This is a genomic window from Proteocatella sphenisci DSM 23131, assembly GCF_000423525.1.
GTDB classification, from domain to species: Bacteria; Bacillota; Clostridia; order Peptostreptococcales; family Filifactoraceae; genus Proteocatella; species Proteocatella sphenisci.
Genome location: NZ_AUID01000010.1, coordinates 1 through 57671 on the forward strand (window position 1 = coordinate 1; position 57671 = coordinate 57671).

Genomic DNA, 57671 nt, shown 5'->3' on the forward strand with positions numbered 1-57671 from the left:
AAATTATTCAGTGCTCTACATTTTTGTAGATGTTGAATAATCTAGGATTTTTAATTATTAAAGTTTAGGGGTCAAAAAACGTCATTCTCCGACAGCCCCATTTTTTTTCATTATATCCTCAAGCTCAGATACGTAGATGTCGTTCATATGAACTAAAAAGGCATCCGGGTCTATTGGGATATTTTTTTTGTCCATCTGTTTTATGCTCCATATATACAGGATGTCAAGCGCCGGGATGATTTCTTTTCCAAGGGGAGTGAGCACGTATTCTACCTTGAGTGGGATAGTGTTGTACTGTATGCGCTCAACCAGGCCGTCTTCTGCCAGCTCTCTCAGCTGATGGCTGAACACCTTTTCTGATATGGGAAGGGTCCTGAGCGTATGGTTGAATCTTATACTGCCGTGTGTGTGTATGTGATGGAGTATGGTCATTTTCCACTTTCCGCCGATGCAGTGCGTTATATAGTGATATGGGTTGACCGGATTCTTGAAATCTTCCGAATTCATAATGAGCGCCTCCTGTTTCTTCTATTATAGTGCTTTTATTATACCATATTTTAGGCCCGGATTCAAATTGATTGTGCCTTCCGGAAACCGGTGCCAAGGGTCTATATTTTTTCTGGATAAAAAATTTTTTAAATTTTTCACATTGTTAATTTGATAACTTTAGGGTGTTGCAGATGACCAAAACATCGTAAATACTGCAATTACAGCGAAGTTACAAAAAGGTCAGTGCTTACCAATAGGTTACTGGCTTACAAAATTGTTCGTATTGCGGTATTTTTGGGTAGAGTTTATACTATTTTTAACAAAGAAAACGTTGTGCATAAATTTAAAAAATCTACATAGTATGATGTATTTTTGAAAGGAGAAAAGATGATTAAGAGAACTTTGGCAGACCTCAAGCCTTATGATGCTGCAAATCACTTCAAGATGACGGCAATGAGGATTCATGGAAAGGAAGAGACCGGAGCTGAGAATTTCTGGATGGGGATTTCAACATTCCTTCCTGGAGGAGGAGCGGAGTATGCATATGAGGACAATCCTCTGGAGAAGGTATACTACATGCTTGAAGGTGAGATGACCGTGACTGACAAGGAAGGCACGAAATATGTGCTTCAGGCAGGAGATTCTATGTCATTCCCGCCAAATGAGGGAAGACACCTTATAAACGAGAGCAACAAGGCAGCGAGCATGCTGGTTATAATAAACTATCCAAAATAATAAAATAAGTCAGGGGAAATTTGACCGGGGGGTAAATTTTCAGATATATGAACAGGAGAATTAAGATGAGAATAGAAAAAGCTTTTGTAGAAAAAATGTTTGATATAAGCGGAAAAGTAGCGATAGTTACTGGAGCTGCAGGGGCGCTTGGAAGTGCTGTTGCCGGAGGATATGGATTTGCTGGTGCAAAGGTAATGCTTACAGGTAGAGGTGAAGGAAAACTAAAAGCACTTTACGAAGAGATGACTGCTGCAGGTATAGAGTGTTCTTATTGCACGGGAGATCCTTCTAATGAAGAAGATGTTAAAAAGGTAATTGCAGATACTGTTGAAAAGTTTGGAAGAGTAGATATACTTGTTACTGCGGCAGGATTTAATGCACCAAAACCAATTCTTGAGCAGTCTGTTGAAGACTGGGAAAAGATCATGGATGCGAATGTAAAAGGAACTTGGTTATATGCAAAATACGTTGGAGCACAGATGGTAGCGCAAGGTGAAGGCGGAAAAGTAATTCTTGTTTCTTCTGCAAGAAGTAAGGCTGGAATGAAAGGCTACACTGGATACTGTACTGCAAAAGCTGGAATAGATCTTATGGCTCAATCGCTTGCATGTGAGTGGGGGGAGCATGGAATCAATGTAAACACTATAAACCCTACTGTATTCAGAAGTGAGCTTACTGAGTGGATGTTCAATGATGATACCGCAAAAACAAAATTCCTTACTCGTATTCCACTGGGAAGACTTGGAGAGCCGAGTGATTTTGCTGGAGCTTGTATATTCCTTGCTTCTTCTGCAAGTAATTTTATAACAGGAGCAAATCTTGCGACTGACGGTGGATACTGGGCAAATTAATGCTTTTTCTGGAGGGAATATGATAATAAAAAATGTAACGGTTGTTGGAGCAGGGATGATGGGAAATGCCCTTGCGATGGTATTTGCAATGTCTCCGGATCTAAGTGTTACGCTAAGAACCAGAACTCTTAAAGATGACAGGTATGACCCTATAATAGCACATCTGGATATTATGCTAAGTCGTGATGTAATAGACGAAATGCAAAAAAAAGAGATTCTTTCTAGAATAACATTTGAAACGGATTTAAAAAAAGCTACAGAGAACGCAGACTTTATAATTGAATGTGCTCCTGAAGTAATGCAGACCAAGCAGGACCTGTTTGCTGAAATAGAAAATTACTGCAGAAAGGATGCTATCCTGGCAACTAACACGTCTGTTATGAGCCCTACAGAAATTGCAGCAAAATGCGTTAATAAGGAAAGAGTAGTAGGAGCTCACTTTTGGAATCCGGGACATCTGATTCCTCTTGTAGAGGTAATAAAGTCTGAGTACACTAGTGATGAAGTAATTGAGCTTACTATGGATGTATTGAAAAAAGCGGGCAAAAAGCCAGTTCTTTGTAAAAAAGATGTTCCAGGTTTTATTGCAAACAGGATGCAGCACGCACTTTGGAGAGAGGCTATCTCTATAGTTGAAAATGGAATAGCTGATGCAGCTACTGTAGATGAGGCTGTAAAATACAGCTTTGGACTTAGGCTTCCACAGCTGGGACCTATGGAAAATGCAGATATGGTGGGTACTGATCTTACGTTCAACATTCATGACTATATACTAAGAGATTTAGAATCATCAAAGGAGCCTTCTCCTCTGCTTAGAGAACTTAGAGACTCTGGAAAACTTGGATTTAAAACAGGAAGTGGTTTTCAAAATTGGACAACTGAGGATATTAAAAAATCGAAAAATGATTTAACTGAGTATCTTATAGACATGCTATATTAGACAGTTAATATTTATATTAAATAATTTAAACATAAACCAGGAGGATATTAAAATGGGAAAGACAGTATTTGTTGATTTAACACATCCGTTCAGCGCTGACATACCAAGATGGCCATATTTTGTAAAGCCGGTTATCGATTCAATGCATTCACTTGCAAAAGGTGGAGTTCTTACTCAAAGAATAGATTGCGTTCAGCATACAGGAACACATTGTGATGCTCCCCGTCATGTAATGGAATATGAATTTGACGGAAGACGTGCACGTTACACTCATGAGATGGAAGTAGATGCTTATACAGGCGATGCTGTTTGTCTGGAAATCAATATCGAAAAATGGGGACTTATACTTCCTGAACACCTGGATGATGCATGTAAACGTGCAAACATAAAGCCTGAAGAACTTGAGGGAATGGTTGTATGCCTTAATACAGGAATGCATCGCAAGTTTGATGACTCAAAAGATTACTATCATTATTCATGTGGTACAGGAGTTGAAGCGGGAAAATGGTTTGTAAAAAATAAGGTAAAATGTGTAGCTATGGATATGCAAGCTCTTGATCATCCACTTCACACTGCAATGGGTAATAATGGGGCAACTCGTCTTAACCTTCTTGGATCATCAGGAAGACCTATTACAGAAGAATATAAAGAAAAATTTGGAGAAGAAGCATACGCTGAATTCGACAAAGATGAGTATATCAAAATGCACGGAAAAGAAGCATATGATGCAAAATTTGGAGATCTTGAAGAGATTGGATGCTGGGGAACATGGGAGCCATGTCACAAGCAGATGCTTGGTCACGGAATCGTTGGGGTAGAAAATCTTGGTGGAAATCTTGATAAAGTTTCTGGAAAAAGATTCAGATTCAACTGCTTCCCAATCAGATGGTACATGGGAGACGGATCTATGGTAAGATGCGTTGCAGAAATAGATGAAGATGAGCTTAATGATGTGCCAGAAAGAACTTATAACTACGGCGGATTTTAGTAAAATTATAAAGCATTTGCCTTGCGATTGTCTTGCAGGGCAAATGCTACAATATAAATAGGAAAAGGAGTTTAACTATATGTCAAATAAAGACAATTCAAAATCTCTTGTTAAGTTTAGTAAATCAAGCTGGGGAGTTATAATTTATTGTGCAGCTATGTTCTGGTTTTATGTGGGAATGGTTAATGACGGAAGCAACATTGTAGCACCCGCTTTTGCAGCAAAAGCAGGGATAGAGTACTCGACTGTACTTAGTATGGGAACAGTTGCGGGGCTTGTAGGATTTATATTTTTTATTATATTTGGAAAAATTAACCAAAAAATCGGAGCTAGATATACCTCGGCAATTTGTATGGTAATTGCAGGAGTTTCATACATAGGAGTTGGACTTGCAGGCGGACTTGTAGGATATACAGTTTGCCTTTGCCTTGTTACAGGAGCTTCAATGTCTGGTGGATACATAGCCGGAGGAACGCTTGTAGCAAAATGGTTCCCAAAGAAAAAGGGAATCGTAATGGGATATACTACTATGGGACACAACCTGGCGTCAGCATTTTATGTACCGCTAATCAGTACTACTGTTGGAGCTTGGGGACTTGCTCAGGGAGTTATGATACCAGCTATTGGAGTAATGATACTTGGTGGAATAGGTGCGGTATTTATAAGAAATGATCCAAGGGATAAAAATCAGTATCCAGATGATTCTACTAAAAAGCAGTATGAGGAAGAGTATTTTACAGGTGATTCATCTGTTGATGGTGGATGGACTACATCCAAACTTTTAAGAACGAAAGAACTATGGCTTGCAGCATCGACAACTGGGATATACCAGCTTGTTACGGTTGGAATAATGACTCAGCTTGTAGTTAGAAATATGAGTTTTGGTTTTACTCTTAATCAGGCAGTAAGTATAATGACAATTCTTGCATGTATTGGCGTAATTGGTTCGTGGGGATTTGGAGTTATAGACCAAAAGTGGGGAACTAAAAAATCCATGCTTGTGTTTGGAGTTTGGTATACGGTTGCGCTTGCATGCAACGTAACAGAATTTATGCCGCTTGTATATGTTTCCATATTTATGATAGGAATGGCAATAGGAGGATCCGCAAACTTTACGACTTCTCTTCCTGCAGCTATATTTGGACGTCATGGATTTGAAAAAGTAAACAGCGTAATATTCCCTATACAAGGACTTATAACAGCGATGAACTTTGCGCTCAGCGGAGCATCTATTGCACTCACAGGAAGCCTCAGAGGCGTATATATAGTAAACATAGTGCTTATACTAATTAACATCGCGCTTATTTCAAAGGTAGATGAACACAAATACAACAAAGACTTCCATACGGAAGAAATTAAATCAGGAGAGGTGCTTGAAAATGTCAATTAAAAAAACCATAATCACGGTTGCGCCAACAGGAGCTTGGCCAAAAAAAGAAAACAATCCTAACATACCGATGACTCCAAAGGAAATCGCTGAGGATGTATACGCATGCTGGAAGGCAGGAGCGGCGATATGCCACCTTCACATGAGAGATGATGAAGGAAATGGAACGATGGATACTGCAAAATTCAGAGAGACGGTAAATCTTATCCGTGCCTACGAGGACTGCGACATAATAATCAACTGCACTACTTCAGGAGACCTCAATGCGACAGACGAGACAAGGCAGGCTCACCTTAAGGAGCTCAGACCAGAAATGGCATCATATGACTGCGGCTCAATGAACTGGATGCACAGTGGACTTTTCATAAATCATCCAAAATTCCTGGAAGAACTGGGAACTACTATGCAAGAATCAGGAGTAAAGCCTGAGATAGAGATATTTGATGCAGGCATGATATACAACTCGCTTTATTATCTTAAAAAAGGCTTCCTCAAGGCGCCATGTCACTACCAGCTTGTGCTTGGAGCAGCAGGCGGATCGACAGCTACAATCGAGAACCTTGTTTACCTCAAGGGACTTATCCCTGAAGGCTCAACATGGGGAGCTCTTGGAATCGGAAACGGCCACGTGCCTATAATGCTCACAACTGTTGCAATGGGAGGACATTTGAGAGTAGGTATGGAGGACAATGTTTATTATGCAGCTGGTCAGCTTGCAGAGTCAAATACTCAGCTTGTAACAAGAGCGGCAGACATAGTAAGGATTGCAGGAAACAAGGTAGCAACACCTGCAGAGGCAAGAGAAATACTTGGACTTTAACTTGCAGCAACTTGCAAATTTATGAAATTCTTTAACTAATTTGATAAAAATCACCCGAAAAGCCACATTCAGTTTAACTGATCTGGCTTTTCGGGTGATTTTTTTGTCTTACTATCTATAATATACTTTATGTTTATACTACATCTAAATCAGCATAATCTATGCTCCAATGTTTTTCCTTTAAAAACTCTTCAAGTGCTTTTGCATCTTTTGACTCAAATAATTCTATTATTTTCGAGTGTTGGGAATTGGTTTCATGAAAAACATCACTTAATCTATCACTGTCTTTGTCAGAATATCCTCTTTTTATAAATCGCATCTTTAACTGCTCGAGCATAGTTATCAATTGTTTATTGCTGCATTTCCTCAAATAAACATTATGAAAATCTATTTGCAATTTATAGTATTTGTCAAAATCCTGAGACTCAATTTCCTTACTCATCTGAACTTGAAGTGATTTCATTAACTTAATATCTTCTTTTGTCATATTATCCAAAGATAATGTAGCTGCCATGGCATCTAGATGGCCTATAAGCTGATACAGATCTTTGGCTTCTTCGAGAATTAGAGGTTTTACTCTAAACCCTCTTCTAGGCTCTGCTTCTAACAAACCCTCTGCAGCAAGCTGTATCAGGGCTTCTCTTACGGGGGTTCTGCTGACGTTTAGTTTGTCTGACAGATGTTGTTCATTTATCTTATCACCGGGTTTAAGGCTCCCGTCTTTTATGTTTTCCGAAATATAGTCATAAACATGATCTTTTAAACTCATATAATTCATTATAAATACCTCCTTGTGAAATCAATGTCTCTAGTATATTGTATACGAAATATAGAAATAAAAAAAGTATTATTTTTTTTAAAAAAAGCATTGAATATTCAGAACATTCGTGATAAGATGGCTAAACACTGTATATTGTATACAATATGCACGATGTTAAAGCTTGTTTAACTTAACTTGATAGAATCACAAGGAGGTAATGAAATGCAATATGGTTGTCAGTCTATGGTAGGAAAAATAAAGAGTATTATTATTAAACATCCTGAGAATGCATTTATAAGTCAAAAAAATCTGGATGAAAAATGGAAAGCATATAATTATGTATCTTGTCCTGATTATGAAAAGAGTCTGGAGGAATACAAAACATTTGAAGAGATAATCAAGGCGAATGTAGAAAATGTAAATTATCTGCCAAAAGATGACAATACAGGACTTGATTCTATATATACACATGATACATGTAAAATTACATCTAAAGGTGCAATAATGTTCACTGTTGGAAAGGAACTTAGACGAGGAGAATCTGGAGCTACAAAAAACTTTCTTAAAAGCTTAGGAGTTCCAATACTGGGTGAGATAACTGGCGAGGGAACTATGGAAGGCGGAGACGTTGTCTGGTTGGATGAAAAGACTATTGCTGTGGGCAGAGGATATAGAACTAATTACGAAGGCATCAGACAGTTGAGAGAAATGACTAAAGATATAGTTGATGAATTTATAGTAGTTGAGCTTCCTCATGGAGATGGACCTGATGAGTGTCTTCATTTAATGTCTGTTATAAGTATGGTGGACAAGGATCTGGCTGTTGTATATTCTAAATTCATGCCGGTATCATTCAGGGACAAACTGATTGAAAGAGGAATAGAATTAATAGAAGTTTATGATGAGGAATATGCAAATCTTGGATCTAATGTACTGGCTCTTGCACCAAGACTATGCGTTATGCCAGCTGGAAATCCAAAGACTAAAGAAAAACTTGAAAAAGCAGGAGCAAGGGTATTTGAGTATGGAGGCAATGATATTTCCTTTAAAGGAACAGGCGGACCTACTTGCCTTACTTTACCAGTAACAAGATTATAAAAAAATCAATATAAAAAATCATATAAAAATTTTAATATAAAAACAGGAGGAATTATTATGTTTAAGAATGCAATAGTTAGAAGACCGGGAAAATCAATGGTTGATGGAATAGGACCAGGAACTTTGGGTAAGGTAGATCATGAAAATGCATTAAAGCAGCATGATGCTTATGTTGAGGCATTAAAGAAAACCGGAGTAAAAGTTACTGTAGTTGAGTCGCTGGAAGAATACCCAGATTCTTGTTTTGTGGAAGATACTGCTGTACTTACCAGAAACTGTGCAATCATCTGTAATCCGGGAGCTGCTTCAAGAAATGGAGAACAAGTGTCAATTCACGAGGCTGTGAAAAAATTCTATGAGAATATTGAAGAAATAAAATTTCCAGGAACAGTTGATGGTGGAGATGTTATGATGGTGGGAGATCATTTCTATGTGGGAATATCTGCCAGAACTAATAAAGAAGGGGCTGAGCAGTTTATTGGCTTCCTTAGAAAATATGGTTTGGACGGAACGGCAGTACCTCTAAATGAAATGCTTCATTTAAAGACAGGTCTGGCATATCTGGAAAATAATAATCTTTTGATAGCGGGAGAGTTTATAGAAGATCCTATGTTCAAAGACTTCAACAAGGTAATTATTCCAAGTGATGAGGGCTATGCAGCAAACTGCATCTGGATGAATGATTATGTACTTGTACCAATGGGATATCCAAAGGTAAAGAAGGCTGTTGAAGATTTAGGATACAAGATAATTGAAGTAGACACATCAGAGTATAAAAAGCTCGATGGAGGATTAAGCTGTTTATCACTGAGATTTTAACCCGGATCACTAGTCAGGAGGTAATAAAATGTTTTTAACTTTTCTGGAAATACTTGTTTGGGATTATCTGTGGGGTGTACCTCTTGTCGTAGTAGTACTCGGAGCGGGAGCATGGTTTACAGTTCGTTCAGGATTCTTTCAATTCAGATATCTGGGTTACTCGCTAAAAAATGCCTGGGGAAAGCTGTTTGAAAAAAAGAGCGATCAAAAAGGCGACGGGGTATTATCTCCTTTGGAAGCTATGAGTATAGCACTTGGAACCACTGTAGGAGTTGGAAATATCGGTGGAGTTGCAACTGCCATAGCAGTTGGGGGACCTGGAGCAATATTTTGGATGTGGATAGCTGGACTATTTGGACAGATTATAAAAATGGCCGAAATATCACTGGCTGTCCATTATAGATCGAGAAATAAAGATGGTTCTGCATATGGAGGACCAAACTACTACATGCAAAAAGGGATTGGCAAGGAAAAGGGTATGAAAAAAGTATTTAAAGTACTAAGTGCTATTTTCGCCTTTGGATTTATGGTAGGATTCTTTATAAATATTCAAATATATACTGTTTCTGAAGCAATTGGAAATACTTTTGGGATTGGTCTTATTCCTGTAGGAGTAATATATACTATATTACTTTATCTGCTTATTGCAGGGGGAGTTCCTTCTCTGGGCAAGACGGCTGCAAAAATAGTACCATTTATGATTTTATTCTATTTAGGTGGGGGAATATTCATCCTGTTAAAATATATGGATCAAATACCTCACGCATTTGGATTGATATTTGGAAATGCATTTACCGGAACAGCAGCAACAGGTGGATTTGTAGGAGCTGCATTCTCTCAGGCTATAAAGATGGGTATGGCGCGTTCGGTATTCAGTAATGAAGCTGGCTGGGGCTCTGCACCAATGATACATGCTTCGGCAAAGGTAGACCATCCAATAAAACAAGGTATACTTGGAGTGTTCGAAGTTTTCGTGGATACGATTGTAATATGTACTATGACAGCTTTGGTTATAATAGTAACAGGGCAATGGTCATCTGGTCTTGATGGAGCAACATTAACGCTTTCCGCTTTTGAAGTAGGCATGGGCATGCCGGCCAGAATAATTCTGTCTGTAGGAGTATTCTTGTTTGGTATTACAACATCATCTGGTATATATGCCCAGATGGAAGTTATTGTAAGATACCTTATAGGTGAGAATAAGAGAAAGGATTTAGTCTTAGGCCTTTATAAATGGCTGTATCCAATCCCAAGTTTGGCACTTGTATTTATCGCAGTTTACTTCCAATTCCCGGGAGCGGTAGTATGGGTATTCTCGGATGCCTCTACAGCACTGCCTATCTTTGCCAACGTTGTGGCACTGGTAATCTTATCTCCTAAATTCATAGAATTGTTAAAGGATTATAAGGCCAGATACATGGGTATTGGTAAGGTAGACCCTAATTTCAAAGTATTTTATGAAGAGGACGAAAATCAGAGTATTGAAGCAACTAAATAGTTAAATTTAAAATACCTTCTGTGATAGAATCATATGGAAGGTATTTTTAGGAAAAGGAGAAAACGATGGATTTGAAACAAGCAATTGAGCGGAATCTGCTGGATTATATAGCTACAAAAACTCATACCGGTACTTCATTGGAAAACAATAATGTTGAATTTTTTACGAAATGGTTTCAAAAAGTGGACTACTTTAAAAACCATCCTGAGAATTGTGGATTTTATGAAATTAAAGGAGACCATTTAGGCAGAAAGGTTCCATGGGCTTTGTTTAAAGGACAGGGTGAGGACACTATAGTGCTTATTCATCATACTGATACTGTAGACACAGATGATTATGGGGTAAATCAGGAACTGGCGTACAGACCTTATGATATAACTGAAAAATATAAAGAAGGAAATATAGATCTGGATGAACATGTAAAAAGGGATTTAGACAGTGGCAAATGGCTGTTTGGCAGAGGTGTTGCAGATATGAAGGGTGGGGCTGCGATTCATCTGTCTTTACTTGAAGAATATACAAAAGACAAGGATTTTAAGGGGAACCTGCTTTTACTTGGACTGCCTGATGAAGAAAATTTGTCAGCGGGAATGAGAGGCGCGGTTTCATTATTAGATGAACTAAAAGAAAAACATAATCTAAATTATATTCTCATGCTTAACGTAGAGCCTCATGAGAGAGATACAGAAGAAGTAGCCACTATTTATGATGGATCTGTAGGAAAAATAATGCCGGTAGTGTATGTAAGGGGAAAACTCGCACACGTAGGCCAGGTATTTAGAGGTTTTAACCCGATAAATCTATTGTCAGCAATAGTCAGAAAAACTGAACTCAACCCAGATTTTATACAAACAGTGGGAAACACGACTACGCCTCCTCCTACCTGGCTTTACATGAAGGACCAGAAGCAAGTATATGATGTTTCACTGCCGATAGCAGCGGCAGGATATATGAGTATATTGACTCTGGACAAGCCTCCCAAGGAGATATTTGACAAGTTGTATGACCTCAGTTATCAGGCATTTGAAGAAGTTATCAGTGACATGAAAAACAGTTACAAAAAATATCAGGAAATGTCAGGCAAAAAATTAGAAGATTTGACCTGGAAACCTAATGTAAAACTATATGGAGACCTTTATAAGGAAGCAGTAAGAGATTCTGGAGAAGATTTTACTCTAGCCATTGAAAAACTGATGGAAGAAGTAAAACTCAGATTTAACAAGAATGAACTCTCTATCATAGATGGAGCTTACATGATAATAGAAAAAACTCTGGAATTTGTAAAGGATTTATCGCCTGCAGTTATAATAGCTCTGGCACCCCCATATTATCCAAACACAAATAACGATATGGTATCTGAAAAATGTGCAAAGATAAATAAATCTGTTGAGAGCCTTGTAAAATTTGCAAAAAAAGAATGGAATCAGGATTATTTTGTGCAGAATTATTTTACAGGGATATCTGATCTAAGCTATGCCATGTTTGAAGCTGACAGTGAAAACATAGGATATATTGAAGAGAACATGCTTATGTGGGAAGATATATACTATATCCCTCTGGAAACAATAAAAAAATTGTCAATTCCAGTTTTAAACATAGGACCCTGGGGCAAGGATTTTCACAAGTATACTGAAAGAGTATACATGGAAGACCTGTTTAACAGAACTCCAGTGCTGATAGACAGAGTAATAAGGCAGCTTCTTGGATAAAGGTATTTTGTAGCATATATAGGGCCCTCTTAATGAGGGCTTTTTCTAATTGGCAAAGATGGGTATGTATATAAAAACGGCTTAATATTTCTGGATGTTTCATTAAGAAAGGGCGATTACTTTGATTAGTAAAATATTATTTTTAGTAATGCTGATTGCTATAAATGCGTTTTTTTCCGCGTCGGAAATGGCACTCATATCTCTAAAAGATAACAAGATAAAGATGATGGCAGGTGAAGGGGATAAGAAGGCCCAAAAACTGGTCAGGCTGCTTGCGGAGCCAGGCAGGTTTTTATCCACCATACAGATTGGTATAACGATTGTAGGATTTATGGCAAGTGCTTTTGCTGCGGAAAGTTTTGCGCAGCCGGTTGTAGAAGTGGTAAAGCGTCTGGGGTGGACCTCGGCCCAGGAATTGCTTAGGGTAATCACGGTCATACTTATTACAATTGTTCTTTCATATTTCACACTTGTACTTGGAGAACTCGTGCCCAAGCGAATTGCCATGAAAAAATCTGAGGGAATAGCATTTTTTGTCGTGAATCCGCTCATGTTCTTATCTGGACTCATGCACCCCTTCCTAAGACTGGTGATGGCTTCGACCAACTTTTTTGTAAGACTCTTTGGAATCGACCCCGCAGAACATGAGGAGAATGTGACAGAGGAAGAAATTCGTATGCTCATAGACGTGGGCGAGGAAAAAGGCACTATTCATGAGAGCGAAAAAATAATGATAAACAATATTTTTGAATTTAACAATAAGATTGCTAAGGATGTAATGATTCATCGTATGGACGTAGTAAGCTTTTCTGTAGATTCAGGGATGGCAGAGGTCATAGAAATAATAGAAAAAGAAAAATATACTCGCATACCGGTATATGAAAAAAATATAGACAATATAATAGGAGTCTTGTATGTAAAAGATTTGATTCCTCTAATCAGTAAGGACTATGATGAGGAAATTAAAATAGGAGATATATTGAGAAAGCCTTTTTTTGTTCCTATTTCGAGGCGGATTGACAAACTTTTTATAGACCTGAAGCGAGCAAGAACACATATAGCCGTTGTAATCGATGAACATGGGGGAACGGCAGGAATAGTAACGATCGAAGACCTGCTTGAAGAAATTGTGGGAAGCATAGAAGATGAATACGATGATGAAGAAATTGAAATAGTAGAGCTGGATAAAAAGACATACGAGATAAGCGGTATGATAACTCTAGATGAAGTCGACACCTTGTTTGATGCCGATTTTCCTGTAGATCAATATGAAACCCTGAGTGGATTTATAATAAATCTAATAGGAAGGATTCCACTTAATAATGAGAAAATAGAGGTGAGGTACGCAGATTTACGAATTGAAGTCCTTGAGGTTGTTGGAAAGCGTATAGAAAAAGTCAAGATTTATATAGACTAAATCAGGGCAAAATTCAGCTCTTATTTGCGAGAAAACACTTGCAATTCTTACAATGTAAGCGTACAATATACAAAAGAGCATATTTACTCAATAATAAAAAACAAAAGTGAAATTAATAGATACATTAGTTAGTAAATTATGTTATAACTTAAAATGTCTTTTAAATAACCAGGAGGTAATATTTATGGAAATGATGAAAGCTTTAGTAAAAAGACTGCCTGAAAAAGGACTGTGGCTTGAAGATGTAAAAAAACCAGAAGTACAAGAAGGTGAAGTACTTATTAAGATGCACAAAACTGCAATATGTGGAACTGATGTGCATATATACAAATGGGACGAGTGGTCTCAGGCAACTATACCTGTACCAATGACAATCGGACATGAGTTTGTTGGAGAAATAGTTGAAATTGGACCAGGGGTAAAAGATCTTGTGGTTGGAGATATCGTTTCAGGAGAAGGCCACATAGTATGTGGAAAATGTAGAAACTGTCTTGCTGGAAAGAGACATCTTTGCAAAGATACTCAAGGAGTTGGAGTAAACAGAACAGGAATATTTGCGGAGTATGCAACTATACCTGCTACAAATGTATGGCTTTGTGACAAAAGCATACCTGAAGAAATTCTAAGCATATTCGATCCATTTGGTAATGCTACTCATACTGCACTTTCATATGATCTTGTAGGAGAAGATGTTCTTATAACAGGGATGGGACCAATAGGAATAATGGCTGTTGCAATAGCAAGACATGCAGGAGCAAGAAATATAGTAGTAACGGATGTAAATGAATATAGATTAAATCTTGCGCTTAAGATGGGTGCAAACAAGGCTGTAAACGTATCTAAAGAAAAAGTTGAAGATGCGATGAGAGAGCTTGGAATGAAAGAGGGATTTGACGTTGGTCTTGAGATGTCAGGAAACGGCGCAGCTTTCAATTCTATGATAGACAACATGATACACGGCGGAAAGATAGCTATGCTTGGAATTCAGGGACCTGGAACACACATAGACTGGAACAAGGTTGTATTTAACGGTCTGTTCATCAAGGGAATCTACGGAAGAGAAATGTTTGAGACATGGTACAAGATGCAGGCAATGCTTCAGTCAGGACTTGATCTTTCACCAATAGTTACTCATCAGTTCCACTATACAGAGTTTGAAAAAGGGTTTGAAGCAATGATCTCAGGAAATTCTGGTAAAGTTGTTCTTAACTGGATATAGTTAACTGAATACAGGAGGAAAAAAATGTACAAATCATCGGTAGAAATATACAAAGATCAGCTTCAGGAAATCAAAGACGCAGGTCTTTGGAAAGAAGAGAGAATAATAACTACACCTCAAAAGAGTGTAATAGATACTACACAAGCGACAAGTGTAATAAATATGTGCGCAAACAACTACCTTGGACTTTCCAACAATCAGGAAATAATCCAGGCAGCAAAGGACAGCTATGACAAGTGGGGATTCGGACTTTCTTCAGTTCGTTTCATCTGCGGAACTCAGGGAATCCACAAAGAGCTTGAGCAAAAAATATCTGAATTCCTGGCAATGGAAGATACAATACTTTACTCTTCATGTTTTGATGCAAACGGTGGACTTTTTGAGACTATAACTACAGAAAATGACGCTATAATCTCAGATGAGCTTAACCATGCTTCTATAATAGATGGAGTAAGACTTTCAAAAGCTAAGAGATACAGATACAAAAACAATAACATGGCAGATCTTGAGACTCAGCTAAAGCAGGCAGATGCTGACGGAGCAAGACTTAAGCTTATAGCAACTGACGGAGTTTTCTCAATGGACGGAATAATAGCTGACCTTGACAAGATATGTGACCTTGCAGACAAATACAATGCACTTGTAATGGTTGATGATTCCCATGCTGTAGGTTTTGTTGGAAAGACTGGCAGAGGAACTCATGAATACAGAAACTGTATGGACAGAGTTGACATAATAACAGGAACTCTTGGAAAAGCTCTTGGCGGAGCGAGCGGCGGATACACTTCAGGAAGAAAAGAAATAATCGATCTTCTCAGACAGCGTTCAAGACCTTACCTTTTCTCAAATACTCTTGCACCTGCAATAGCTGGAGCGACAATCAAAGTACTTGAGATGCTGACTGCTAGCACAGAGCTTAGAGACAAAGTTGAAGCCAATACAAAATACTTCAGAGATGAAATCAAGAAGATTGGTCTTGACGTAATAGAATCAGAGCATCCAATATGCCCTGTAATGCTTGGAGACGCAGTTCTTGCTCAAAAATTCGCTGAAAAGATGCTTGAAAAAGGCGTTTATGTTGTAGGATTCTTCTTCCCGGTTGTTCCAAAAGGAAAAGCTAGAATAAGAACTCAGATATCAGCAGGACATTCAAGAGAAGATCTTGATAATGCACTTAGAGCATTCAAAGAGACTAAAGAAGAATTAGGACTGTAATTCAGTTTTGAATAATAAGGCAGGCTTTCCATTTGATGGAGGCCTGTTTTTGTGTGAAAATTATTAAAAGTAATCGGGACGCTTAATTATGTTTATTTTGTCAAATTAATATGATAGAATATTATCATACATGGAAAAAATTTAATAGTAGAGTTATATTATTGTGGGGGGGATATGAATACAGTTTTGCGTAGGGAAGAAAAATATTCTATTCAATGGAATGAAGCTTTATTATTTTCTAATAAACTAGAACAGCTAATGCATAAAGATGAATTTTCAAAAGATGGCAGTTATATGGTACGCTCTTTGTATTTTGATACTATTGATGATAAAGATTTTTTTGATAAAATCAATGAACAGCAATTGCGTAGAAAAATCCGCTTGAGAATTTACGACCCAAATGATCAAACAGCAAAGCTCGAATTAAAACAAAAACAAGGTGTGTTTCAAAAGAAAAGATCTTTAACCATTTCTAAACAAGATGCAAATCGGTTAATTGTGGGGGACATATCTGTTTTGCTTGGTTACAACAGCGATTTTGCAAATGAAATATACAGTATTATGTGCATGGAGTGTTACAAACCAAAGACGATTGTTGAATATAAACGAAAGGCATTTATGGCAAAAGAAAATCAAATTAGACTTACTTTTGATAGCAATATCCGAGCAAATGAAAGCTGTTTTGATTTATTTAACGAAGATTTATTGCTACATCCAGTTCTTGATGTTAATAATGTTATATTTGAGGTGAAATATAATCAATTTATGCTTAGTTATATTTCAGATATGATTTCCAGCGTTGACAGGAGATCAGTATCTTCGAGTAAATATTGCCTGGGACGTTCGGTAGGATACCCATTATACTTATAAAATTTTAGGAGAAAACAATGGATAAATATTTTTACGATTTGATCAATAGCAGCGGTAATCTTCATTTTGAAGATATTGTAATACGAATTGCTTTTTCTGCAATAATGGGTATAGTTATTTATATTTCATATAAATTTACCCATGAAGGCACAGTATACAGTCAAAAATTCAACATTACTTTGATTGCACTTACTATTTTAACAACAACAGTAATGACTGTAATTGGCAATAATATCGCGCTTTCTCTGGGTATGGTAGGTGCATTATCTATTATTCGTTTTCGTACGTCTATTAAAGACAGTCGAGATACGATTTATATTTTTTGGACAATAATTGTGGGGATTTGCTCTGGAGTTGGAGATTATACTGTAGCGTCGGTGGGAAGTGCTGCTGTATTTCTAATGCTGATGTTTTTTGGCCGGGTGAAAAACGATAATCGTATTTTAATTATCGTAAAAGGATCTCGATTATTAGAACAAGATATTCGTAAAGTGATGTTTGATTATTTTCCTATAGCACCTATGTTAAAAGTTAAAAACAGCACTTATGATAAAATTGAGTTGATTTATGAGATTAATAAAAACATGTTAGACAAGGCAGAAAAGATAGAAACAAAAAAATCACTTGATGAACAACGCGCCAACAGAACAATTTTAGATATTTTATATGCACTTGGGGATATTGAATATTCAAATATTGTCGTTCAAAATGATGAGATTACATAGGTGATTAATATGAAATATAAACTAATCTTTATATCTTGTATAGTTTTTATTATGCTGTCATCAGTTGCCTTTGAAAATTTGGAATTACCGAAAAATCGTTACCATCAACACAAAAATCATGTCACAGATATATCATCTAAAGGATCTACAAATAATAATTTCTCGACTCATTTGCCATTAATAAATATTACTACTGACGCTCCAATACATAGCCCATATAGTGTGGATGAAAATGCGAATAAAGAGCGAAATGATGAAATGGTATCTTCTACTATAAAATATTATGACAGCGAAATAAAAGATAATGCTTTGGAAGATATACCTGCTATAACAGAAAAAGCATTGATTCGTATTAGAGGTCGAAGTTCAAGAAGTTTTGAAAAAAAAGGATATTTATTGAAATTCAAAGAGAATAATCTAGTAGATAATAAAAAAATATCTCTTTCTGGAATGGTTGCAGACAGTGATTGGGTGCTTCATGGCCCATACATGGATAAAACACTGATTAGAAATTACTTATGCTACAATCTTGCGGGAGAAATTATGGACTACAGCCCTAATGTTAGATTTTGCGAAATGTTTTTAAATGGTGAATATCAAGGTTTATACTTACTTACCGAAAAAATAGAATATAACGATGACGGACGAATTGATTTTACTCAAACGGATCCTGATGTTATGTCTACGTCTTATATCTTGAGTTTTGATGTAGGCAGCGATGATCCTTTCTATGCACTAAATACATTCAATTTTTATACAGGTAGAAATGGTGCTAAAAATAAAGGCAGTGGAATGTTGGAAATTATATATCCAGGTAAAACTCTAACAACTGCTCAAAAAAGTTATATTGAAAATGACATTTCACAATTTGAGAAGGCATTGGTTTCTTTTGATTCTTCTGACCCCAAGCGGGGATATCCTTCTTTCCTTGATATAGAATCTTTTGTAGATTATTTTATCATAAGTGAATTTGCTATGAACTCAGATTCAGGAAGATTATCTACATATTTGTATAAAGATATAAGAGGTAAAATGAAGCTTGTAGTCTGGGATTTCAACTCGGCTTTTAACAATTATACTCCTGAAATGTCAGAACCTCATTATTTTATGATGACAGATAAAATTTGGTATCAGTATCTTTTGAAGGATACTGAGTTTGTAAATAAGATTGAAAAAAGATACAAAGAGCTAAGAAAAACATATCTAAGTGATGAATATCTACTTGATTATATTGATGAAACAGTGGCTTATTTAGGTCCAGCGATAGAGAGAAATAATGCAAAATGGGGATATAGCTTTTCTAAAGAATATGATCTTTTATTGCCAACGCAGAGAAATCCCCGAACCTATGAAGAAGCTTTGAAACAGTTAAAAGAAATAATCGTTGAAAGAGGCTCGTATATGGATAAAAATATCCAAAATCTATATTCTTTGGCACACGATTCTATAAATAAAGCTTTTAAAGAAGGAGTTGGTAAATAGTAATGAAAAAATATTTAATCTTTGTATTTATTTGTATTTTTTGTTATTTTTCCTACGATTATATTGTTTATTATAATGGAGACATGTATTTGCCTAATTCTGGAGAGGTGCGCAGTTTCACAAAATCAGAAGATGAAAAATTGTGGATTGATAAAGGTAATGGATTTGAAGTATTTGATATCAGGGGAGTAAATCTGGGCCTTGGAAAGCCAGGGAAATTTGCAACTGAGTACGCAATCACCAAAGAAGAATATTTACGATGGTTTAAGCAGATTCAGGATTTAGGAGCGAATGTTATCCGTACATATACAATAGCTCATGAAGATTTTTACGAAGCGTTTTATGAGTATAATCACAATAACTCAGAACCGCTCTACCTTATACATGGAGTTTGGGTAGATGACTACCTTCTAAACTCTCACCGGAATGCATTTGATGACAGATTTTATAATGAATTTTTAAATAGCTGTAAAAATGTTGTGGATATAATTAATGGGAGACACAAGAATTCAAAGCTCCATCATGCAGGTTCCCAAACTTATAAAACAGATATTTCGCCTTGGGTATATGGATATATCATAGGAGTTGAATGGGAAGGGGATATCGTTGCATTTACAAACAAAACCGGACCACAACTGGGCCAGTTTAAAGGTAAGTATTTATACACAGAAAATGCCAACAATTTTGAGATATTTTTAGCGATGATAGGCGATGAAATGATTGACTATGAAACGAGGAAATACGGCAAACAGCGTACATTAGCTTTTTCAAATTGGCCTGTAACAGATCCATTTGAATATCCTGAAAATGTGGCCTTAGAAGTTCAAAAATTTGCACAAATTGATATGGATCATATCAAATCAAGCGATAGTTTTAAATCTGGGCAATATGCATCTTATCATATATATCCTTACTATCCTGAATATATGTATTTTGTGGATGAAACAACTGAAAATACCTATCTTGCTTATTTGAAAAAATTGACAGAGCACCATCAGATGCCTGTGGTTATTTCGGAGTTTGGGATTCCATCGAGCCGCGGAATGGCATCTTATGAGAATAATAAAGAACTAGGTAGAAACCAAGGCTATATGAGTGAAAAAGAGCAGGGAGATGCACTGGTTTCACTTTATCAGGAAATTAAAAGTTCTGATTGCGCTGGGGGGATTGTGTTTGTATGGCAGGACGAGTGGTTTAAGCGAACTTGGAATACATTTGCTTTTGTTGATTTGAATAAATCTATTTATTGGAGTGATTATCAGACAAACGAGCAAACTTTTGGTTTACTATCTTTTGACCCTGGAGAAGATAAGAGTATTTGTTATGTTGATGGGGACAAATCCGATTGGCAAGAAGATGATATTGTTGATGAAGACGAGGGATATAGACTTTCTATGAAATATGACGAAAAATTCATATATTTACTCGCTGAAAAAGAGGGTTTTGATCCAAATCTCGATAAATTGTATATACCGCTGGATATAACTCCTAAAAGTGGAAGCAAGTATATGGATAAGTATAAAATAAAAACCTCACATTCCACTGATTTTATGATTGAAATAGATACTGAAAACAAGAGTAGGATATGGGTACAGGAGCGTTATAATACAACGAATGCTATTTATGGTAGCCAGTTGATTCGCTCATACAATCAGTATGAAGATATTCCTGCAAAAGATTCTGCGCAATTTGATAAAATCAAATTGGTTTTAAATGAGTTTAACTACTTTAATAATGGGGTGCCCATTACTTTTTCTATGTTAGATTTTACGAAAGGAGAGACATATTATAGTCTATCAAAATCTTATGAAACTGGAAAATTAACTTATGGTAATGCAAACCCCAAAGCAGATGATTTCAACTCATTGGCTGATTTTTCTTTTGGAAGTGATTTTGTTGAAATAAAAATTCCTTGGCAACTACTTAATTTTTCTGATCCATCTCAAATGAAAATCCATGATGACTACTATGAATATTATGGGGTAGAGCACATGAGAATTGATCAAATAAATGTAGGACTAGGGAGCGATTCCAATACAATAGAAATGAAACCATTTAATCTCGTGAAGCTTGGAAAAAACCCTCAATATCATGAACGATTAAAAGAGTCTTATTATATACTTCAGGACTTTTGGAGCAATAATTGAAATTTTATTGAGTTATACCTGATGATTTTTATTAGTAAGGAGGAAGTTTGTGAATATAATAATCGAAATTTATATCTTTGTGTGTGCGATGTTACTATTGTTTGATGTTGTTTTTTTGATTACTAAAAATTTAAAAAATCGAAAATTTCATCCACAAAAGAACAAATTAAAGAATATGATACAAATTGAATTGCAGAATTATGATCCTGCAGTAGGTTTGAGTAACAAATTGAAAGATTTTCTAGAAAACAAAATAGAAAAAACTAAAAATCTAATTATTTTACAAAATGAGCTTGAACGCACCATAAGATATAAAAAAAATATCCAAGTTGAAATAAGACCCTACATTTTAAACAAAATTGATATTTATCTAAACAAAAACGAGTATGAACAGGCATACTATGCCTATGTGGTGTCTTGTTTTGACTACGAAAAAGAAAAGTATGATGAAAAATTTTATTCGAAATTTTTATTATTTTTGGATAGCAAGTCTCTATATATTTTCTCTAATGCTATGAATGCTATCTACAAGTTTGCAGATCCTTATCTTATGTCAGTTGCAATTCAAAAAGTAAACGAGAAAAATGGATTTTATCACAGCAAGTTATTTGTTGATGGATTGTTGAAATTTGATGGAGATTCAGACAGACTTAACTCCTTAATAATTGACGATTTTTATAAATATTCAGCTTTGACACAAGACAGCTTGTTGACATACTTTAGATTAAAAGGTGCAAATGTAGATAAACTTTGTCTTGATATTTTGAGAAATCGAAAAGTTGACGATGAGGTTTTATATGCTGCAATGAGATATTTTGCAAAATATCCTAATGAGCAGGCAAAGAAAATATTTACTGAGCTTCTACAAGCAGAGGAAACTTTTTGGGTAGAGCAGCTCCTTGCTATTCAAGCTTTAAAACATTATGATGAGCCGTTGGTAAGACACTTAATTAAAGAAAAAATTACAAGTAGAAACTGGCATGTGCGAATCAATGCTATCGGATATCTTCACAATAAGGGATTGGGGCAAGATGAGATTTTGAATATTTTATCGCTTAGCGATAAATATACTAATGAAGCACTGTTACATTATTATAAAGATGATATGGAAATTTCAAAATACATCAGGGACACTATGAGTGCTATAAACACGGAGCAAAATAAAGTTCAAGAAATTGAGTCACCATTAGTGTTGGCTATTTCATAAGAAGGGAGAAATAAAATGTTTGATTTTTTATATAATATCTTTACTATTGAAATGGTTAAAATTATTTTGTACTACACAGAGATATTTTTTGTTATTTATCTTTTAGGATATTCAACTTTCTTATTTATTTCTGTAGTGAGTGGAGGAAATGAGTTATTTGAAAATATTAAAAAGAAGGAACTTCGTAATGAAATAAAACATGAATATTACGTGCCCATAAGCATTATTGTTCCAGCATACAATGAAGAAATAACCATTGTCGAAACAATAAAGTCTCTAATAAATCTAAATTATAAAATTTATGAAATTATTATTGTAAATGATGGATCCACAGATCATACTCTAGATACGGTAATTGAGAATTTCAATTTAAAACTAATAAATCAGCCAATAAGAAAACAGCTTGATTGTGAAGATGATGTTGCAGTCTATGAAAATACTAAGGAAAACAAGATACCTGTGACCTTGATTAACAAGGTAAATGGCGGTAAGGCGGATGCTATTAATATGGGTATCAATGCTTCTAAATATCCCTATTTTGTATGTATGGACGCGGATTCTATTTTACAAGAAGACTCTCTTACAAAAATAGCAGTTTCAGTTTTGGAAAATCAAGATGTTATTGCTGTAGGGAGTATGATACGTATTTCAAACGACAGTATTTTTGAAAAGGGAAAACTTGTAAAGTTACGATTACCCAAGAAATTGATTTCGGCACTACAAGTATTAGAATATGAGCGTTCCTTTTTGGCTTCACGTATTTTTTTAGATAAATTCAATGCGAATTTAATTATATCAGGAGCTTTTGGCTTGTTTGAAAAAAAAGCAGTAATTAATGTAGGAGGCTATCAAGTCGGATCTATGGGAGAAGACATGGAGCTCATAGTAAAACTGCATTCTTATTATAAGTCGAACAAATTACCCTATAAAATCAAATATGCGTATGAAGCAGTTTGTTGGACGCAGGTCCCTGAACGGCTAAGGGATTTATTAAAGCAAAGAAAAAGATGGCATATTGGATTATTTCAGAGTCTTACTCAACATAAAAATCTGTTTACAACTGGTAGTTATTTATACTACTTAATTTATGAACTGCTATCTCCGTTTATTGAATTAGGAGGACTGTTTGTTACGTTACTTGCAGCTGTATTCGGCTTATTAAATGTAAAATACATGATTGGATTTTTCCTGGTATATGCTTTATTTGGGTCCGCATTAACAGTTATTTCATTCCTTACAAGAAACTTTTTAAGTGATACAAAAATCGAGTTTTGGGATGTTTTAAAAGTTGTTATTCTATGTGTTCCGGAAAATATTCTTTTCCGTTTTATAATGGCTTGGACTAGAATGCTGGCACTGTTGTTTTATCGTGGTAAAAAAACAAATTGGGGAGATATAAAACGAGTAACAATCAATTACAAATCTTGACATAAAAAAACAGGTTTTCCATTTGATGAAGGGCCTGTTTTTGCGTTTAGATTTCTCTTTTCTAAAACATGGAATCAAATGTATCTTTACAGCTGGCAGCTATTTCAGGCTTGTTCATGGAATAGATATGAATATTTTTATGTCCGTTTTTAACCAGATCTTCTATCTGCATGCAGGTGTATTCGATTCCAGCTTTTTTGAGATCTTCTGGACTATGTTCGTATTTGTGAAGTATTTTTATTATACTCGATGGGAGGCTCACTCCGCACTGAAATATCATTCTTTGTATCTGGGTTTTCCCAAGTATAGGCATAAGTCCTGCAACTATAGGCTTGTTTATACCCCTGCTTGTAGATTCTTCTTTAAATCTGAAAAAACTTCCGTTTTCGAAGAAGAGCTGAGAAACAAAAAAATCTGCACCGGCAAGCTGTTTTTCGTAAAGATGCTCATAATTGGCATTGGTATTTTCGCATTCTATATGACCTTCTGGATAACACCCTGCACCTATACTGAAGTTGCCATTGTCTTTTATAAATTCGATAAGATCTCTGGCATGTTCAAAATCGCCTTGTGTTGTGTTTGAGTTCCCCTGGGGTATGTCGCCTCCAAGCGCCATTATATTTTCTATATTTTTTTGTTTCATTTCTTGGAGCATGGATTTCATTTGGGACCTGTATGTGCCCCTTGCAGTAAGATGGACCATAGGCTCTATGTTGAGGGAATTCTTTATATGGGAGGCAAGCTCTATGGATTTAGAATTGTTGTCTATTTCGCCGGATCCATATGTTACGCTTATATATCCAGGACTCAGCGAGGATATCTTTGAAAGTGAATCTGTAAGTACATCTGAGGGACTGTCTTGTCTTGGTGGAAATACCTCGAAGGATATGACCGGGTTTTTTATTTCGTACAATTTTTTTATGTGCATTTTTCTTCTCCTGTCTTTGATAAATTGTTAACATTATAACAGAAGAAATGATAAAAAGCAACAAATAGACAGAATTGTAGCAAAATATAGCTGATAATATTTAAATACTTGAAGATAAGGGTATATAGATAAATAACTTAAATTGTTGGATGGGAGGGAAAATAATGTCTGATGAAAAAACACTGCTGGATGTGTCCAGAACAGAAAAAAAATATGGTATTTCTAAGATAACCGCCAGTAATATGAGGCGGATTTTTTCAACAACATTAAAGTCTGACAAGCATAATACTGGGGACGGGTATATGGTGAGATCGCTTTATTTTGACAGTTATGACGACAGTGATTATTATGATAAGGAAGATGGATATAACTACAGAAAAAAAATAAGGCTGCGAATTTATTCGACAGACTCAGAAGTTGCAAAACTTGAAAAAAAAGAAAAGGTTGGGAGTAATCAGTGGAAACGCAGTCTCAGCATATCCAAATCAGATGCACTAAAACTCATAGATGGGGACTTTTCACCCCTTATAGAAGATGGTTCGGATTTTGCTTTTGAAATGTATGAAATAATGACCATAGGCATTTACAGACCAAGGTGCATAATTGAGTATGACAGGGTTGCTTTTATTGTAGAAGAAAATGACATAAGACTTACTCTGGATTCAAATATCAGGGCGACTGAGAGCAATTTTGATTTATTTTCAGAAAATCTCCAGTTTTATCCGGTTAGTCATCCTACAGAAGTTACTCTTGAGGTCAAATATGACAATTTTTTATTCAGTTATATAAAAGAAATGCTTGCCCTGTGTGACAAAAAACAGATTTCTAACAGTAAATATATAATGGGAAGAAGTGTCAGCAGGTTTAACTCGGACGGTTTTATTTAGATATTATTCACAATGATTTGGAGGACTTATGAAAGAGCAAATATTGAATTTACTGGTAACAAACACCGCGGCGCTTACACTCGAAGATATATTGCTGAATTTTCTGGTAGCCGGCATACTTTCCATGGTTATATATATGTCCTATGCACTTTCTCATGCAGGGCCTGTGTACAGTGCTCGTTTTAATGTGTCTCTTGTGATGATGACCCTTGTGACAACACTGGTAATGAATGTAATCGGTAATAATATAGCGCTTTCTCTGGGTATGGTAGGTGCGCTTTCGGTAGTAAGGTTCAGGACAGCAATAAAAGATCCCCGTGATACAGCTTATATTTTCTGGGGAATTGCAGTAGGCATATGTTGTGGGGTAATGGAATATATAATTGCTACAGTAGGAAGTATAGTAATATTCCTGTTTTTGATAATCTTTGGATTTGTTAAGGCGAATGACAGATATCTTCTTATTGTAAGAGGTGAGCGCCCGAGTTCAACAGACATAAAAAAGACGGTGGACAGGGTATACAACGGTAAGGCGAGTCTGAGGGTAGAAAATTCAACGGAAAAAACGGTAGAATTTATATATGAACTTTCTATGTCACTTGTAAATAAAGCTAAGAAGAAAAATATGGATGTAACTGAGGAATTATACAAAGTTCAAGGGATTTCAAATGTAAATCTTGTATGCCAGAATGACGAGATTAATAGATAAAGGGGAATGCTATAATGACAAAAAAGCGAATTGCCGCAATTTTTGCATCGACGCTTATTTGTATTATTGTAATAGGTATTTCGATGTATACCAACAGAGACCAGAGCCGGTCCCTCATGGGATCCTACCACAGAGAGCTGCCGGCAGCCAGCTGGGATGGTGATGCACTCCAGGGTATTGACGAAAAATTTTCAGTGGATAAAAATTTTTCCACGCATCTTCCTCTTGTGATAATAGATACAGCTGGTATGCAACCTCCCATATACACAGAGAAGAGGCTAATAAAAGGCTTTATGATATATGCTGATATAGAGGGTATAGAACCCTACGTAAAAGGAAGTATAAGTATAATAAGTGGAAATGAAAAGAACACTATAGGTGACAAGCCGGTCAGTACCAGCCAGATGCTTATAAAGCGAAGAGGAAACTCTTCCATGTATTATGCAAAGGCTCAGTATCTGTTGAAGCTAATAACTGACAAGGGTGAAGAAAACAAGGTATCCATACTTAACATGGGTGAGGACAATGAATGGATACTTAATGGCTCGATGGCTGACAAGAGCATGATAAGAAACTACCTTCCCTACAAGACGGCAGCGCAGATTATGCCCTATACCCCTGATAATGAGATTTGTGAAGTTGTAATTAAGAATGGTGAAGACTATACCTATCAGGGCGTATATCTTATAGGAGAAAATATAAAGCAGGGCAAGGACCGAGTGGATATAGAAAAATTCAAAAAATCTTCAAGGGCAAACAGCATGCTGCTAAGGCGTGACAGGTATGATGAAAATGATACGATTTTAGATACCTATGCCACAAAAAATAAGTTATCAAAAAGATATGAATCAAGGAGATATATGGGGATAACCTATATAGGACTCCTTTATCCTGGCAAAAAAAATGTAACCAAGGACATGATCGATTATGCTACAGATGAGATAAGTACTATAGAAAAAATATTATACTCTGGTGATTTTGATATTTATTCGACCTATGACAGATATATAGACGTAGATTCTTTCGTAGATTATTTTTTAATCAACGAGTTCTTTGGAAGTTATGACAGCGGAAATTTTTCGACCTACATGTACAGAGATGTGGGCGAGAAGCTCAAGATGGGTCCTGTGTGGGATTTTGACGGAGCCTTGGATAACTATATTCATGAACCTCTGGAGGTTGGTGTAATGGCTTTTCATATAAAACCTCTGTTTGACAGACTGGTTAGGGATGAAGCTTTTATTGAAAAACTCGAGTACAGGTATGCACAGCTTAGAAGAGGTGTACTGAGTGATGAAAATATCAATAAATCCATAGATGAAATAGTTAATTATATAGGACCTGCTCAGGAGCGTGAGTGGGCAAGGTGGTCAGAGGAGTACACCAAAGATACTGATTTGAGCGTGGAAACTTATTATGATGGAGAGGGCTATGTATATAGGAACAGCCTTGAATATTCAGGTGAGATATATAATATAAAGACTAATTTGAGAAAGCATGGGAGTACAATAATGAATAGCCTTGATGAGCTCAAGGGCAGCTGTATATGGCAGACAAGGTGGAGCAGCAGGGCTGATATTGCACTGCTTCTGACTATGCTGATTACTCTGGTTTCGGTCATTTATATTAAAAGAATATAGGTCTTAAACGAGATGAGACGGGAGAAAACTATGCTATTTACAAATTTTGTATTCTTATTTTATTTTTTTCCGGTGGCCATAGCGGTTTATTATATTTTTAGTTTTTCAAAAAATCTCAGAAATATATGGCTGATACTCATAAGTCTTGTTTTTTATGGCTGGGCTGAGCCGCTATATATATTTGGCCTTATGGCTCTGATAGTATTAAATATGGGTATGGGAATAATCATAGAAAAAAACAAAGACACTAAAGCATTTCTGATTTTTGCCATAGGACTCAACATACTGGTTTTATTTGCCATGAAATATCTGGACCTTACTGCCAGTGTTATTACTGAAATATCTGGCTACAGGCTCCTATTTAATTTGGGACTGCACATACCCATAGGAATTTCATTTTTCGTTCTAAGAGCAATATCTTACCTGGTGGATATATACAGAGGCAAGACTCAGGCCACCAGTAATATTATAGATCTGGGACTTTATTTTGCCTTCTTTCCAATCCTTATTGCAGGGCCCATCGTTTCATTTCAAGAGATGAGACCTCAGATTAAAGATAGAAAGCACAACTTGAATCGGGTGGCTGTGGGTTTTTCCAGATTTGTTACAGGATTTGCCAAGAAGGCAATTCTTGCCAATGCTTTTGCACTTATTGCTACAAGAATATTTGATCTTTCTACAATAGGAAAATCAATATACGATGTGCCAGCCCTCCTGGCTTGGCTGGGAGCACTGACCTTTGTGCTTCAGATATATTTTGATTACTCAGCCTACTGTGATATGGCAATAGGACTTGGACTGATCTTTGGATTCAAATTTCCGGAGAACTTTAACTATCCTCTTTCAGCCATAACGGTTACCCAATTTTGGAAAAGGTTCAACATCACCCTCTTTGGGTGGTTTGACGAGTATCTTAGCAAATCTCTTTACAGAGAAGATAAAAAGAATAAAGACAGGGCCATAAGAAATACTTTGATACTCTGGGTGCTCATAGGATTATGGCACGGACCCAATTTGACCTTTGTGGCCTGGGGCATTTTCAATTTCGTTTTAATAATAATGGAAGAATTTTTGGACATGGATGAGTGGAAGGTTAAACCTGTTTTTTTAAGGGTATATACCATACTTGTCATAACACTTGGTTTTGTAATTTTTAAGGCAAAAGACCTCTACCAGGCAGGTATATATATTGGCAATATGTTTGCCAGAAATCATAATGGTTTCTATTCTGATATAGCAATGATGTATCTTAGAGAATATGGAGCTCTTTACATTTTGGGAATAATATTTGCAACTCCACTGGCAAGAAAGATAAACAGCGGACTTATTAAAATGAAGTGGGGAAGGAAAACTGTAGCTTACAATGCAATATACCCCTTGTTTATGACGATTTTATTTGTAGTTAGTGTGGCTTATATAATAGTTTTGGGTAATACGGAATTTGTTTTTTACAGATAGGCGGTCTGACATGAAAATGTTTTTTGTAAAGAAGTATATACTGGCTGTATTGATATTTGTATCAACTGCCTTACTGGGCACCTTGACGCTGGTTTATAATGAAAATGCAATCAAATATGATGCCAGAAAGATATTTGATTCGGGGAGCAAGTATGAGAGCCTGAAAGGTAAAATAGAAAATATAGGGGAAAATAATAAGATAATAGATGAAGCTATCAGGAAGAACATTTTTGGAAAATATGAGCTTGCAGAACTTTACGGAGGGGTTCAAAGGCTTATTCTAAAGTCCGAAATGCAAAGTTTCGCATTTATAAAAGACAATAGAGGATATGTCTATAATGGAGCTTTTTATGTAGATAAGGATGAGAATATATTCGAATATGCAAGGCGTATAGGAAGGCTTAAAGAACATATGGAAGAAAAGCAGGGAAGAGCACTCTTTGTAAGCTATCCTGAAAAATCATGGATAGCAAAAGATTACGAGTCAGGCCTTCCTATAAGAGACTATGGATATGTACAAGATGAATTACTGGCAGGCATTATGAAAAACAGGGGAGATTACTTGGACTTGAGAACGGCATTTGACAAGATGGGTGTAGACAAAGAACACATCTATTACAAGACGGACAGGAGGATGACTACCTATGGCTCATTCAAAGTTTTTCAGGCAATAGTGGCTGAAATAGACAGGCGATATGGGGTCAATCTGGACCCAGATGGAACATACACGGAGATTTATAATTATGCTGTCGAAGTTTATCCTGACATATTTCTTGGGGATATGGCAACCGCCAGTGGAAGAGTGTTTTTTGGAACTGATGATCTGGAAATATATAATTCTGAAATCAAGGAAGAATTTATATGGCACTATATAGATGATAAGGGAAGAAGCTTTGTGAAATCCGGCAATAAAAACATTCTGCTTGAGAAGAATTATATAGAATCAAACAAGTTATTCAATAATATATATAGTAGTAACCTTATGAAGGTGTTTTTAAACAAATACAACCAATGGGATAAGATTGTGAATGTAAAAAATCCGGATGGACCCAAGATACTTTGCGTAAGAGATGAAAGTTTTTCCCAGGTGGCTATGTTTCTTGCTCCTCTTTGCAGTGAAATTCAACTTATAAGCCCAGCTACAGGGGATATAGATGTCGAAGACTATATAGAAGAGAATGATTTTGACTATGTGATTGTGGCATTTACTGCAGGCCATATCAGTGATGACTATTTTGACTTTTTTGAAAGCTAATAGTTTTAAAGCTAAAGGAGGAGAGAGAATATGAAGAAAGCAATTATAACTTTTTCGGGTTTCGTTTTGCTTTTGCTCCTCATTTTTTCGGCATACAGCGCCGTTAAAGAAGATAAGAAGGAACTTGTAAATCCAGGAGACCCTGTGTATACGTATTTTTACAGGACGAAGAATGATGCGGACTGCATTTTAATAAAACAAGGAGGTGCAAGTATACTCATAGACACAGGTGAAAAAGTGGATGCCCAGGGAATAATCACTTTCTTGAAGGAACAAAATATAGAAACTATAAACTATATGATACTTACTCATGCGGACAAGGATCATATAGGGGGAGCTCTTGATATCATTAAAAATTTAAAGGTAGAAGAAGTTATTAAACCCTACTATTCCAACAAGAGTGAGGAGATGGACCTTATAGAAAGTGAGATTTTGAAGCGAGAGATTCGTACATCCCATCAGCTTCATATGAGAAAATTTTCAGCAGGAGAAATAAGTATATTTGTATATCCTCCTCTGGAAAAAAGGTATTCAGATGACAACAATTATTCATTGGCAACGCTTGTGACCCACAAGAATGTAAAAATGTTATTTCCTGGAGATGCAAAGTACAAGCGCCTTAACGAGCTCCTTGAAATAAAGTGGGGGGATGATATAGCGCTTTTGAAAATCCCCTATCACGGTCGCCAGGTGGAAAATTCGAAACTCTTTATAGAAACGATCAATCCGGAATTTGCGGTGGTAACTGCGGCGGATGCAGACGAGAGCATCCTGCAAGCTTGTGATGAGACAGGGGCACAAATTTTTTACACGCTAAAGCAAGATGTAGGATTTATAAGTGATGGGAAAACTTTAAATATAATGGAGGGATAGACATGGGAGACAAAAGCATAGTAAAGGATGAGACGGCTAGACGAAGACGCAACAAGTTCTGGTTTTTTTTAAATATAATATTTACCCTTATTTACCTTTACTGGAGGGTCGTATATACAGTGCCCCTTAAGTATGGGACGGTTTCAAAGGTGGCGGGTATAATCCTCATATCTGTTGAGCTCATAGGAGCACTCGAAGCCTTTGTACATTACTGGAACATGTACAGTGTCAAAAAATATGAACTTCCAGAAATTCCACTTGAGGAGTATCCTGATGTCGATGTTTTCATATCGACTTACAATGAACCAGAAGAAATTCTTTACAAGACTGTCAATGGATGTCTTCATATGGACTATCCTGACAAGACCAAGGTCCACATATATCTATGTGACGACAGCAGAAGGGCATGGCTTAAAAAGTTTGCTGAAGAAATGGGAGTAAATTATCTGGACAGACCCAACAACAAAGGAGCTAAGGCGGGAAATTTAAATAATGCCATGAGCATGACCTCATCTCCTCTGGTAGCTACTTTTGATGCAGATATGATTCCTAATCATAATTTTTTAATGAAGACAGTCCCATATTTCATCGATGAGGAAATTAAAAACAGAGACAGAAAAGAAAAAGACAGAGTAAATATAGGTTTTGTACAGTCTCCCCAGTCATTCTATAATCCTGATTTATATCAGTTTTATCTATTTTCTGAAAACCGTATACCAAATGAACAGGATTACTTTTACAGAGATGTCCAGGTTGCAAGAAACAAGAGCAACAGCGTTATTTATGGGGGTTCAAATACCCTTCTATCGAGAAAAGCAATTGATGAGGTAGGCGGTTTCTTTACAGGATCAATAACAGAGGATTTTGCAACAGGGATACTGATTCAAAAAGCCAAATACAAGTGCATAGCAATAGATGACATACTTGCTTCTGGTCTGTCACCTACTACACTCAAAGACCTTATACAGCAGCGTGTGCGTTGGGCAAGAGGAGTTATAGATACCAGTCGTAAGGTAGATTTTATATTTACTGATAAACTTACATTTGCTCAAAGGATAAACTACTGGACATCCATGTGGTACTGGTATTCTCCCTTTAAGATGTTCATATATATAATGGCGCCTATTCTTTATGCGACTTTTGGATATGTGGTTATAGAATGTACCTTACCAGAGATTTTGATTTTCTGGCTGCCTATGTATATAACCAGTAATGCTACACTTAAGATGCTAAGCGGTAACATAAGGACTACTAAATGGAGTCATATTTATGAAACTGTACTCTTTCCTTTCCTGTTTTTCCCAGTACTGATGGAGACCTTTGGAATATCGATGAAGACTTTCAAGGTTACTCAAAAAGGAGACACAAAGAGCGAACAGGGTGAAAATTTTATATACTCAATACCTTTTCTGGTATTCATAGTGCTTTCTGTAATAGGGATTTACAAGAGTGTAAAGATAATGTTTCTTACCGCTTCAATCAACCCGATTGTAATCTTGTTCTGGTTAATAGTCAACTTGTTCAGTCTTGTGATGGCTCTGTTCTTTATTCAGGGAAGAAATTTCATGAGAAAATCAGAGAGGGTAAGTGCGGAGCTGGATTGTAAAATTGTAAACGAATATGAAAGTATTTTATGCAAGACTAAGGACTTTTCGGAAACAGGGGTAAGTATACTGACAGAAAAGCCATATTTCATAGATGATCAAGAAGAGGTCGAACTGTGGATCAGCTCTGAGCGGTATGAAGCCAAAGTCAATGCCAGGGTACTTCATGTAAAAAAAGAAGAAGGGATGTGGAAATACTCTTTCAAAATAAGTGAGATACCTCAAGAATATAAATCAGACTATATGCAGCTTATTTATGACAGGGAACCAACCCTTCCACTTACACTGGATGATTCTTTGAGCAGCTTTGATGATCTGAGAATAAATATAAGAAACCGTACAAAAACACGGATATACGACAATAGAAGATTCGCAAGAACTGACATTGAAGATATAGGAGAAACCAGTGATTTACGCAAGATAAAAATTTATGATTTTAACTACCAGTTTATTGCTTTAGAAACATATTCAAATGATAAGAAGGTGGATGTAAAGCTGTCAAACGGTTTGGTGCTCAAGTGTATTTACGACAGGACGGCAAGAGGCAATATAAAAATCTATACGGTGAGCAACATAAGAGAAATCTACAGAGATCCGGGAAAAAGATTGCTTTTAAACGAGTGGCTTGAATCGGAGCTCATCTATAAGAAGGAGGAAGCTATTGAAAAGAATATTGAAAATGAAGCAGAAGATTTCTTCGAAATGGCTGATATCTAATATGCTACTTTTTATTTTTCTGCTTGCAAGCCTTGTTTATTTTGTCTTACCCTGGAAAGAGGAAAATCCCAATGAACATATTGAATTTGTACTTTCCATGGGAGCTGGCTGGAATCTTGGGAATGCCCTGGATTCTCACGGCTCAGGCCAAAACAGACAACCGGTAGAAATATATGAGACTTTTTGGGGTAATCCAAAAATTACGGAGGAGACTATATTAGCCGTAAAAGAAGCGGGTTTTAAGACTGTTCGTATTCCGGTTACCTGGTATGAGCATATGGACAAAGATGGTTTGATAGATGTCGAGTGGATGGACAGGGTAAATGACATAGTCAATTACGTCATAGAAAATGACATGTATGCAATCATAAATATCCATCACGACAGATGGGCTCAGCCCATGGCTTCAAACAGTGAGAAGGCCAATGCCATGCTAAAGATTGTCTGGGACCAGATTGCTACAAGGTTTGCAAAATATGATAATCATCTTATTTTTGAGGCTGTCAATGAGCCACGCCTTATAGGAACTGAGTATGAGTGGAATGCTGGAACAGCGGAGGCTCGCAGAATAGTGAATATTTATAACCAGACATTTATAGAGACGGTAAGGAGTATACCAGGAAATTCAAGCAGATACCTCATGGTGGCGCCTTATGGAGACTCTCCTGATTTAGAAGCAATTCAAGCGGTCAATTTGCCCGATGATAAATACCTTATATTGACAGTTCATGGATACAGGCCCTATGGTTTTACCCATGACAGGAAGGGGACTCGTTCCTGGGACGCTAATAATATAAATGACACCAGGGAAATAGATGAGATGATGGCTAATCTGGATTATCATTTTATACAAAAAGGCATTCCAGTTATCATAGGAGAATTTGGAGTAATCGATAAGGATAATCTGAAAGAGAGACTGGCCTACACAAAGTATTATGTTTCGAGTGCCAGACGTTATAATATAATGTGCATATGGTGGGATGACAGCATAAGAAAAGATAAAAAGGAAAGATTTGGTATTTTAGACAGGGAGAGAAATGTGTTTGCCTATCCAGGGATTGCAAAGGTCCTTGTCGAAGAGCAGCCACTGCCTCAAATAAGCTAAAAAATCTACCTCTGGATTTAAAGACCAGAGGTGGATTTTTTAGCTTGCAATATTAACAATACGAAATTTACTGCTTTCACTGACTTTGTCGGCGCCCTCAACAACTACCTGGTCGTCTGGACTAAGTCCCTGGACTTCGATGTATCTGTTTTTTTCCTGACCGGTAAGGACTTCTTTTTTTACAAGTTCAGAGCCATTAAGAGTGTATACAAATTTTGTTCCATCCTCCTCGAGTATAGATTCTAAAGGAACAAACATTTCGCTTTTGGAATTTTTGTTGCTGAGCCTGGCGCTTGCCAGCATTCCGTCCTTAAGCTTTTTGTTCTCATTTGCAAAGGAGATTTTTACGCTGTAGAGTCCATTTACAGGATCGGCTCCTGGGGATGCGGCAGTTACAGTGCCCTTAACGGTTTCTCCCGTGGCAGAAACGAGTACATCAGCTACAATACTGTCTTTGTCCGAAAAAATTTCGTCTATATAAGCGTCAGAAACCTTGATTGTCATTTCCATATTTTTAGGATTTATTATTGCCATTGCAGGTGATTGCGCAGATGTCATATCTCCAAATTTTATATTATTTAAAGTAATTTGACCATTTATTGGAGCTTTTATCAGTGTATCGTTAACATTTTTTTGTGCCATGTCAAAGGCTGCCTGTGCACTTTGAACCTGTGATTCAGCCAGCTTTGTATTTTCAGGGTTTAAACTTCCTGTTGTAAGGTTATAGTTTTCCTGGGCTGCGCTGAGTGATATCTGGGCATTTTTAAGTCTGCTGTCAACGCTGTCCATGGCAGATTTTGCCTGAGCTTTTGCATTTTCAAACTGAGCTGAAGCGGTGTCCAGGGCATTTTTTGCAGTGTCCATGGAGACTTTACTTTCGCCACCTAAAGGAACAAGGGCAGATATTCTTTCATAGTTCGCAAGGGCGTTTTCGTAGGCTGCTCGGGCAGGTGCTATAAGAGAGTTATCGTCAAATTGTGCCTTTGTATTGGTGTATGAATTCTTTGCATCTCGAAGCTCGTTTTCAGCGCGTTCAAGAGCTTGCCTGGCTTGAGTTGCAGCTTGGGGATTTGCAGCGCTTACTATCTTTGAATAGTTTGCATTTGCAGAATTTAGACTTGCCTGAGCCTGCTTTAGCTGAAGCTTTGAGACAGTGTCATCTATTGTAAAAAGTACGTCATCTTTTTTAACCTGGCTGCCAATATCAGCCTTTACAGAAGTTACTTTTCCTGATGAGATAGGAAATATAGTTATAGATTCTGATGAGCTTATTTTTCCATCATAGGAAATATCTTCAAGATGGGTCTGAGTTTTTACTTTGGCCAGGGTAATGCTGGTTTGTGAAGATGAGCATCCTGAAAGGATTCCCATTAAAAGTAGTGCGCACAGGGCGGAAGAAATTATTTTTTTCATTATGCGTTCCTCTCGATTAATTTAAGTGGATTTTGACATCACAGTTCATTCCAAATATCATTGGAAGTTTGTCCGGGTTTTCAATTGTGATCTTTACAGGAATGAGCTGAGTCACCTTTGTGTATGTGCCGCTTGTAGAAAATGAGGACAAACCTGATGAAAAATAAGTCTGAGTTGCACTGTCTATTTCACTTACAGTTCCCATAAATCTCTGGTTCCCGTAGGCATCTATTTTGACATCTACTTTTTGCCCTGGCGCAATCTTCATTATGTCAGTTTCTTCGATGTTGACCCCTATATACATGTTGTCGGTATCGGCTATAACAACAAGGGTATTTTGTGGACTTACTGTCTGTCCAGCCATGTAGTCTGATTTTACTACGGTGCCGTCTGCTGGTGAAAATATTCCTGGGAGGGTTTCTTGTCTTCCAAGCATTTCTCCTTGTGAAACCATGTCCCCTGCGCTCACGTTCCATTCTAGGAGTTTTCCTGTAGACGGGGGGGTGAGGGTATACATTTTTGCGGTAACTTTGGCATTGTCAGTAGCTAGGGTATTTGCAGAACTGACTGCAAACATTATAGCGATTCCTATGGCTAGGACTAAGACTGTAGCGAGAGGATACAATACTTTTTTGGGGATTTTGAGAACCAATGTTTTAAGCCTGGCCTTTTTTGATAAGGAAGCTTCTTCCTTAACATCTGGATTCTTAGTTTCATTATTTTCCATTTTTTAAAACTCCTTTATTCTTCTACTATAGTATTGGTAAACTGGCTGTTATAAAGGCCACTGTAAAAACCTTTGCTCTCAAGCAGTTCAAAGTGATTTCCCTGCTCTATTATATCGCCGTCTTTCATTACAAGAATCAGGTCGGCATCTCTTATGGTGGAGAGTCTGTGGGCTATTACAAAGCTTGTGCGGTTGGACATGAGGCCATCCATGGCTTTTTGTATGAGGACCTCGGTACGGGTATCTACGGAGCTGGTGGCTTCGTCAAGTATCAGAATTTTTGGATCTGAAAGGAAGGTACGAGCTATAGTAAGCAGCTGCTTTTGTCCTTGCGATATATTGCTGGCTTCTTCGTTGAGCATCATGGAGTATCCTCCTGGGAGGGCTTTTATAAAGTCATGGCAGTGTGCTGCTTTGGAAGCGGCTATTATCTCTTCTTCTGTTGCATCAAATGAACCGTATTGTATATTGTCCATTATTGATGCGTTGTAGAGCCATGTATCTTGGAGCACCATTCCAAACATGGACCTAAGATCTTTTCTTGTCAAATCCTTTATGCTGTGATTATCTATGAGGATATGTCCTGAGTTGACGTCATAAAATCTCATAAGAAGCTTTATCATTGTGGATTTTCCAGCTCCAGTAGGACCAACTATGGCTATTCTTTGTCCCGGTTTTACGTTGCAGCTGAAATCGTTTATTATTATCTTGTCCGCATCGTATCCAAATTTAACATTTCGAAACTCCACGTGACCTTCTACTTTTTCTATGACTGCAGGAGTTTGCGTTTCAGGAATTTCTTCTTCTTCTTCAAGAAATTCAAATACACGTTCTGCAGCCGCGGCTGTGGACTGGAGGGTGTTAGAGATGGTAGCCATCTGCGCTATAGGCTGGTTAAAGCTTCGGACGTACTGGATAAATGCCTGCACGTCACCTACTTCTATGACTTTTTTTACGGCAAGGTAGCCTCCTAAAATACATACGGCTACATAGCCCAGGTTGCCTACAAAATTCATAAGGGGCATCATAAGTCCTGAGAGGAACTGAGATTTCCATGCCGACTCGTAAAGCTTTTCGTTCATCTCTTTGAATATGACTTTGGCTTCTTCTTCGCCGTTGAATACCTGAACCACATTGTGGCCCGAAAAGTTTTCTTCTATATGACCATTTATGCTGCCCAGAAACTTTTGCTGGGTTCTGAAGTGTTTTTGAGACATCTTTACTATCTTCATTATAATAAATCCAGAAACTGGAAGTATTAGGAGCGAGGTAAGTGTAAGTGAAAAGCTTATGGAAAGCATCATTACTATTACTCCTGATACGGTTGCTACTGATGTGACTATCTGTCCCAGACTCTGATTGAGGGTCTGGGCTATGGTATCTACGTCATTTGTTATTCTTGAAAGTACTTCTCCGTGAGTCCTTGTGTCGTAGTATTTAAGTGGAAGCCGGTTCATCTTTTGCGAGATGTCTCTTCTGAGTTTGTAGGTCACCTTCATGGATATTCCTGACATTATATAGCCTTGAATATATGCAAAGCTTGCGGATATGATGTAAAGCACCATCATTAGCATGCAAATCTTGTTAATATAGTCAAAATCTGTAAGGAGGCCGGTTCCCATCATATAGGCCATGAGGCCTTCAAAAAGTTTGGTAGTGACTTTTCCAAGGAGCTTTGGACCTACTATTGAAAATATGGATGAAAAAAGTGCAAATATAAGCACGATTATTATCTGTATCTGGTATTCATGTATATATTCGAGGAGCTTGAGCATGGTAGCTTTAAAATTTTTGGCTTTTGCACCGCCAGGTCCCATTGCGCCCATGGGGCCTCCTCCCATAGGACCTCTACCGCCAGGGCCTCCCTGAGGGGCCGAATTTTTTTCTTTACTCATTTAGCTCCTCCTTGCTTAATTGTGAAAGGGCTATCTCCCTGTAGACTGTGCAGGCCTTCATAAGTTCTTCATGTGTGCCTTTTCCAACTATCTGCCCGGCTTCGAGCACCATAATCTGTTCGGCATTCATTATAGTACTGATTCTTTGAGCGATAAGGATCACTGTGCTGTGCCCAGTTTCTTTTTTGAGAGCTGATCGAAGGGCTGAGTCTGTCTTAAAGTCAAGCGCCGAAAAGCTGTCGTCAAATATATAAATCTGAGGTTTTTTTACAAGGGCTCTGGCTATAGAAAGCCTTTGCTTTTGGCCGCCAGATACATTGGATCCTCCCTGTGATATAGGGGTATCAAAACCTTCGGGCCTGGAGTCTATAAATTCCATAGCCTGAGCAATGTGAGCGCCTGAAAGTATTTCTTCCTGGCTGGCATCTTTGTCTGCGTATCTTAGATTGGAGTCTATTGTTCCTGAAAAAAGTACTGATTTTTGGGGAACGTAGCCAAGTTGACTTCTCAGGGAGTGAAGCTCCATATCTCTTATATCTACATCATCTATTGTTATTTTTCCTTGTGTTACATCATAGAATCTTGGAATGAGGTTTGCGACAGTGGATTTTCCACTTCCCGTAGAACCTATAAAAGCCGTTGTTTGACCAGGACTTGCTGTAAAGTCTATATCATGGAGAACATCTTCTTCTGCTCCTGGATAACGAAAACTCACGTGTTCAAACTTTAATATTCCCTTTGAGGATTTAAATGGCACAGCATCCAATCTGTTTTTTATCTGTGGCTCTGTTTCGAGTACATCTGCTATACGTACTGCCGATACAGAAGATCTTGGGATCATTATAAACATCATGGACATCATCAAAAAGGCCATTATTATCTGCATGACATACTGCATATAGGCCATCATCTGACCGACATCTATCTTAAAGGCAGATACCTGGTATGATCCAACCCATACTATTAAAACAGTAATAAGGTTCATGAGCAGCATCATCATAGGCATCATTGCAGCCATGGTCCGGTTTACAAAAAGATTGGTATCTGTAAGAGTCTTATTTTCCTTGTCAAAGCGTTCTTCTTCAAAAGCTTGTGTATTAAAGGCTCTGGTCACAAGCATGCCTGAAAGGTTTTCTCTAACGACCTGATTGAGTCTGTCAACAAGGGTCTGTATTATCTTAAATTTTGGAAGTGCAAAGCTAAACAAAGTAGCTATTATTCCAACCAGTACTATAATTGCAAGAACTATTATCCATGACATGGAAGCACTGTTGTTGACAGCGTGGATTATACCCCCAACTCCCATTATAGGAGCATAAAATATTAGTCTTATCATCATTATGATAAGGGTCTGTACTTGCGTCACATCATTTGTGGTTCTTGTAATAAGGGAAGAAGTAGAGAATTTATCGAATTCAACATTTGAAAAGCTTTCTACCTTATCAAAGAGATCGAGTCTTATCTGCTGTCCAATGCCGGCACCAACCCTTGATGCCAGATAGCCGACAGATATACTGAGCGCGCCTCCCGCAAGCGATATAAGTATCATCTTGCTTCCGATTCCTATTATTGTATTTGTATCTCCGTTTGCGATTCCTTCATTTACTATGTCTGACATAAAGTCTGGCAGAGCAAGGTCGCACATGGCCTGACCAAACAGCAATGCTACTGCAGCCAGGATAAGCCAAAAATATGGCTCGGCATATCTTAATAATCTTGTCATTCAATCACCTCTCAAATAAAATCTATTATTTATATTACTACGGTAATACAAAAATGTCAATGGGTCCATAGAAAAACCATACAATAGTTATAAAAATATTGACATTACAAATAAAAGTGTATAATATTGATAGTGAAGATTAAGTCTAAAAAACAAACATACATCCGAGAAATTATCATGTCCAGTCAAAATGGGCATATTTTTATATAAGGGGGATCTGCAATGAAGCACGAAAACGAAACTAAAAAAAGGATAAGGGAAAGTGCTTTGCGACTTTTTGATGAAAAGTCCTTTGAAGAGGTCACTATAAATGAAATCTGTAAAGAAAGTGGAATAACAAAGCACACTTTTTATTATTATTTCAAATCTAAGGATGATCTTTTGGACAATTTTTACAAGATACCATGCGGGCTTTCGATGGAGGAATTTACGGCTATACTTTCCATGGATTCATATGTAGAACAGCTGTGGATGATAAGCAGAAAGCTTATAGATTTTGTAAAAGAAAATGGCACAGATATATTAAGGCAGATAATGATTAAAAATCTCAGCAATGACAAGGGAACTTTTAGTTTTGACACAAATGAGATAAAAGAAGTTATACGTCTGCAGATAAGCATAATTGAAAAGGCTAAAAAAAGCGGACAGATACTGAGCAAGATTTCAAGCAAAGATCTGGTGGGAATATATCAGCAGATTTTTCATTCGACTATGTTTATATGGATAGTCAGAGATGGTGATTTTGATTTTGAAAAGTATCTCAGATACAAGTTTGAAATACTTTATCAGGTAGACCAGAGCCATAGAAAAGCCATGAGTTCTGGTATGGTTAACGAGATTGAAGATGAGCTTTAGTTTGCGTATACAAAGGAGAACTTTATGATAATGCCTGAGAATGCGGAATATATAATAGACACTCTTTATAAGTCAGCTTATAAGGCTTATATTGTCGGAGGGTGCGTGAGAGACTTCCTTCTTGGGGAGGAGCCTCATGACTGGGACATAACAACCGATGCCAGACCAGAGGATGTAAAGCAAATATTTTCTCATCTAAAGACTGTGGACACTGGATTAAAGCATGGAACAGTGACCCTTGTAATAGAAGGGGACTCCTTTGAAATAACGACCTACAGGACTGAAGGCAGCTATATCAAAAACAGAAAGCCTGAAAGCGTGACTTTTGTGACCAGCCTGAGGGAGGACCTGAAAAGAAGAGATTTCACTGTAAACGCCATGGCCTACAACCGCGTAGATGGGCTTAAGGATTATTTTGGTGGCAAAGATGATCTCAAATCGGGTATAATAAGATGCGTGGGAGATCCTGATCAAAGGCTTTCTGAAGATGCGCTCAGGATAATGAGGGCCCTTCGATTTGCCTCCGAAAAGAATTTTATTATAGAAGAAGATACACACAGGGCTATGCGCACGAATTCAAATCTCCTTAAAAACATATCGGTCGAAAGAATTGCATCAGAGCTGAGCAGGACCCTTATGGGAAAAGGGGTATATAATGCTCTCAAAAATTATCCCGAGCCACTTTTTGAAGTAATTCCAGAGCTCAGACCTACATATGGATTTACGCAGAATAATCCGCATCAGATGGATGATGTATATGAGCATACTATAAAAAGTATAAAAAATTCAGTTCCTGATCTGGAAATAAGGCTGGCGCTGCTTTTTCATGAAATGACAAGTGCGGAAATTGCACATGGCATAATGAAAAGGCTTAAATACGATACCTCTATTATCAAAAATGTAGTGAGGCTGGTTGAAAATCACAGCATAGACCTCATTGCCAGCGAAAAAACAGTAAAGAGGAGGCTTTCGAAATTTGGAGAAGATTTCTTCAGAAAACTCCTGAAAATGAAGCGGGCAGATGCATCTGCGACATCACCTGATACTCTGGGTGAGAGCCTTGGACTGATCCAAGAAACTGAAAAAATAATAGATCGGGTAATAAAAGAGGGAAAGTGTTTTTCGCTTAAGGATCTTGCTATAAATGGAAATGACCTGAGAGTGATGGGAATACCTGAGGGAATACTGATAGGTAAAATTCTTGAGGAAATCCTGGATGGAATAATAGAAGGAGATATTGACAACGAAAGACATGCAATAATCCAATTTTTAAATGAACGAGGGGATTTTTAAATTATGAAAAAGAAAGATTTTATGCTTGCTCTTCTGGTAGTAATAGTTTGGGGGGCTAATTTTACAGTAATAAAACTGGGACTTGGCGGCGTGCCTTCCATGCTGCTTGTAGCTCTCAGGTATATGACAGTACTTCCCGCTCTGTTTTTTGTAAAAAAACCGGAGCTGGACTGGAAATATGGAATTGCTTATGGATTTTCGGTTGGAGTCTTGCAGTTCTCCTGCCTGTTTTACGCGCTCGAGATTGGAATGCCTGCGGGGCTTTCATCTATAATACTTCAGTCAGCTGCATTCATGACCCCGCTTCTGGCTGCGATATTTCTCAAAGAAAAAATCAGGATAAATCAGGTGGCGGGCCTGATTGTGGCGGCTGGTGGCCTTTATCTTATTGGAAAAAGTGGAGGTAGGGGAGGTGATTCTTCGATTCCACTTCCGGCTCTAGTGCTGACCCTTGCGGCAGCGTTTTTCTGGGCAACATCCAATGTCATACTAAAATTCGCTTCAAACAAGCTTGAAAAAGAAGGCAAAAAACTCGACATGGTAGGAGTAGTGATATGGACGAGTCTGGTTCCGCCTCTGCCGCTTTTTGTAATGTCTATGATAAAAGATTCTCCTCAAATGGTCATGAGTACCATCATGAACCTCAGCCCTATGTCCATATTTTCCATAATTTACCTGGCTCTTGGAGCTACAATATTTGGATACGGAGCCTGGAATGTACTCCTTGGAAAATATGAGGCATCAAAAATAGCGCCGCTGTCACTGATGGTACCGGTAACAGGCCTTATTACGGCAAGGATTGTACTAGGGGAGGTTATGACGCCAATGCAGTGGGCTGGAGGCCTTGTTATAATTGCGGGACTTGCCATAGCAAATATAAATTTTGGAAGAAAGGAAACTAAAATTTCTGAATAATCTTGACACTTGAAAAAATAAAGCATATAATTGAATATATAGTATTTAATAATTATTGTCCGACAAAATCACGGCAATCCCAACCGGGGTTGCCGTTTTTAGTATATTGGGGGAAAAATGGAGTATTTTTCACAGGCATTTGGAGAAGCAATAAGGCTTCTTTTATCTATGAATCCAGAGCTATATTCTATAATAGGACTTTCTCTGGGGGTGACATTTACGGCTCTTGTTTTTTCGGCGCTGGTGGGGATACCTTTTGGAGTACTCATTGCACTTAAAAAATTTCCTGGCAAATCGGCCGTGGTAAACATAATAAATACGCTCATGGGTATACCTCCTGTGGTGGCAGGTCTAATAGTATACATACTTCTTTCTAATCAGACTGGGATAGTGGGGGACAGAAGGCTCTTGTTCACGCCCTTTGCCATGGTGCTGGCACAGTTCATGCTTGCGACTCCACTGATGTCAGGACTTACATATAATGCACTCAAAAGCGTAGATCCTCTTATAGCAAAATCTGCCAGGAGCCTGGGAGCAAAGCCATGGCAAATAGCATTTACCATGGTAAAGGAGGCGAGGTTTAGCATATATACCTCTTTTATCATAGTTTTTGGCAGGCTTATTGCCGAAGTTGGGGCGGTGATGATGGTTGGAGGAAACATAAGATACAACACCAGGGTCATGACTACAGCCATAGCTATGCATAAGGGTATGGGAGAGTTTCAAGAAGCGCTGGCGCTTGGACTTATATTACTGATAATATCTTTTTTAATAAATGGGATTATTGAAATAATAAGAAATCGAGGAGGAGATAGATGACTCTGCTCAAGATAGATAAACTCAAAAAAACATATGACTCTCTGACAGTTGTGGACATACCTGATTTGGAGATAAAATCAGGAAAGATAACTGCAATTATAGGGCCCAGTGGATCGGGAAAGAGCACGTTGCTTTTCATGATAAACGGGCTTGAAGTTCCTTCTGAGGGATGCATAAGATTTGAGGGAGAGGTATTTTCATCTGCTCAGAGTTATTCTTTGACCGTGAGAAGGAAAATGGCTATGGTCTTTCAAAAACCAGTCATGTTTAATTCCAGTGTCTATGAAAATATAGCATATGGCCTTAATGTAAGGAAAAATGATTTATCATATAAAAAGGAATACATATCAGAAAAGGTAGGAAATGCCGCGCGTCTCACGGGACTAGAGTCAAAGCTGAAACAAAAGGCTGTAACTCTTTCGGGGGGAGAGGCAGGGCGGGTTTCGGTAGCAAGGGCTATGGTAACAGAGCCAAAGCTTCTTTTGCTTGATGAACCGACTGCAAGCCTTGATCCACAAAATATATCGGCAATAGAAGATATAGTAAGAGAAGCAAACAGGACCTATGGGGCCAGCGTTGTGATTGTCACTCACAATATGTTTCAGGCAAGGAGGATAGCAGATGAAGTAATATTTCTGCTTGATGGAAAAATCATAGAGCACGGAAGCACAGAATCTATATTCGAAAATCCTTCAGATCCAAGGACAAGGCGGTTTGTTTCGGGAGAAATGATCTGCTGATGGATAAAATAAATGCTAACATTTTCTGGGTTTATTATTTAGAAAGGGGCACAAAATGAAAAAAAGTAAAAAAACACTGAGTCTTATGCTTACGCTGCTTATGTCATTTGCATGCATCAACTTTGCATTTGCAGATTCAGCCTACACAGTAAAGTCGGGGGACACACTTGGAAAAATTGCCGCCAGATATGGAGTTACATATCAAGAAATAGCAAAAGTAAACAAAATTGCTAATGTAAACAAAATACTTGTAGGACAAAAACTCCTTATTCCATCCAAGAATACGGCTCTAGCAGTACAAAAACCAGTTGAAGCAAAGACTCAAGTTACAGGAGTAAAGGGCACAAAACTTAGAATAGCAACAACTACAAGTACAAACGACACTGGGCTTTTAGATGTTTTGGTACCTGCATTTGATAAAAAATATGGAACAAAGACAGACTGGGTATCTGTAGGCTCTGGAGAGGCTATGGAGATAGGCAAAAGAGGAGACGCTGACCTTCTTCTTGTACACTCACCTGCAGCAGAAAAGACATTTATAAATGAAGGTAACGGCGTCAACAGAAAAGATGTAATGTACAACTTTTTCTATATAGTTGGACCCAAAGCTGATCCTGCAAAGATAAAAGGAAACAAATCCGCATCAGATGGCCTTAAGGCCATTGCGAAGAGCAAATCAACATTTCTTTCAAGAGCAGACAAGTCAGGAACTCATTCAAAAGAACTTACTATATGGAAAGCAGCAGACATGTCTCCAACAGGGGCAAGCGACAAGTGGTACAAAGAAGCTGGCCTTGGAATGGGAGACCTCCTTACTATGGCAAATGAGACAAAAGCTTATACTCTTGTAGACAGTGGTACCTGGGGGTCCATGAAGGACAAGCTTACAAATCTGGACGTAATGGTGCAAGGCGATCCTATACTCTTTAACCCATACGGGGTAATAACGGTCAACCCCACAAAATACACAGGCACCAATGCAAAAGCCGCAAAAGCATTTACAGAATTTATAACTTCAGATGAAGGACAGAAGATAATTGGCAATTTCGTAAACAAAAATGGTCAAAAATTGTTCATACCTGATGCAAAATAAAAGAGATTTAAAGAAATAAACTCTGCGCCACAGTAAATATTGCTGTGGCGCTTTAAATTGGGGTTTGACTCATAGCCACTATTAATATATAATTAAAAATGCTGAATCTATAAAAAAAAATTCATAAAAATTGTCATAAACTCATTAAATTAGGGTAAAATATACGGGATTTCCTTGAATATAAACAATAAAAATAGTATAATGTATAAGATAATGTGAAAAACAGTACAATATAAATAAAAATTCAACACTTTATCCAAACTACCTCGTAACAAAATCAATTTAAGTCAATAAAAATTATATCAAAATATCAATAAACTCAGACACAAAAACTCCCAATTTTTATTAACAAGTAAATACATACACCCAAGTTAAAGATAATAATAGAAAGGAATAATAGATACTATGTCAGAAGACCTATTACATGATAAAAAGGATATTGTTCCGGATGAAAGCACCTCAAAGAAAATAAAAGGAAGAGAACCATACAGGAATGTAGTTATATCTGATGAGAATGGAAATGAAATTTTAGAGGCATATCTTGATTATGTAGGCTCAAAGATTATCGTGATACAGCTTTTGTCTATATGGGACGTAAAAAAACTTAAGGGAAAGTCTCTTCTATATTTTAAATCTCTGGAAAAATATGACCAGGCCTACAAGGGTACTATAGAATACATAGATGGAAATGCTGTGTTCTTTAAAGACTTTGAAAATATCTGTGACGAACTTAAAAACGATCTTAAGGTTGATTATTTTCATAAGGCTGACATAACCCTTACAGATGAAGAAACGGACGAAAAAACAGTGGTGCCGGTAGTGATTAAAGATGTGAGCTGCGGAGGCATGGGTTTTTTCACCCAGGAATCACTCAGAGTTGGAGAACTGCTGGATATGACCTATGACTTTACAAAAACACCTCTCAGGGCAAAATTCCAGATTATAAGGAAAGAACGTCATATAAACGATGTAAACTATCATTATGGATGCAAGATGCTGGCCATAAACATTTTAGAAGAGAGTATGCTAAAACAGGCTATATTCAGGATTGACATAGAGAACAAGCGTGGTAAATCGAAATTTGAAGAAGATTTTGAAGGAGAATAACAATGAACAGAATTTTTGGAAACTCTATAAATATGGCGCAAAAATCGCTTGATTATCTGTGGAAGAAACAAAATATTATAACTGATAACATTGCAAACCAGGACACTCCAGGATACAAGTCGAAATTTCTTACATTCGAAGACGAACTAAGAAACAATATAAAAAAATCAGAGCTGACAACTTCACAAGGATATGGGGACGCAATAAAAGAATCAGGTCTGAAAATCAATACTACTGAAAATGAAAGCGCAAGGATGGATGGAAACAATGTCAACCCCGATGCGGAATACGTAGAACTTGCAAGGACGACCATACAGTATCAGTATGCAATCAGGGCAGTTTCAGATGAATTTTCAAGGCTCAGAAGTGCAATAAAAGGACAATAAGGAGGAATTATGTTTATAAATCAGATGCAAAGAATCAATTCGATTTCAGATCTGGGACAGATTGCAAAGCCCCAGAACATAAATCAAACACCGCAAGATGGAGTAAATGCCAACGTATTTAAAGACGTATTTCAAAATGCAGTCAACAATGTAGAGCAGACAGATGCCGAAGTGATGAATGAGCAGTATCTTCTGGCAACGGGGCAGACGGATGACATACATAATCTGACCATAGCTTCCACCAAGGCCCAGCTTTCTGTAGATCTTATGGTTCAGCTCAGGAATAGAGCAATGGATTCCTACAGTGAAATAATGAGAATCAATATATAACCAGACTAATACAGTAAGGGGAACTTGAAATTGAAGGACAAAATCAAAATTTATATAGACAAGGCCAGAGATGCAATCTCAAAGCTGACCAGCAAGACAAAAAAACTGGCAATAATAATTATAGCTGCAGTTCTTATTTTTTCTGTTGCAGCAGCGATAATGCTCAACAATAGAGGCTATGAGGTACTTTTTACAGGACTTAATGATCAGGAAGCCAGCGAAATAATAGGCAAGCTGCAAGAGTCTGCAGTAGACTACAAGTATGAAAACGATGGTACTATACTGGTTCCGTCAGATCAGGAACAAAAGCTCAAGGCTCAGCTCGTTTATGAAGGTTATCCCAAAAGCGGATTTACCTACAACGTATTCAAAGATAATATAGATCTTATGACTACAGATTTTGAAAAGAATAACTACAAGCTTTTTGAGCTTCAAGACAGGATAGGATCTACTATATCACTGTTTGATGGCGTGGATGATGCCAAAGTAACGATAGCTCTGGGTGAAGACAGAAAATATGTACTGGACAGCAAAAATGCAACACAGACCAGTGCATCTATTGTTGTTATAATGAAAGATGGAGGGTCTCCAACTGCAGACCAGGTAAAGGGAATACAAAGACTTGTTTCCAAGAGTATACCTCAGTTGGACATAGCCAATGTGGCAGTGCTAGATGGAGAAGGAAATGATGTAACCGTAACCCCGAGCCTTCAGAGTGACCTTAATCAGTTGAGAGCTGACTTTGAAAAACAACTCGAAAACTCAGTAAAAGCTAAAGTGGCAAATGTGCTGTCACCTTTTTACGGTGAAGAAAATGTAAAGGTTTCGGTAAAAGCTCAGATAGACATGAACAAGAAGATTCGTGAAACCATAAATTATTTCCAGCCAGATCCCTCAATTAAGACGCAGACGAATCAAAATGCAGATGGTGAAGAAGTTGCGCCCGATGAAAACGCTGCTGATCCAATAAAAAGAGGTATCCCGTCCAAAGAATCTATAAATCAGGAAGTAATTCGTGATGGAGAAGCAACTGGAGGAGTTCCAGGTACAGAAACCAATTCTGACATACCTATATACGGGCAGATTGAACTAAACGGCAATGAGACCCAGATAATAAACCAGAATGAAATAGATTATTTGGTAGACCAGATAAAAGAGCAGACACAAATTGATGCAGGAATGATTGAAGACCTGACAGTGTCAGTGTCCATAAATACAAGAAACAACGAATCTTCTATAACAGAAGATGAACTTTTAAAGCTGGTTGGAAATGCTTCTGGAATAACGCTTGAAAAAAGACCAGATAAGATTTCAATAGTAAGAGGAGCTTTCTATGACCCCGATGCAGGTATAGTAGACAATCTTACGCCTGATAATCAGAAGCAGATATATATAATAGCAGCTATAGCACTGGCAGTCCTTATAGCCCTTATTGTTACCCTGTTAATTATCAGAAGAAAGAAAAAGAAATCAAAACTGGCAGAAAAACAGATACCTAAAGAAGACAATGCCGCTGTTGAAAGGCTTATCCAGGCTATGGAAATGCCAAATGAAACAGGGTCAGAAGATGCCAAGAACAATCTTATAAATATAAAAAATGAAAAAAGTCTGGAACTCAGAGGAAACATCAGAGAGTTTGCAGAAGGTAACCCGGAAATATCAGCACAACTTTTAAAATCGTGGTTAAAAGGTGAAGATACAAATGAATAATTCAAAACTAACAAATCAGCAGAAGGCAGCCGCGGTGATAGTATCTCTGGGTGTAGATAAGGCCTCCAAAATATACAAATATCTTTCAGAAGATGATCTAGAACAACTTACCATAGCAATAGCAAAGCTGGGATATGTTTCAGTTGAAGATACAGAGATGGTACTGGATGACTTTTATAAAATGTGTCTGACGCAAAAAGTTGTTACAGAAGGCGGTATGGATTATGCAAGAGATGTACTTGAAAAAGCATTTGACGAAAGCACAGCCCATGCACTTTTGGAAAAAGTTTCAAAAGGAATGAAGGTAAAGTCGTTTGACTTCCTTAGAAGAACAGATATAAAGAGTCTGTTCTCAGTGCTGCAGCATGAGAGGCCTCAGATTATAGCAATAGTACTCTCTTATATAGACTCTTCAAAAGCAGCAAGTGTAATATCGGCGCTTTCCGAGGACAAGAGAGTTGCGGTAGTTGAGAAAATAGCAAAAATGGACAGTGCGTCCCCAGAAGCCATAAAAATAGTGGAAGCTCAGATGAAAAACAAATTCTCGACAGTAATGACTACAGATTTTGCAAAGATTGGTGGTATAGATTACATCGCCGAGGTCATGAACAACATGGACAGAAGCAATGAAAAATACATTTTCGACGAGATGGGAAAAAAGGATCTGGAGCTTACAGAAACAATCAAGAAAAAAATGTTCGTATTCGAAGATATTGCGAGCATGGATGGAAGAGCCATACAAATATTTGTCAGAGAGTGCGATATCAAAGACCTGGTACTTGCTATCAAAGGAACTAATGAATCGGTTGCAAATCTTATATTTGCTAACATGTCAGCAAGAATGGCAGAAAACATTAAAGATGAGCTTGAGATTACAACCAATGTACGTCTGAAAGAAGTAGAAGAAGCTCAACAGAAGATAGTGTCCGTAATCAGGAAGCTTGACGAAGAAGGAGCAATTGTACTTTCTAAGGGAGGAAAGGATGATATAATTGTATAGTTCAGATAACATATTTGACATACTCGTGGATTTTGAAGAAGAAGAAATCCTTCGCAGGGAATATGAAGACCTCCAGTCTAACCAGTCTGGCAATAAGGAAAACATCTCACTGGACATAGAGAAATATAGAGAAGAGAGAAGACAGATCAAAAAAGAACTGGCACAGACTCAAGATGAGATTGCTCAAATGCTCACAGATGCCCAGGTTCAAGCAGATGAAATAAAGATCAGAGCCAGAGAAGAAGGACTGGAAATCGGAGAAAGACAAGGCTACGAGAAAGGTTATCTGGATGGCTACGAAAAAGCCCAGACAGAAGTTGAAAAAACCCTCAAAAAGGAAGCTGACGATCTTCTAAAAGAATTGAAAGACCTTATTTTGTCAGTAGAGCAAAACAAAAAAGAACTACTGGATAAATATAAGGATGACCTGAGAGACATAGCAATAGCAATAGCAGAAAAGATAATAAGAGTAAGCCTCAAAAGCAGTGGCGATATAATAAAAAGAATGATAATATCGGCAACTGAAGGAATAATGTCCAAAGAATGGGTGAAAATATACATTTCCAGATGCGACGCTGAGATGGCAGTAAATGGAGACACTATGCTTATAAACTCTATATCTTATGTATCAGACCATATAAAAATAGTAGTTATGGAAAATGAAGCGCCGGGAACGTGCATACTGGAATTCCCAGACAAGGTCATAGACGCAAGCACCAATACGCAGATAGAGAACATAAAGGAAATAATTAGCAGCTCCAGAATTTAGAAGCAGGTGATCAATTGTTTAATAACATACCCAAGCTGATTGCAAAGTCAGAGACAGTAAGTCATATAGGAAAAATTGAAAATATAGTGGGAATGACTGTCGAAGCTACCGGTGGAAATGCCAGTATAGGCGACATAGCTATGATATACAGCGAAAACAAGAACCAGCACATACCATCAGAAGTAGTAGGTTTCAAAGATGACAGGATACTCCTTATGCCATACGAAGATATAGCAGGAATTTCGGCAGGGAGCTTTATAAGGAATACCAAAAACAGACTGAAAATACCTGTTGGCAACAACCTCATAGGCCAGGTGCTAGACGCTATGGGAAGGCCCATAGACGTGACCAAAAACTTTGTACCTGAATCACACTATTACGTAGACAGCAAGTATACAAACCCCCTCAATCGTCCCCCTATAGATGAGAAATTACACTTTGGAGTAAAAGCCATAGATTCATTGCTTACGATAGGAAAAGGTCAGAGAGTCGGGATATTTGCAGGAAGTGGAGTAGGAAAAAGTACCCTGCTTGGAATGATAGCCAAGAATGTAAAGGCAGATGTGAATGTCATAGCGCTCGTAGGTGAGAGGGGTCGTGAAGTAAGAGAATTCATAGAAAAAGACCTGGGAGAAGAAGGCCTCAAAAGATCGGTACTGGTTGTAGCAACATCCGACCAGCCCGCTATGCTGAGACTTAAATGCCCCATGGTAGCGACTACGATAGCGGAATATTTCAAAGACCAGGGCAAAGACGTACTTCTTATGATGGACTCGCTGACAAGATTTGCAATGGCGCAAAGAGAAGTAGGACTTGCCATAGGAGAACCACCTATAGCAAGAGGATACACCCCCTCCATATATGCAGAGCTTCCAAAACTGCTCGAGCGAAGCGGAAATTTCCAAAAAGGCTCCATAACAGGAGTATATACCGTATTGGTAGAAGGAGACGACACCAATGAACCCATAGCAGACATGGTAAGAGGAATACTGGACGGTCACATAGTGCTGAGCAGAAGACTTGCAAATGAAAATCATTTTCCGGCAATAGACATAAATGCCAGCATATCAAGACTGATGACGACCGTAGCAGACCCAGAACATCAAAAACTCGCATCAAGCCTGAGAGACATACTGAGCATCTATGAAAAAAACCTGGACCTTATTTCTATTGGAGCCTACAAAGCTGGGACAAATCCAAGACTTGACTATGCAATATCTAAAATTGACAAGGTACATGATTTTCTCAAGCAGGGCATATACGAAAGCTTTACTTTTGAAGAGACTATAGACAAACTCAGAGAAATACTGGCCTGATAAAAATTGAGAACAGATAGGAGATAAGACCAAGTGAAAAAATTTACGTTTGGACTAGACACTGTGCTCGGATATAAAAACCAGGTACTTTCGAATCTCAAAATGGAACATGGAAAAATAATTACAGAACTCAATCAACATGAGAATCAAATGCAAGACCTGAAGATAAAATATGAGAGTCTGAGAAATGAATTTAACGAAAAAAAACTCTCAGGAATGACCATAATGGAAGCCAGGACATTTCAGCTATATCTGAGCCAGATTGAAAACCAGATAAAAATTCAGGCTCAAAAGATAGAAGAAGTAAAAAAAAGAGAAGAAAAAAAGAGAAGAGAGGTTGTGGAGTCCAAAACCGAGTCGGCAGCCATAGAAAAACTCAGAGAAAAAAAGAAAATCAACTATGATGCAGGTGTGAAAAAAAGTGAAGAACTCTTTATAGAAGAGTTTGTATCAAACGCATCAAGTACAATTGAAAGGAGGTGAGAAAGATGAATACGAAAAGCATAGAAATATCAGCAAAACCTATGAATAAACTCGCAAAAAAAGAAACAATACCAAAAAACGAAGGCAGTGACTTCAGAGACATTTTGAATCAAAGCTCTAATACAAATTCCAAGGCGCCTTCAGCAGAAAAACCTGACGATTCAAACAGACCAGAGAAGTTGCCAGAAAACCAGGAATCAGGTAATTCAGAAGCTGGAGATATCAAAGAAAATGTAAATGTTTCGGGTGAGGAAATTCAAAAAAAATCGAGCCAGGACATATCATCAGATTCGTCAGCAGTGATAAATCCTATGTCCGCTATGCAGCCTCAGCTAAGGCCAGAAATAAAGACTGTAGCTGTTGAAGATGGAAAGATAAGCATGTCAGTTCTGGAAAATGCAGAATTAAATATTAACAGCAAATCTGCACAAGCTTCTCAGGCTCAGGAAATCAATATGGCCCTTACAGAAAAAACCATTAAAAATCCTCCTGCAAATGGAGCTGATCAGCCAAAATCAGAAGCAGAGACAAAAGCTGGACTGGCCCAGGCATCTGAAATTCAAAAATCCATTCCATCAGCAAGGCCTTTACAGCAATCAGAAGGAACGTCTTCCCAGCAAGATGAAGAAGCTCAAAGTACAAAAACTTCAGAAAAAGCTTTATCAACAGGTGATTCTCCAAAAGCAGGATCAGATAAGGATGAAGCAATAACTCAAGATCTCAGAGCCACTGCAAAAAACCAGCAAGATGGCCAGATGCAAGTCATAAAGGTAAAAGTTGGAGATGCACAAAAGGCGGGCTCTGCAGAATTTACAAAGCAAATAGCCAAAAACATAGACATAAAAGGTAATGGGGACAAGTCATACGAGCTTGAGCTGGATCCACAAAACCTGGGCAAGATAAAGGTAAACATAAGCTTTGAACAAGGGCAGACAAATATTTCACTTACATGTACAAATCCGAGGACAGCAGGACTTCTTGCAGAAAATGCCTCAATGCTTGCGCAGATAATTCAGGAAAGTAATGGAACAACAGCCTCAGTAAATGTACAAGAAGAAAGCGGATACCTGAGCCAGGAAAAAGATGAAAATCAAAATCAGCAAAGTCGTCAACACGGTGAAAACCAGAGAAACGATGACAGTGAAGAATTTGCAGATCAGATGAAACTTGGTCTTTGGGAAATAGAAAACCTCAAGAGACAGTACCAGATGTCTCAGACAAGTTAAAGGAGAATAGAAAATGGCAGATATAGGAGCAGTAGGAGCCGCATCAAGTCAAGTGCAACAGAGCAAGTCAAACACAAAAACCACACTTGATATGGATGACTTCTTAAAACTTATAGTAAAGCAACTTCAAAATCAGGACATGATGAACCCTATGGACGATGCAGCCATGATGAACCAGATGGTACAGATGGCAACCGTAAATGCTATGAGTACCATGGCAGATGCTTCAGTAACCAGCTATGCAGCATCACTTGTTGGAAAAGAAGTCACTGTAACAGAACCAGGACCAGATGGAAAAATAAAAGAAATATCGGGAAATGTAACAGGAACGGCAGTATATGGTGGAAAACAGGTAATATTTGTAAATGACAAAACTTACTACCTGACAGAGATTATGGCAGTAGGGAAATTGCCAGCTAAGGAAGAAACAAAACCAGAGCCAGAACCAGAACCAGAAACAATAATTGAGTAAGGAAACTCAAAAAATGGGAGTGATAATAATTGATAAAAGGTGTAAACAGCTCTAATCCGGTAAAGGAAAGAATCATAAACGAAAGACTTGGTTACGTCAACAGGAGCAATGACTTTGGTAAGATACTAAGAGACCAGATAAAAGAAAGTTCAGAGCTCAAATTCTCCAAACATGCTCAAGAAAGAGCAGCACAAAGAGGAATCGATGTAACTCCAAAACTAATGGATGATCTTCAAAACGCAGTAGAAAAGGCCAAGGAAAAAGGTGCAAGAGAGCTTGCTATAATAGGGAGTAACGAGGCATTTATAGTAAACGTGACAAACGGAGTAGTAGTTACTACCATGTCATCACTGGAAATGAAGAACAATATATTTACTAATATTGATAGCGCTGTAATAATTTAGGCTGGACCGTAAGGAAGCCCCCTGCAGTTGTCCGAATGACAAGGCAGTATACAGCATGAAAGGAAACAAAAATGATTAAATCAATGTTTTCAGGAGTATCAGGACTAAGAGCCCATCAGGCAAAGATGGACGTAATAGGTAACAATATAGCCAATGTAAACACATTTGGCTACAAGGCAGGAAGAGCTACATTTAAAGAGTCCATATATCAGACTATGAGCGGCTCAAGTGATGGAACAGACACATTTGGAGGAAAAAACCCCTCTCAGGTAGGATATGGATCTCAGATAGGCTCCGTAGATCTTATGTTTTCATCAGGAAGCTATGCACCTACAGACAGCCCGACAGATTGTATGATAGATGGAAACGGATTCTTCCTGGTTGGGACAAAGGATTTGGCAGGAATAAATACCGGTCAGGAGAATCCGGCCGATTCTGATGTTAATGCCCTTACGCTCACAAGGGTTGGAGATTTTAGATTTGATGGAGATGGATATCTGGTGGATTCAAACAGCAATATCGTTTTCGGATTTGTTCCAGTAGAAGGTGGAACCATCGAAGCAGAAACAGAACTGAATCCTATAAGGATACCAGCAGGTGAAACAGAAGCTACACGTAAAAATATTAACAGCATAAGGATAGACGATAAGGGAAATGTGATAGGAATAGATGCAGATACTAATGAACCTATAACTATAGCTAAGATTGCGATAGCAAACGTTCCAAACCCTAATGCCCTGGAAAAATCTCAGGGACCGTATTACAAGATAGTATCAAATACAGGAGATGCAGTAGCATTTGGAGCCGGAGACGGTGGAACAGGCCTTATGATATCAAACGGACTTGAAATGGCCAACGTGGATCTTGCAAAAGAATTTTCAGAGATGATAACTACCCAAAGAGGTTTCCAGGCAAATACTAGAATAGTAACAGTATCAGATGAAATGCTTCAAGAATTAATATCTATGAAGAGATAATACATTATTGGCGGGAGGTTAATAAAACTCCCGGAAAATACATAACAAATCCATCCTTATTACAAAAAAAGGGGCGTTTGCCATGATAAAATTAACCAAGCTTAACAACGAAGAATTTGTAATCAACTGTGCGCAGATAATGACTATAGATATAATACCGGAATCAAAAATAACTCTCATGAACAAAGAACATTTTATAGTATTGGAGAGTATTGATGAAATCATAGAAAAAACTATTGAATACAACCGGTCCATAATGGATATAAGACAGGGCAATATGATATAAGACATTTAATTTGGAGGGAAAATAATGGATGTAACAATGTTTATTGGAATGGCAATCGCAATGGTGCTGATGGTGTTTGGTATGGGGCTCAAAAACCTGGCTAACTTTGTAGATATGCAGAGTTTTATTATAGTAATAATAGGAACAGTAGCTGCACTATTTGCGGGTTTTGGGATCAAATCTTTTAAACAGTTGCCAAAACATATTAAACTTATAATGTCCAAGGATAGATACAATGCTAAGGAATGCATAACTCAGATAGTAGACATGGCTCAGGTAGCCCGGAAAAAAGGACTTCTTGCACTTGAAGAAGAATCCAAGAAAATTGAAGATCCATTTTTCAAGCAGAGTCTGATACTTATAGTAGACGTCCCCGATGCATCAAGAATAAAAGAAATGCTTGAAAATGAGCTGCTTTATCTGGATGAAAGGCATGCAAAGACGGTAACATTTTATGAAACTGGAGAAGCCCTTGCGCCTGCATTTGGTATGATAGGAACGCTGATTGGACTTGTTAACATGCTAAAGAGTATGTCCATGGACTCGGGCGGAAGCAGCAGCATAGGAGAAGACATGTCGGTGGCACTGATCACTACGCTTTATGGAGTTATATTTGCAAACATAGTATTTGGCCCCATAGTGAGAAGGCTCAAGCAGAAACATGACGAAGAGATACTCTTTAAAAATATTATAATAGAAGGAGTGCTCGCTATTCAGGCGGGAGATAATCCAAAATTCCTCAATGAAAAACT

Annotated in this window: 54 protein-coding genes (1 of these 54 running past the window's edge); 47 read left to right on the forward strand and 7 right to left on the reverse strand. The window is 37.6% G+C overall.

Annotation, left to right across the window (positions count from 1 at the left end; all coding sequences use genetic code 11):
* Positions 1–81: 81 nt before the first annotated feature.
* Positions 82–507: a winged helix-turn-helix transcriptional regulator gene (locus G558_RS0104825; protein WP_028829168.1), complete on the reverse strand. Its 426-nt coding sequence runs from the start codon at positions 505–507 to the stop codon at positions 82–84.
* Between the two features lie 369 nt (positions 508–876).
* Here G558_RS0104825 and G558_RS0104830 point away from each other — a divergent pair, with 369 nt between their 5' ends.
* The 6 genes from G558_RS0104830 to G558_RS0104855 all read left to right on the forward strand — a co-directional run bounded on the left by G558_RS0104830 (position 877) and on the right by G558_RS0104855 (position 6210).
* Complete coding sequence (locus G558_RS0104830) at positions 877–1224, forward strand: cupin domain-containing protein (RefSeq protein ID WP_028829169.1); 348 nt, start codon at positions 877–879, stop codon at positions 1222–1224.
* 65 nt (positions 1225–1289) lie between these two features.
* Entirely contained in the window at positions 1290–2075 is a 786-nt protein-coding gene (locus G558_RS0104835; RefSeq protein WP_036931616.1) for an SDR family NAD(P)-dependent oxidoreductase, read from the forward strand.
* A gap of 19 nt (positions 2076–2094) precedes the next feature.
* Positions 2095–3015, forward strand: coding sequence for a 3-hydroxyacyl-CoA dehydrogenase family protein (locus G558_RS0104840; protein WP_028829171.1), 921 nt, complete (start codon positions 2095–2097; stop codon positions 3013–3015).
* A gap of 52 nt (positions 3016–3067) precedes the next feature.
* The gene (locus G558_RS0104845) at positions 3068–4003 is read left to right on the forward strand and encodes a cyclase family protein (RefSeq protein ID WP_028829172.1); all 936 of its coding nucleotides are present in this window, start codon (positions 3068–3070) and stop codon (positions 4001–4003) included.
* A 79-nt stretch (positions 4004–4082) separates the two neighbouring features.
* Positions 4083–5393: an MFS transporter gene (locus G558_RS0104850; protein WP_028829173.1), complete on the forward strand. Its 1311-nt coding sequence runs from the start codon at positions 4083–4085 to the stop codon at positions 5391–5393.
* Positions 5383–6210, forward strand: coding sequence for a BKACE family enzyme (locus tag G558_RS0104855; RefSeq protein WP_207636198.1), 828 nt, complete (start codon positions 5383–5385; stop codon positions 6208–6210). The genes G558_RS0104850 and G558_RS0104855 overlap by 11 nt, the downstream gene beginning before the upstream one ends.
* A 133-nt stretch (positions 6211–6343) precedes the next feature.
* Here the strand turns inward: G558_RS0104855 and G558_RS0104860 are convergent, their stop codons facing one another.
* Positions 6344–6988 (reverse strand): GntR family transcriptional regulator, encoded by a 645-nt coding sequence (locus tag G558_RS0104860; RefSeq protein WP_028829175.1) that lies wholly within the window; start codon positions 6986–6988, stop codon positions 6344–6346.
* Between the two features lie 204 nt (positions 6989–7192).
* Here G558_RS0104860 and G558_RS0104865 point away from each other — a divergent pair, with 204 nt between their 5' ends.
* The 13 genes from G558_RS0104865 to G558_RS0104925 all read left to right on the forward strand — a co-directional run bounded on the left by G558_RS0104865 (position 7193) and on the right by G558_RS0104925 (position 23804).
* On the forward strand, positions 7193–8068 hold the full coding sequence (locus tag G558_RS0104865; RefSeq protein WP_028829176.1) for a dimethylarginine dimethylaminohydrolase family protein: 876 nt from the start codon (positions 7193–7195) through the stop codon (positions 8066–8068).
* Positions 8069–8125: 57 nt separating this feature from the next.
* Positions 8126–8887 (forward strand): dimethylarginine dimethylaminohydrolase family protein, encoded by a 762-nt coding sequence (locus tag G558_RS0104870; protein WP_028829177.1) that lies wholly within the window; start codon positions 8126–8128, stop codon positions 8885–8887.
* A 28-nt stretch (positions 8888–8915) separates the two neighbouring features.
* Positions 8916–10385 carry an alanine/glycine:cation symporter family protein gene (locus G558_RS0104875; protein ID WP_028829178.1) on the forward strand — a complete coding sequence of 490 codons (1470 nt, stop codon included), beginning with the start codon at positions 8916–8918 and terminating at the stop codon, positions 10383–10385.
* Positions 10386–10450: 65 nt separating this feature from the next.
* Positions 10451–12094 (forward strand): M20/M25/M40 family metallo-hydrolase, encoded by a 1644-nt coding sequence (locus G558_RS0104880; RefSeq protein ID WP_028829179.1) that lies wholly within the window; start codon positions 10451–10453, stop codon positions 12092–12094.
* Between the two features lie 121 nt (positions 12095–12215).
* On the forward strand, positions 12216–13511 hold the full coding sequence (locus G558_RS0104885; RefSeq protein WP_028829180.1) for a hemolysin family protein: 1296 nt from the start codon (positions 12216–12218) through the stop codon (positions 13509–13511).
* A 184-nt stretch (positions 13512–13695) separates the two neighbouring features.
* Positions 13696–14730 (forward strand): L-threonine 3-dehydrogenase, encoded by a 1035-nt coding sequence (tdh, locus tag G558_RS0104890; RefSeq protein WP_330363801.1) that lies wholly within the window; start codon positions 13696–13698, stop codon positions 14728–14730.
* 24 nt (positions 14731–14754) lie between these two features.
* Positions 14755–15945: a glycine C-acetyltransferase gene (kbl, locus tag G558_RS0104895; RefSeq protein WP_028829182.1), complete on the forward strand. Its 1191-nt coding sequence runs from the start codon at positions 14755–14757 to the stop codon at positions 15943–15945.
* A 174-nt stretch (positions 15946–16119) separates the two neighbouring features.
* Positions 16120–16815, forward strand: coding sequence for a polyphosphate polymerase domain-containing protein (locus G558_RS0104900; protein WP_028829183.1), 696 nt, complete (start codon positions 16120–16122; stop codon positions 16813–16815).
* Between the two features lie 17 nt (positions 16816–16832).
* Positions 16833–17540 (forward strand): DUF4956 domain-containing protein, encoded by a 708-nt coding sequence (locus tag G558_RS0104905; protein ID WP_028829184.1) that lies wholly within the window; start codon positions 16833–16835, stop codon positions 17538–17540.
* A gap of 9 nt (positions 17541–17549) precedes the next feature.
* Complete coding sequence (locus tag G558_RS12390) at positions 17550–19022, forward strand: CotH kinase family protein (RefSeq protein WP_051188474.1); 1473 nt, start codon at positions 17550–17552, stop codon at positions 19020–19022.
* 2 nt (positions 19023–19024) lie between these two features.
* Positions 19025–21169: a hypothetical protein gene (locus tag G558_RS0104915; RefSeq protein ID WP_028829185.1), complete on the forward strand. Its 2145-nt coding sequence runs from the start codon at positions 19025–19027 to the stop codon at positions 21167–21169.
* 49 nt (positions 21170–21218) lie between these two features.
* Positions 21219–22376, forward strand: a complete 1158-nt coding sequence (locus G558_RS0104920) for a hypothetical protein (RefSeq protein ID WP_028829186.1) — start codon at positions 21219–21221, stop codon at positions 22374–22376.
* A gap of 15 nt (positions 22377–22391) precedes the next feature.
* Complete coding sequence (locus tag G558_RS0104925) at positions 22392–23804, forward strand: glycosyltransferase family 2 protein (RefSeq protein ID WP_051188475.1); 1413 nt, start codon at positions 22392–22394, stop codon at positions 23802–23804.
* Between the two features lie 61 nt (positions 23805–23865).
* Here the strand turns inward: G558_RS0104925 and G558_RS0104930 are convergent, their stop codons facing one another.
* Positions 23866–24732: a methylenetetrahydrofolate reductase gene (locus G558_RS0104930; RefSeq protein WP_028829188.1), complete on the reverse strand. Its 867-nt coding sequence runs from the start codon at positions 24730–24732 to the stop codon at positions 23866–23868.
* A 164-nt stretch (positions 24733–24896) separates the two neighbouring features.
* On the opposite strand from G558_RS0104930, the gene G558_RS0104935 reads away from it, so the two are divergent.
* The 8 genes from G558_RS0104935 to G558_RS0104970 are packed head-to-tail and all read left to right on the forward strand — an operon-like array spanning position 24897 to position 34980.
* Positions 24897–25619, forward strand: a complete 723-nt coding sequence (locus tag G558_RS0104935; RefSeq protein ID WP_036931619.1) for a polyphosphate polymerase domain-containing protein — start codon at positions 24897–24899, stop codon at positions 25617–25619.
* Positions 25620–25647: 28 nt separating this feature from the next.
* Complete coding sequence (locus G558_RS0104940) at positions 25648–26328, forward strand: DUF4956 domain-containing protein (protein WP_028829190.1); 681 nt, start codon at positions 25648–25650, stop codon at positions 26326–26328.
* A 14-nt stretch (positions 26329–26342) separates the two neighbouring features.
* Positions 26343–27968, forward strand: coding sequence for a CotH kinase family protein (locus tag G558_RS0104945; protein WP_028829191.1), 1626 nt, complete (start codon positions 26343–26345; stop codon positions 27966–27968).
* 30 nt (positions 27969–27998) lie between these two features.
* Positions 27999–29426: an MBOAT family O-acyltransferase gene (locus tag G558_RS0104950; protein WP_028829192.1), complete on the forward strand. Its 1428-nt coding sequence runs from the start codon at positions 27999–28001 to the stop codon at positions 29424–29426.
* A 10-nt stretch (positions 29427–29436) separates the two neighbouring features.
* A complete protein-coding gene (locus G558_RS0104955) occupies positions 29437–30681 on the forward strand; it encodes an alginate O-acetyltransferase AlgX-related protein (RefSeq protein WP_028829193.1) in 1245 nt (414 codons plus the stop codon).
* A gap of 30 nt (positions 30682–30711) precedes the next feature.
* Positions 30712–31554, forward strand: coding sequence for a ComEC/Rec2 family competence protein (locus G558_RS12395; protein ID WP_051188476.1), 843 nt, complete (start codon positions 30712–30714; stop codon positions 31552–31554).
* A gap of 2 nt (positions 31555–31556) precedes the next feature.
* Positions 31557–33875 (forward strand): glycosyltransferase, encoded by a 2319-nt coding sequence (locus G558_RS12400; RefSeq protein ID WP_156888512.1) that lies wholly within the window; start codon positions 31557–31559, stop codon positions 33873–33875.
* Positions 33820–34980 carry a glycoside hydrolase family 5 protein gene (locus G558_RS0104970; protein WP_051188478.1) on the forward strand — a complete coding sequence of 387 codons (1161 nt, stop codon included), beginning with the start codon at positions 33820–33822 and terminating at the stop codon, positions 34978–34980. The genes G558_RS12400 and G558_RS0104970 overlap by 56 nt, the downstream gene beginning before the upstream one ends.
* Before the next feature lie 39 nt (positions 34981–35019).
* Here the strand turns inward: G558_RS0104970 and G558_RS0104975 are convergent, their stop codons facing one another.
* From G558_RS0104975 to G558_RS0104990, 4 genes are read right to left on the reverse strand one after another with little or no spacing between them, the layout of a single operon-like run.
* Positions 35020–36393 (reverse strand): efflux RND transporter periplasmic adaptor subunit, encoded by a 1374-nt coding sequence (locus G558_RS0104975; protein ID WP_028829195.1) that lies wholly within the window; start codon positions 36391–36393, stop codon positions 35020–35022.
* Between the two features lie 16 nt (positions 36394–36409).
* Positions 36410–37120: an HlyD family secretion protein gene (locus G558_RS0104980; RefSeq protein WP_051188479.1), complete on the reverse strand. Its 711-nt coding sequence runs from the start codon at positions 37118–37120 to the stop codon at positions 36410–36412.
* Positions 37121–37134: 14 nt separating this feature from the next.
* Positions 37135–39015, reverse strand: coding sequence for an ABC transporter ATP-binding protein (locus tag G558_RS0104985; RefSeq protein ID WP_028829197.1), 1881 nt, complete (start codon positions 39013–39015; stop codon positions 37135–37137).
* Positions 39008–40738: an ABC transporter ATP-binding protein gene (locus G558_RS0104990; RefSeq protein ID WP_028829198.1), complete on the reverse strand. Its 1731-nt coding sequence runs from the start codon at positions 40736–40738 to the stop codon at positions 39008–39010. Before G558_RS0104990 ends, G558_RS0104985 begins: the two co-directional genes overlap by 8 nt.
* A 222-nt stretch (positions 40739–40960) precedes the next feature.
* Here G558_RS0104990 and G558_RS0104995 point away from each other — a divergent pair, with 222 nt between their 5' ends.
* The 20 genes from G558_RS0104995 to G558_RS0105090 all read left to right on the forward strand — a co-directional run.
* On the forward strand, positions 40961–41593 hold the full coding sequence (locus G558_RS0104995) for a TetR/AcrR family transcriptional regulator (protein ID WP_028829199.1): 633 nt from the start codon (positions 40961–40963) through the stop codon (positions 41591–41593).
* Between the two features lie 24 nt (positions 41594–41617).
* A complete protein-coding gene (locus G558_RS0105000) occupies positions 41618–42886 on the forward strand; it encodes a CCA tRNA nucleotidyltransferase (RefSeq protein WP_028829200.1) in 1269 nt (422 codons plus the stop codon).
* Between the two features lie 3 nt (positions 42887–42889).
* Positions 42890–43801 (forward strand): EamA family transporter, encoded by a 912-nt coding sequence (locus G558_RS0105005; protein WP_028829201.1) that lies wholly within the window; start codon positions 42890–42892, stop codon positions 43799–43801.
* A gap of 117 nt (positions 43802–43918) precedes the next feature.
* On the forward strand, positions 43919–44620 hold the full coding sequence (locus G558_RS0105010; RefSeq protein WP_028829202.1) for an ABC transporter permease: 702 nt from the start codon (positions 43919–43921) through the stop codon (positions 44618–44620).
* Positions 44617–45360, forward strand: coding sequence for an ABC transporter ATP-binding protein (locus G558_RS0105015; RefSeq protein WP_028829203.1), 744 nt, complete (start codon positions 44617–44619; stop codon positions 45358–45360). The genes G558_RS0105010 and G558_RS0105015 overlap by 4 nt, the downstream gene beginning before the upstream one ends.
* Positions 45361–45415: 55 nt before the next feature.
* Positions 45416–46453, forward strand: a complete 1038-nt coding sequence (locus tag G558_RS12405) for a substrate-binding domain-containing protein (RefSeq protein ID WP_051188480.1) — start codon at positions 45416–45418, stop codon at positions 46451–46453.
* Positions 46454–46858: 405 nt separating this feature from the next.
* Positions 46859–47560 carry a PilZ domain-containing protein gene (locus G558_RS0105025; RefSeq protein ID WP_028829204.1) on the forward strand — a complete coding sequence of 234 codons (702 nt, stop codon included), beginning with the start codon at positions 46859–46861 and terminating at the stop codon, positions 47558–47560.
* Positions 47561–47562: 2 nt separating this feature from the next.
* Entirely contained in the window at positions 47563–47946 is a 384-nt protein-coding gene (gene flgB, locus G558_RS0105030; RefSeq protein WP_028829205.1) for a flagellar basal body rod protein FlgB, read from the forward strand.
* Positions 47947–47955: 9 nt separating this feature from the next.
* On the forward strand, positions 47956–48276 hold the full coding sequence (gene fliE / locus G558_RS0105035; RefSeq protein ID WP_028829206.1) for a flagellar hook-basal body complex protein FliE: 321 nt from the start codon (positions 47956–47958) through the stop codon (positions 48274–48276).
* 30 nt (positions 48277–48306) lie between these two features.
* Positions 48307–49986, forward strand: a complete 1680-nt coding sequence (fliF, locus tag G558_RS0105040) for a flagellar basal-body MS-ring/collar protein FliF (RefSeq protein WP_051188481.1) — start codon at positions 48307–48309, stop codon at positions 49984–49986.
* Positions 49979–50986 carry a flagellar motor switch protein FliG gene (gene fliG / locus G558_RS0105045; protein ID WP_051188482.1) on the forward strand — a complete coding sequence of 336 codons (1008 nt, stop codon included), beginning with the start codon at positions 49979–49981 and terminating at the stop codon, positions 50984–50986. The genes fliF and fliG overlap by 8 nt, the downstream gene beginning before the upstream one ends.
* Positions 50979–51755, forward strand: a complete 777-nt coding sequence (locus G558_RS12410) for a FliH/SctL family protein (RefSeq protein ID WP_051188483.1) — start codon at positions 50979–50981, stop codon at positions 51753–51755. The genes fliG and G558_RS12410 overlap by 8 nt, the downstream gene beginning before the upstream one ends.
* A gap of 14 nt (positions 51756–51769) precedes the next feature.
* On the forward strand, positions 51770–53071 hold the full coding sequence (gene fliI / locus G558_RS0105055; protein WP_028829209.1) for a flagellar protein export ATPase FliI: 1302 nt from the start codon (positions 51770–51772) through the stop codon (positions 53069–53071).
* Positions 53072–53104: 33 nt separating this feature from the next.
* A complete protein-coding gene (gene fliJ, locus G558_RS0105060; RefSeq protein ID WP_028829210.1) occupies positions 53105–53554 on the forward strand; it encodes a flagellar export protein FliJ in 450 nt (149 codons plus the stop codon).
* Positions 53555–53559: 5 nt separating this feature from the next.
* Positions 53560–54780: a flagellar hook-length control protein FliK gene (locus tag G558_RS0105065; RefSeq protein WP_028829211.1), complete on the forward strand. Its 1221-nt coding sequence runs from the start codon at positions 53560–53562 to the stop codon at positions 54778–54780.
* A gap of 13 nt (positions 54781–54793) precedes the next feature.
* On the forward strand, positions 54794–55252 hold the full coding sequence (locus G558_RS12415; protein WP_051188484.1) for a flagellar hook assembly protein FlgD: 459 nt from the start codon (positions 54794–54796) through the stop codon (positions 55250–55252).
* 29 nt (positions 55253–55281) lie between these two features.
* Positions 55282–55656, forward strand: a complete 375-nt coding sequence (locus G558_RS0105075; RefSeq protein WP_051188485.1) for a TIGR02530 family flagellar biosynthesis protein — start codon at positions 55282–55284, stop codon at positions 55654–55656.
* A gap of 71 nt (positions 55657–55727) precedes the next feature.
* Positions 55728–56633, forward strand: coding sequence for a flagellar hook-basal body complex protein (locus G558_RS0105080; RefSeq protein ID WP_028829213.1), 906 nt, complete (start codon positions 55728–55730; stop codon positions 56631–56633).
* Between the two features lie 82 nt (positions 56634–56715).
* Complete coding sequence (locus G558_RS0105085; protein WP_028829214.1) at positions 56716–56919, forward strand: flagellar FlbD family protein; 204 nt, start codon at positions 56716–56718, stop codon at positions 56917–56919.
* 24 nt (positions 56920–56943) lie between these two features.
* A protein-coding gene (locus G558_RS0105090; RefSeq protein ID WP_028829215.1) for a motility protein A crosses the window boundary here: on the forward strand, positions 56944–57671 show its 5' portion. 100 nt of this gene lie beyond the right edge of the window; 728 of the gene's 828 nt are visible here — the first part of the coding sequence; the start codon lies at positions 56944–56946; its stop codon lies off the right edge, out of view.

Excerpts from the sequence above, each read along its gene's own strand:
- G558_RS0104825 (WP_028829168.1), bottom strand. The coding sequence starts at position 507 with ATGAATTCGGAAGATTTCAAGAATCCGGTCAACCCATATCACTATATA.
- G558_RS0104830 (WP_028829169.1), top strand. The coding sequence starts at position 877 with ATGATTAAGAGAACTTTGGCAGACCTCAAGCCTTATGATGCTGCAAAT.
- G558_RS0104835 (WP_036931616.1), top strand. The coding sequence starts at position 1,290 with ATGAGAATAGAAAAAGCTTTTGTAGAAAAAATGTTTGATATAAGCGGA.
- G558_RS0104840 (WP_028829171.1), top strand. The coding sequence starts at position 2,095 with ATGATAATAAAAAATGTAACGGTTGTTGGAGCAGGGATGATGGGAAAT.
- G558_RS0104845 (WP_028829172.1), top strand. The coding sequence starts at position 3,068 with ATGGGAAAGACAGTATTTGTTGATTTAACACATCCGTTCAGCGCTGAC.
- G558_RS0104850 (WP_028829173.1), top strand. The coding sequence starts at position 4,083 with ATGTCAAATAAAGACAATTCAAAATCTCTTGTTAAGTTTAGTAAATCA.
- G558_RS0104855 (WP_207636198.1), top strand. The coding sequence starts at position 5,383 with ATGTCAATTAAAAAAACCATAATCACGGTTGCGCCAACAGGAGCTTGG.
- G558_RS0104860 (WP_028829175.1), bottom strand. The coding sequence starts at position 6,988 with ATGAATTATATGAGTTTAAAAGATCATGTTTATGACTATATTTCGGAA.
- G558_RS0104865 (WP_028829176.1), top strand. The coding sequence starts at position 7,193 with ATGCAATATGGTTGTCAGTCTATGGTAGGAAAAATAAAGAGTATTATT.
- G558_RS0104870 (WP_028829177.1), top strand. The coding sequence starts at position 8,126 with ATGTTTAAGAATGCAATAGTTAGAAGACCGGGAAAATCAATGGTTGAT.
- G558_RS0104875 (WP_028829178.1), top strand. The coding sequence starts at position 8,916 with ATGTTTTTAACTTTTCTGGAAATACTTGTTTGGGATTATCTGTGGGGT.
- G558_RS0104880 (WP_028829179.1), top strand. The coding sequence starts at position 10,451 with ATGGATTTGAAACAAGCAATTGAGCGGAATCTGCTGGATTATATAGCT.
- tdh (WP_330363801.1), top strand. The coding sequence starts at position 13,696 with ATGGAAATGATGAAAGCTTTAGTAAAAAGACTGCCTGAAAAAGGACTG.
- kbl (WP_028829182.1), top strand. The coding sequence starts at position 14,755 with ATGTACAAATCATCGGTAGAAATATACAAAGATCAGCTTCAGGAAATC.
- G558_RS0104900 (WP_028829183.1), top strand. The coding sequence starts at position 16,120 with ATGAATACAGTTTTGCGTAGGGAAGAAAAATATTCTATTCAATGGAAT.
- G558_RS0104905 (WP_028829184.1), top strand. The coding sequence starts at position 16,833 with ATGGATAAATATTTTTACGATTTGATCAATAGCAGCGGTAATCTTCAT.
- G558_RS12390 (WP_051188474.1), top strand. The coding sequence starts at position 17,550 with ATGAAATATAAACTAATCTTTATATCTTGTATAGTTTTTATTATGCTG.
- G558_RS0104915 (WP_028829185.1), top strand. The coding sequence starts at position 19,025 with ATGAAAAAATATTTAATCTTTGTATTTATTTGTATTTTTTGTTATTTT.
- G558_RS0104925 (WP_051188475.1), top strand. The coding sequence starts at position 22,392 with ATGTTTGATTTTTTATATAATATCTTTACTATTGAAATGGTTAAAATT.
- G558_RS0104930 (WP_028829188.1), bottom strand. The coding sequence starts at position 24,732 with ATGCACATAAAAAAATTGTACGAAATAAAAAACCCGGTCATATCCTTC.
- G558_RS0104935 (WP_036931619.1), top strand. The coding sequence starts at position 24,897 with ATGTCTGATGAAAAAACACTGCTGGATGTGTCCAGAACAGAAAAAAAA.
- G558_RS0104940 (WP_028829190.1), top strand. The coding sequence starts at position 25,648 with ATGAAAGAGCAAATATTGAATTTACTGGTAACAAACACCGCGGCGCTT.
- G558_RS0104945 (WP_028829191.1), top strand. The coding sequence starts at position 26,343 with ATGACAAAAAAGCGAATTGCCGCAATTTTTGCATCGACGCTTATTTGT.
- G558_RS0104950 (WP_028829192.1), top strand. The coding sequence starts at position 27,999 with ATGCTATTTACAAATTTTGTATTCTTATTTTATTTTTTTCCGGTGGCC.
- G558_RS0104955 (WP_028829193.1), top strand. The coding sequence starts at position 29,437 with ATGAAAATGTTTTTTGTAAAGAAGTATATACTGGCTGTATTGATATTT.
- G558_RS12395 (WP_051188476.1), top strand. The coding sequence starts at position 30,712 with ATGAAGAAAGCAATTATAACTTTTTCGGGTTTCGTTTTGCTTTTGCTC.
- G558_RS12400 (WP_156888512.1), top strand. The coding sequence starts at position 31,557 with ATGGGAGACAAAAGCATAGTAAAGGATGAGACGGCTAGACGAAGACGC.
- G558_RS0104975 (WP_028829195.1), bottom strand. The coding sequence starts at position 36,393 with ATGAAAAAAATAATTTCTTCCGCCCTGTGCGCACTACTTTTAATGGGA.
- G558_RS0104980 (WP_051188479.1), bottom strand. The coding sequence starts at position 37,120 with ATGGAAAATAATGAAACTAAGAATCCAGATGTTAAGGAAGAAGCTTCC.
- G558_RS0104985 (WP_028829197.1), bottom strand. The coding sequence starts at position 39,015 with ATGAGTAAAGAAAAAAATTCGGCCCCTCAGGGAGGCCCTGGCGGTAGA.
- G558_RS0104990 (WP_028829198.1), bottom strand. The coding sequence starts at position 40,738 with ATGACAAGATTATTAAGATATGCCGAGCCATATTTTTGGCTTATCCTG.
- G558_RS0104995 (WP_028829199.1), top strand. The coding sequence starts at position 40,961 with ATGAAGCACGAAAACGAAACTAAAAAAAGGATAAGGGAAAGTGCTTTG.
- G558_RS0105000 (WP_028829200.1), top strand. The coding sequence starts at position 41,618 with ATGATAATGCCTGAGAATGCGGAATATATAATAGACACTCTTTATAAG.
- G558_RS0105005 (WP_028829201.1), top strand. The coding sequence starts at position 42,890 with ATGAAAAAGAAAGATTTTATGCTTGCTCTTCTGGTAGTAATAGTTTGG.
- G558_RS0105010 (WP_028829202.1), top strand. The coding sequence starts at position 43,919 with ATGGAGTATTTTTCACAGGCATTTGGAGAAGCAATAAGGCTTCTTTTA.
- G558_RS0105015 (WP_028829203.1), top strand. The coding sequence starts at position 44,617 with ATGACTCTGCTCAAGATAGATAAACTCAAAAAAACATATGACTCTCTG.
- G558_RS12405 (WP_051188480.1), top strand. The coding sequence starts at position 45,416 with ATGAAAAAAAGTAAAAAAACACTGAGTCTTATGCTTACGCTGCTTATG.
- G558_RS0105025 (WP_028829204.1), top strand. The coding sequence starts at position 46,859 with ATGTCAGAAGACCTATTACATGATAAAAAGGATATTGTTCCGGATGAA.
- flgB (WP_028829205.1), top strand. The coding sequence starts at position 47,563 with ATGAACAGAATTTTTGGAAACTCTATAAATATGGCGCAAAAATCGCTT.
- fliE (WP_028829206.1), top strand. The coding sequence starts at position 47,956 with ATGTTTATAAATCAGATGCAAAGAATCAATTCGATTTCAGATCTGGGA.
- fliG (WP_051188482.1), top strand. The coding sequence starts at position 49,979 with ATGAATAATTCAAAACTAACAAATCAGCAGAAGGCAGCCGCGGTGATA.
- G558_RS0105065 (WP_028829211.1), top strand. The coding sequence starts at position 53,560 with ATGAATACGAAAAGCATAGAAATATCAGCAAAACCTATGAATAAACTC.
- G558_RS12415 (WP_051188484.1), top strand. The coding sequence starts at position 54,794 with ATGGCAGATATAGGAGCAGTAGGAGCCGCATCAAGTCAAGTGCAACAG.
- G558_RS0105080 (WP_028829213.1), top strand. The coding sequence starts at position 55,728 with ATGATTAAATCAATGTTTTCAGGAGTATCAGGACTAAGAGCCCATCAG.
- G558_RS0105085 (WP_028829214.1), top strand. The coding sequence starts at position 56,716 with ATGATAAAATTAACCAAGCTTAACAACGAAGAATTTGTAATCAACTGT.